The sequence below is a fragment of the Streptomyces nymphaeiformis genome, from assembly GCF_014203895.1.
Taxonomy (GTDB): Bacteria; Actinomycetota; Actinomycetes; order Streptomycetales; family Streptomycetaceae; genus Streptomyces; species Streptomyces nymphaeiformis.
This window is the reverse complement of the sequence record NZ_JACHJY010000002.1, coordinates 863858-918862: the sequence shown is the minus strand read 5'-3', so window position 1 is coordinate 918862 and position 55005 is coordinate 863858. Positions and strand designations below refer to the sequence as shown.

At 70.3% G+C, this 55005-nt stretch carries 58 protein-coding genes and 8 pseudogenes (2 of these 66 only partly in view); 30 read left to right on the top strand and 36 right to left on the bottom strand.

The window, feature by feature from the left end; translation table 11 throughout:
• From GGE06_RS42410 to GGE06_RS09850, 10 genes and pseudogenes are all read left to right on the top strand, one after another.
• A protein-coding gene (locus tag GGE06_RS42410) for a phosphotransferase family protein (RefSeq protein WP_312883078.1) crosses the window boundary here: on the top strand, positions 1-17 show its 3' end. It extends 760 nt beyond the left edge of the window; 17 of the gene's 777 nt are visible here — the last part of the coding sequence; the start codon falls outside the window, past its left edge; its stop codon occupies positions 15-17.
• Positions 14-523, top strand: a complete 510-nt coding sequence (locus GGE06_RS09885) for a GNAT family N-acetyltransferase (protein ID WP_184930562.1) — start codon at positions 14-16, stop codon at positions 521-523. The genes GGE06_RS42410 and GGE06_RS09885 overlap by 4 nt, the downstream gene beginning before the upstream one ends.
• The gene (locus tag GGE06_RS09880) at positions 520-1023 is read left to right on the top strand and encodes an NUDIX domain-containing protein (RefSeq protein WP_184930561.1); all 504 of its coding nucleotides are present in this window, start codon (positions 520-522) and stop codon (positions 1021-1023) included. The genes GGE06_RS09885 and GGE06_RS09880 overlap by 4 nt, the downstream gene beginning before the upstream one ends.
• Positions 1024-1089: 66 nt before the next feature.
• Positions 1090-1368: pseudogene (locus GGE06_RS43665) on the top strand (NUDIX hydrolase); the annotation flags it as partial.
• 160 nt (positions 1369-1528) lie between these two features.
• On the top strand, positions 1529-3031 hold the full coding sequence (locus tag GGE06_RS43660) for a glycosyltransferase family 2 protein (protein WP_312883087.1): 1503 nt from the start codon (positions 1529-1531) through the stop codon (positions 3029-3031).
• The gene (locus GGE06_RS09870; RefSeq protein ID WP_312883077.1) at positions 2983-3474 is read left to right on the top strand and encodes a PIG-L deacetylase family protein; all 492 of its coding nucleotides are present in this window, start codon (positions 2983-2985) and stop codon (positions 3472-3474) included. The genes GGE06_RS43660 and GGE06_RS09870 overlap by 49 nt, the downstream gene beginning before the upstream one ends.
• Positions 3475-3559: 85 nt before the next feature.
• Complete coding sequence (locus GGE06_RS09865; RefSeq protein WP_184930560.1) at positions 3560-4612, top strand: NUDIX hydrolase; 1053 nt, start codon at positions 3560-3562, stop codon at positions 4610-4612.
• A gap of 25 nt (positions 4613-4637) precedes the next feature.
• Positions 4638-5342 carry an HAD family hydrolase gene (locus GGE06_RS09860; protein WP_184930559.1) on the top strand — a complete coding sequence of 235 codons (705 nt, stop codon included), beginning with the start codon at positions 4638-4640 and terminating at the stop codon, positions 5340-5342.
• A 743-nt stretch (positions 5343-6085) separates the two neighbouring features.
• On the top strand, positions 6086-6388 hold the full coding sequence (locus tag GGE06_RS09855; RefSeq protein ID WP_184930558.1) for a hypothetical protein: 303 nt from the start codon (positions 6086-6088) through the stop codon (positions 6386-6388).
• A gap of 311 nt (positions 6389-6699) precedes the next feature.
• A complete protein-coding gene (locus GGE06_RS09850; protein ID WP_184930557.1) occupies positions 6700-7503 on the top strand; it encodes a hypothetical protein in 804 nt (267 codons plus the stop codon).
• An 89-nt stretch (positions 7504-7592) separates the two neighbouring features.
• On the opposite strand, the gene GGE06_RS09845 is transcribed toward GGE06_RS09850, so the two are convergent.
• From GGE06_RS09845 to GGE06_RS09830, 4 genes are all read right to left on the bottom strand, one after another.
• Complete coding sequence (locus GGE06_RS09845; RefSeq protein ID WP_246532397.1) at positions 7593-7898, bottom strand: MazG nucleotide pyrophosphohydrolase domain-containing protein; 306 nt, start codon at positions 7896-7898, stop codon at positions 7593-7595.
• Positions 7899-8011: 113 nt separating this feature from the next.
• On the bottom strand, positions 8012-9190 hold the full coding sequence (locus GGE06_RS09840) for a methyltransferase domain-containing protein (protein WP_184930556.1): 1179 nt from the start codon (positions 9188-9190) through the stop codon (positions 8012-8014).
• 92 nt (positions 9191-9282) lie between these two features.
• A complete protein-coding gene (locus GGE06_RS09835) occupies positions 9283-10161 on the bottom strand; it encodes a radical SAM/SPASM domain-containing protein (RefSeq protein ID WP_116156887.1) in 879 nt (292 codons plus the stop codon).
• Positions 10162-10771: 610 nt separating this feature from the next.
• Entirely contained in the window at positions 10772-11275 is a 504-nt protein-coding gene (locus GGE06_RS09830; protein WP_116156888.1) for a hypothetical protein, read from the bottom strand.
• A gap of 1146 nt (positions 11276-12421) precedes the next feature.
• Here GGE06_RS09830 and abc-f point away from each other — a divergent pair.
• Both abc-f and GGE06_RS09820 read left to right on the top strand, forming a co-directional pair.
• Positions 12422-14056, top strand: a complete 1635-nt coding sequence (gene abc-f / locus GGE06_RS09825) for a ribosomal protection-like ABC-F family protein (RefSeq protein WP_184930555.1) — start codon at positions 12422-12424, stop codon at positions 14054-14056.
• A 78-nt stretch (positions 14057-14134) separates the two neighbouring features.
• Positions 14135-15838: an ABC-F family ATP-binding cassette domain-containing protein gene (locus tag GGE06_RS09820; RefSeq protein WP_184930554.1), complete on the top strand. Its 1704-nt coding sequence runs from the start codon at positions 14135-14137 to the stop codon at positions 15836-15838.
• A gap of 37 nt (positions 15839-15875) precedes the next feature.
• Here GGE06_RS09820 and GGE06_RS09815 read toward each other — a convergent pair whose 3' ends face one another.
• From GGE06_RS09815 to GGE06_RS42395, 5 genes and pseudogenes are all read right to left on the bottom strand, one after another.
• Positions 15876-16289, bottom strand: coding sequence for a hypothetical protein (locus GGE06_RS09815; protein WP_184930553.1), 414 nt, complete (start codon positions 16287-16289; stop codon positions 15876-15878).
• A gap of 161 nt (positions 16290-16450) precedes the next feature.
• Complete coding sequence (locus GGE06_RS09810) at positions 16451-17386, bottom strand: SDR family NAD(P)-dependent oxidoreductase (RefSeq protein WP_184930552.1); 936 nt, start codon at positions 17384-17386, stop codon at positions 16451-16453.
• A 150-nt stretch (positions 17387-17536) separates the two neighbouring features.
• The gene (locus tag GGE06_RS09805; protein WP_116156894.1) at positions 17537-18979 is read right to left on the bottom strand and encodes an aldehyde dehydrogenase; all 1443 of its coding nucleotides are present in this window, start codon (positions 18977-18979) and stop codon (positions 17537-17539) included.
• Between the two features lie 171 nt (positions 18980-19150).
• Positions 19151-19762: an MFS transporter gene (locus tag GGE06_RS42400; RefSeq protein WP_246532396.1), complete on the bottom strand. Its 612-nt coding sequence runs from the start codon at positions 19760-19762 to the stop codon at positions 19151-19153.
• Positions 19763-19876: 114 nt separating this feature from the next.
• Positions 19877-20347, bottom strand: a pseudogene (locus GGE06_RS42395) (MFS transporter).
• Between the two features lie 222 nt (positions 20348-20569).
• Between GGE06_RS42395 and GGE06_RS09795 the strand changes: the two are divergent.
• On the top strand, positions 20570-21058 hold the full coding sequence (locus GGE06_RS09795) for a TetR/AcrR family transcriptional regulator (RefSeq protein WP_184930636.1): 489 nt from the start codon (positions 20570-20572) through the stop codon (positions 21056-21058).
• Positions 21059-21241: 183 nt separating this feature from the next.
• Positions 21242-21670 carry an SRPBCC family protein gene (locus GGE06_RS09790; protein ID WP_184930551.1) on the top strand — a complete coding sequence of 143 codons (429 nt, stop codon included), beginning with the start codon at positions 21242-21244 and terminating at the stop codon, positions 21668-21670.
• A gap of 52 nt (positions 21671-21722) precedes the next feature.
• Here GGE06_RS09790 and GGE06_RS09785 read toward each other — a convergent pair whose 3' ends face one another.
• The 5 genes and pseudogenes from GGE06_RS09785 to GGE06_RS44030 all read right to left on the bottom strand — a co-directional run.
• Entirely contained in the window at positions 21723-22109 is a 387-nt protein-coding gene (locus GGE06_RS09785) for a ricin-type beta-trefoil lectin domain protein (protein ID WP_184930550.1), read from the bottom strand.
• Between the two features lie 54 nt (positions 22110-22163).
• The gene (locus GGE06_RS09780) at positions 22164-22616 is read right to left on the bottom strand and encodes a hypothetical protein (protein ID WP_116156898.1); all 453 of its coding nucleotides are present in this window, start codon (positions 22614-22616) and stop codon (positions 22164-22166) included.
• Positions 22617-22752: 136 nt separating this feature from the next.
• Entirely contained in the window at positions 22753-23142 is a 390-nt protein-coding gene (locus GGE06_RS09775) for a right-handed parallel beta-helix repeat-containing protein (RefSeq protein WP_184930549.1), read from the bottom strand.
• 47 nt (positions 23143-23189) lie between these two features.
• A complete protein-coding gene (locus GGE06_RS09770) occupies positions 23190-23402 on the bottom strand; it encodes a hypothetical protein (protein ID WP_246532394.1) in 213 nt (70 codons plus the stop codon).
• Between the two features lie 48 nt (positions 23403-23450).
• A pseudogene (locus GGE06_RS44030) lies at positions 23451-23507 on the bottom strand (peptidase inhibitor family I36 protein); the annotation flags it as partial.
• Positions 23508-23578: 71 nt separating this feature from the next.
• On the opposite strand from GGE06_RS44030, the pseudogene GGE06_RS42390 reads away from it, so the two are divergent.
• Together GGE06_RS42390 and GGE06_RS09760 are read left to right on the top strand one after the other, a co-directional pair.
• Positions 23579-23752, top strand: a pseudogene (locus GGE06_RS42390) (TetR family transcriptional regulator); the annotation flags it as partial.
• 100 nt (positions 23753-23852) lie between these two features.
• The gene (locus GGE06_RS09760) at positions 23853-24086 is read left to right on the top strand and encodes a hypothetical protein (protein WP_184930548.1); all 234 of its coding nucleotides are present in this window, start codon (positions 23853-23855) and stop codon (positions 24084-24086) included.
• A gap of 53 nt (positions 24087-24139) precedes the next feature.
• On the opposite strand, the gene GGE06_RS09755 is transcribed toward GGE06_RS09760, so the two are convergent.
• The gene (locus tag GGE06_RS09755; protein ID WP_116156901.1) at positions 24140-24334 is read right to left on the bottom strand and encodes a hypothetical protein; all 195 of its coding nucleotides are present in this window, start codon (positions 24332-24334) and stop codon (positions 24140-24142) included.
• Here GGE06_RS09755 and GGE06_RS44025 point away from each other — a divergent pair.
• Both GGE06_RS44025 and GGE06_RS44020 read left to right on the top strand, forming a co-directional pair.
• A pseudogene (locus tag GGE06_RS44025) lies at positions 24246-24623 on the top strand (hypothetical protein); the annotation flags it as partial. The gene GGE06_RS09755 and the pseudogene GGE06_RS44025 overlap by 89 nt on opposite strands.
• Before the next feature lie 25 nt (positions 24624-24648).
• Positions 24649-24951: pseudogene (locus tag GGE06_RS44020) on the top strand (DUF6924 domain-containing protein).
• A gap of 90 nt (positions 24952-25041) precedes the next feature.
• Here the strand turns inward: GGE06_RS44020 and GGE06_RS09745 are convergent.
• The 5 genes from GGE06_RS09745 to GGE06_RS09725 all read right to left on the bottom strand — a co-directional run bounded on the left by GGE06_RS09745 (position 25042) and on the right by GGE06_RS09725 (position 29959).
• Complete coding sequence (locus GGE06_RS09745; RefSeq protein ID WP_184930635.1) at positions 25042-26124, bottom strand: protein kinase family protein; 1083 nt, start codon at positions 26122-26124, stop codon at positions 25042-25044.
• 161 nt (positions 26125-26285) lie between these two features.
• Positions 26286-26912, bottom strand: a complete 627-nt coding sequence (locus GGE06_RS09740) for an HAD family hydrolase (RefSeq protein WP_184930546.1) — start codon at positions 26910-26912, stop codon at positions 26286-26288.
• A gap of 118 nt (positions 26913-27030) precedes the next feature.
• Positions 27031-28494: a dihydrolipoyl dehydrogenase family protein gene (locus tag GGE06_RS09735; RefSeq protein WP_184930545.1), complete on the bottom strand. Its 1464-nt coding sequence runs from the start codon at positions 28492-28494 to the stop codon at positions 27031-27033.
• A gap of 98 nt (positions 28495-28592) precedes the next feature.
• Positions 28593-29039: a VOC family protein gene (locus GGE06_RS09730; RefSeq protein WP_116156906.1), complete on the bottom strand. Its 447-nt coding sequence runs from the start codon at positions 29037-29039 to the stop codon at positions 28593-28595.
• A 44-nt stretch (positions 29040-29083) separates the two neighbouring features.
• Positions 29084-29959 (bottom strand): alpha/beta fold hydrolase, encoded by an 876-nt coding sequence (locus GGE06_RS09725; protein WP_184930544.1) that lies wholly within the window; start codon positions 29957-29959, stop codon positions 29084-29086.
• A 255-nt stretch (positions 29960-30214) separates the two neighbouring features.
• Here GGE06_RS09725 and GGE06_RS42385 point away from each other — a divergent pair, with 255 nt between their 5' ends.
• Positions 30215-30484 carry a translationally-controlled tumor protein gene (locus tag GGE06_RS42385; RefSeq protein WP_246532393.1) on the top strand — a complete coding sequence of 90 codons (270 nt, stop codon included), beginning with the start codon at positions 30215-30217 and terminating at the stop codon, positions 30482-30484.
• Positions 30485-30501: 17 nt separating this feature from the next.
• A complete protein-coding gene (locus tag GGE06_RS44015; RefSeq protein ID WP_376773519.1) occupies positions 30502-30933 on the top strand; it encodes a hypothetical protein in 432 nt (143 codons plus the stop codon).
• Positions 30934-31250: 317 nt separating this feature from the next.
• Here GGE06_RS44015 and GGE06_RS09715 read toward each other — a convergent pair whose 3' ends face one another.
• From GGE06_RS09715 to GGE06_RS09705, 3 genes are all read right to left on the bottom strand, one after another.
• A complete protein-coding gene (locus GGE06_RS09715) occupies positions 31251-31478 on the bottom strand; it encodes a hypothetical protein (protein WP_312883076.1) in 228 nt (75 codons plus the stop codon).
• Between the two features lie 290 nt (positions 31479-31768).
• On the bottom strand, positions 31769-32731 hold the full coding sequence (locus tag GGE06_RS09710; protein ID WP_184930633.1) for an RNA polymerase sigma factor: 963 nt from the start codon (positions 32729-32731) through the stop codon (positions 31769-31771).
• 78 nt (positions 32732-32809) lie between these two features.
• Positions 32810-33673 (bottom strand): Bax inhibitor-1/YccA family protein, encoded by an 864-nt coding sequence (locus tag GGE06_RS09705; RefSeq protein WP_184930543.1) that lies wholly within the window; start codon positions 33671-33673, stop codon positions 32810-32812.
• Positions 33674-34130: 457 nt separating this feature from the next.
• Between GGE06_RS09705 and GGE06_RS09700 the strand changes: the two genes are divergently transcribed.
• Complete coding sequence (locus GGE06_RS09700; protein WP_116156911.1) at positions 34131-34373, top strand: hypothetical protein; 243 nt, start codon at positions 34131-34133, stop codon at positions 34371-34373.
• A 376-nt stretch (positions 34374-34749) separates the two neighbouring features.
• Here GGE06_RS09700 and GGE06_RS09695 read toward each other — a convergent pair whose 3' ends face one another.
• Positions 34750-35562 (bottom strand): alpha/beta hydrolase, encoded by an 813-nt coding sequence (locus tag GGE06_RS09695; protein WP_184930542.1) that lies wholly within the window; start codon positions 35560-35562, stop codon positions 34750-34752.
• A gap of 257 nt (positions 35563-35819) precedes the next feature.
• On the opposite strand from GGE06_RS09695, the gene GGE06_RS09690 reads away from it, so the two are divergent.
• Both GGE06_RS09690 and GGE06_RS42380 read left to right on the top strand, forming a co-directional pair.
• Positions 35820-36878 carry an alpha/beta fold hydrolase gene (locus GGE06_RS09690; protein ID WP_116156913.1) on the top strand — a complete coding sequence of 353 codons (1059 nt, stop codon included), beginning with the start codon at positions 35820-35822 and terminating at the stop codon, positions 36876-36878.
• 81 nt (positions 36879-36959) lie between these two features.
• Complete coding sequence (locus GGE06_RS42380; RefSeq protein WP_246532391.1) at positions 36960-37190, top strand: hypothetical protein; 231 nt, start codon at positions 36960-36962, stop codon at positions 37188-37190.
• Positions 37191-37261: 71 nt separating this feature from the next.
• On the opposite strand, the pseudogene GGE06_RS44010 reads toward GGE06_RS42380, so the two are convergent.
• Positions 37262-37870: pseudogene (locus GGE06_RS44010) on the bottom strand (Bax inhibitor-1/YccA family membrane protein); the annotation flags it as partial.
• Positions 37870-38280, bottom strand: a complete 411-nt coding sequence (locus GGE06_RS42375; RefSeq protein ID WP_246532390.1) for a hypothetical protein — start codon at positions 38278-38280, stop codon at positions 37870-37872. The gene GGE06_RS42375 and the pseudogene GGE06_RS44010, both read right to left, overlap by 1 nt.
• A gap of 576 nt (positions 38281-38856) precedes the next feature.
• Here GGE06_RS42375 and GGE06_RS09675 point away from each other — a divergent pair.
• Entirely contained in the window at positions 38857-41625 is a 2769-nt protein-coding gene (locus GGE06_RS09675) for a helix-turn-helix transcriptional regulator (protein WP_312883075.1), read from the top strand.
• Between the two features lie 372 nt (positions 41626-41997).
• Here the strand turns inward: GGE06_RS09675 and GGE06_RS09670 are convergent, their stop codons facing one another.
• From GGE06_RS09670 to GGE06_RS09655, 4 genes are all read right to left on the bottom strand, one after another.
• On the bottom strand, positions 41998-42156 hold the full coding sequence (locus tag GGE06_RS09670) for a hypothetical protein (RefSeq protein ID WP_184930539.1): 159 nt from the start codon (positions 42154-42156) through the stop codon (positions 41998-42000).
• A gap of 36 nt (positions 42157-42192) precedes the next feature.
• Positions 42193-43815, bottom strand: a complete 1623-nt coding sequence (locus GGE06_RS09665; RefSeq protein ID WP_184930538.1) for a DUF6351 family protein — start codon at positions 43813-43815, stop codon at positions 42193-42195.
• Between the two features lie 258 nt (positions 43816-44073).
• On the bottom strand, positions 44074-44748 hold the full coding sequence (locus GGE06_RS09660) for a cytochrome b/b6 domain-containing protein (RefSeq protein ID WP_246532389.1): 675 nt from the start codon (positions 44746-44748) through the stop codon (positions 44074-44076).
• On the bottom strand, positions 44735-45457 hold the full coding sequence (locus GGE06_RS09655) for a molybdopterin-dependent oxidoreductase (RefSeq protein WP_184930536.1): 723 nt from the start codon (positions 45455-45457) through the stop codon (positions 44735-44737). The genes GGE06_RS09660 and GGE06_RS09655 overlap by 14 nt, the downstream gene beginning before the upstream one ends.
• 161 nt (positions 45458-45618) lie before the next feature.
• Here GGE06_RS09655 and GGE06_RS09650 point away from each other — a divergent pair.
• Positions 45619-45852, top strand: a pseudogene (locus GGE06_RS09650) (CGNR zinc finger domain-containing protein); the annotation flags it as partial.
• A 280-nt stretch (positions 45853-46132) separates the two neighbouring features.
• Positions 46133-46684 carry a hypothetical protein gene (locus tag GGE06_RS09645; RefSeq protein WP_184930534.1) on the top strand — a complete coding sequence of 184 codons (552 nt, stop codon included), beginning with the start codon at positions 46133-46135 and terminating at the stop codon, positions 46682-46684.
• A gap of 323 nt (positions 46685-47007) precedes the next feature.
• On the opposite strand, the gene GGE06_RS09640 is transcribed toward GGE06_RS09645, so the two are convergent.
• Positions 47008-47190, bottom strand: a complete 183-nt coding sequence (locus GGE06_RS09640) for a hypothetical protein (RefSeq protein ID WP_184930533.1) — start codon at positions 47188-47190, stop codon at positions 47008-47010.
• Positions 47191-47617: 427 nt separating this feature from the next.
• On the opposite strand from GGE06_RS09640, the gene GGE06_RS09635 reads away from it, so the two are divergent.
• Complete coding sequence (locus GGE06_RS09635) at positions 47618-48538, top strand: alpha/beta fold hydrolase (RefSeq protein WP_184930532.1); 921 nt, start codon at positions 47618-47620, stop codon at positions 48536-48538.
• Between the two features lie 96 nt (positions 48539-48634).
• Here GGE06_RS09635 and GGE06_RS42370 read toward each other — a convergent pair whose 3' ends face one another.
• Positions 48635-49006: a DUF6009 family protein gene (locus GGE06_RS42370; protein ID WP_376773516.1), complete on the bottom strand. Its 372-nt coding sequence runs from the start codon at positions 49004-49006 to the stop codon at positions 48635-48637.
• Between the two features lie 643 nt (positions 49007-49649).
• Here GGE06_RS42370 and GGE06_RS09625 point away from each other — a divergent pair.
• On the top strand, positions 49650-49844 hold the full coding sequence (locus GGE06_RS09625; RefSeq protein WP_147321025.1) for a hypothetical protein: 195 nt from the start codon (positions 49650-49652) through the stop codon (positions 49842-49844).
• Between the two features lie 161 nt (positions 49845-50005).
• On the opposite strand, the gene GGE06_RS09620 is transcribed toward GGE06_RS09625, so the two are convergent.
• Complete coding sequence (locus tag GGE06_RS09620; RefSeq protein ID WP_184930531.1) at positions 50006-50581, bottom strand: hypothetical protein; 576 nt, start codon at positions 50579-50581, stop codon at positions 50006-50008.
• Positions 50582-50787: 206 nt separating this feature from the next.
• Here GGE06_RS09620 and GGE06_RS09615 point away from each other — a divergent pair, with 206 nt between their 5' ends.
• A complete protein-coding gene (locus tag GGE06_RS09615) occupies positions 50788-51402 on the top strand; it encodes a GPP34 family phosphoprotein (protein WP_184930530.1) in 615 nt (204 codons plus the stop codon).
• Positions 51403-51411: 9 nt separating this feature from the next.
• Here the strand turns inward: GGE06_RS09615 and GGE06_RS09610 are convergent, their stop codons facing one another.
• Complete coding sequence (locus GGE06_RS09610) at positions 51412-52182, bottom strand: GNAT family N-acetyltransferase (protein WP_221517974.1); 771 nt, start codon at positions 52180-52182, stop codon at positions 51412-51414.
• 927 nt (positions 52183-53109) lie between these two features.
• Here GGE06_RS09610 and GGE06_RS09605 point away from each other — a divergent pair.
• Entirely contained in the window at positions 53110-53835 is a 726-nt protein-coding gene (locus GGE06_RS09605; RefSeq protein WP_184930528.1) for a hypothetical protein, read from the top strand.
• A 29-nt stretch (positions 53836-53864) separates the two neighbouring features.
• Here GGE06_RS09605 and GGE06_RS09600 read toward each other — a convergent pair whose 3' ends face one another.
• A complete protein-coding gene (locus GGE06_RS09600) occupies positions 53865-54746 on the bottom strand; it encodes an IS5 family transposase (RefSeq protein WP_184930527.1) in 882 nt (293 codons plus the stop codon).
• Between the two features lie 130 nt (positions 54747-54876).
• Positions 54877-55005 carry the 3' portion of a DUF6185 family protein gene (locus tag GGE06_RS09595; protein WP_184930526.1) on the bottom strand. Its footprint extends 2364 nt past the window's final position, so the window shows 129 of its 2493 coding nt (coding positions 2365-2493); its start codon lies off the right edge, out of view; the stop codon is at positions 54877-54879.

Here is a 55005-nt window from a genome sequence, read left to right as displayed (position 1 = left end):
GAGGCAACCCATCATGACGCCCAACACCGTTTCACCCGCCGCGGATCCTGTCGTGCGGCCGGCCAAGCCGGACGATGCCGCCGAAATCAGCCGACTGCGTTCGGCCTTCGTCCTGTCCGAACCCCTCGACAAGGAGTGGCTCGACAGGACACGCGATCACCTCGCCGGACGGCTCGGCCCCGCGGGCGACGCCCGCGCCTACGTCGTCGACGCACCGACCGGTGGGCTCGCTGCCTGCGCCCTCGGCCTCATCCACCCCGTCCTGCCGGCCCCGCGCTACCCCCAGGGCCTGGCCGCGCGCATCCACATCGTCGCCACCGACCCCGCGTACCGTCGCCGTGGGTTCGCCAGGGCGGCGGTGGCCGCGCTGCTGGACCACTTGGCGCGGGACGGGGTCACCCTTTTCGAGCTGCACGCGAGCAAGGAGGCGGCCCCGCTGTACGGGGAGTTCGGGTTCGCCACCGAGCCGGCCCTGATGCGGATGACCCGGCTCTCCCCCACGCCCGGGGAGGGAAGGTCATGAGCTCGACGTGGCTGCCTCCCGAGGAGTACGCGACGACGCTGCCGAAGGCCACTGTGTTCGGCAGCGTGTTCTTCACCGACGCGTACGACCGGCCGGTGCACCTGCACGCCGTCTACAGCGCGGAGCATCCCTGGCAATGGCCGGGCGGTACGGCAGAGCCGGGCGAGCGGCCGTGGGACACGGCCGCCCGCGAGACCGCCGAGGAAACCGGGCTCGTGGTGCCCGGCCCACCGAAGCTGCTGGCGGCGATCTTCGGACTCCCCGGCACGGCATGGCCGTTCGCGACCTCAGGCCTGGTCTTCGACGGCGGCCGGCTCACGGAACAGCAGCTCACGAACATCACCCTGGCGCCCGAAGAACACGACGAGGTCCGGGTTCTGCCACTTGAGGACTGGCGGGGACTGATGCCGGAGCGGGACTTCGCCCGGCTGACCGCCGTCATGGAAGCCCGCCGCACAGGAGTGGCGGGCTACTACGACACCTGGGACTGGGATGGCTGACCGAAGGGCTGACACCCACCGCCCCCGCGCCAGAACAACTTACCTCGCCGCGCGAGGAGATGACGGATGTATGTCGTGCGGTCCCAGTGGGAAGAGCACCATACCGACGGGAAGGGGTTCCGGCTGCTCAGCGACGACGAGCGGGAGCTGCTGACCCGGCGTGCCCCGGCCCGGACGGCGGCCGGGCGCTGGACGCCGACTGCGGCATGCGCGGTGGTCGCGGACGAGACCGGACGCGTGCTGCCGGGCTCGTCTCGGCGCGGTCACCTGGAACTCCCGGGCGGGAAGACGAACGGCTCGGAGTCTTTCGAGGCGGCCGCGGTCCGCGAGCTCCGTGAAGAGAGCGGGCTTGTCGCGAGGGTCGAGGACGCGCACGTTGCCTGTTCTGACACAGATTCCCGCAAGAGTCCGCACGGCCGGTGTTCGCCCGAAGTGCCGGCCGGCAGCCGTGACACCTCCCTGCCCGGACCCGTTGGACAGCACGACGTGAATCGAGGAACCGACCATGAGCGCAAAGGTGTTCACGGCGCCGGAGGCTACGGAGGACGCCGCACGGATGCGCCGTGCACTGACCACCGCGGCTCGCGGCCTGCAGGTCACACCGGTCGGGCCGGAGGTATGGGGCTGGCAGGGCCGCACGCTTGGACGCCGCGCCGGGACAAGCTGGCTGCGGGTCGTCTCCGCGCCGTCCGAGAAGGCCGGCGGACGGCTGTGGGAGGGCACCGCCCTGGCAGACACGGCGGTCCCCCGGTCCGTGCCACGACCCCGACTGCGGAACTTTCTGGACTGGACGGGCGGTCCCTACTCCTACCGGGCCGAGCTCACCGAGCTCATCACCACACCGGCCGTCGTCGCCGGCAGCCCCGTGCTCGACCGCGACCCCGGGCTGCCGGACTCCTGGTGGCGAGACCTGCGCGCGGCAACGCACGCGCTCGCCGCAGTGCCGACCGACCGTGAGGCCGTCCGGCAGGCGTGGATCGACCGCAACTTCCGCACCTTCCTGGGCATCGACCCGCCGCAGATCAGCGGCCACACCACCGGGCACGCGGACCTGCACTGGGCCAACCTCGCCGCCCCCACCCTGATCATCTTTGACTGGGAAGGATGGGGCCGCATGCCGGTCGGTTACGACCCGGGCCTCCTGCACGCCTACTCCCTGACGGTTCCGGCGGTCGCCGCGCGCGTACGGCGTGAGTTCGCGGACGTCCTCGACGCTCCCGCCGGCCGGGACGGGGAGCTTGTCGCCCTCGGGCAGCTCCTTCAGGCCTGTGCCCGGGGCGTCCATCCCCACCTCGCCCCGCTCGTCGCCCGCCGGGCCGAGGCACCTCACCGGCGTCCCCGTCCCCTCACCCTGACCAGACCGGCCCTCAGCGACCTGGAGGAACCCGTGCCCCACCCACACGTCTACGTCGTCGTTCTGACCTCGAACGACCGACCGGACGAGGAGGCTGCCGCGCAGGCGACGCTCCTCGCGCCGAGCGATGCCGATGTCCGGGTGGTCGTGGTCGGCAACGGGTGCCGCCCCGAAGTCGTGCCACCTACTGCGCTCACCGTGTCCCTGCCCGAGAACATCGGTATCCCCGGCGGCCGCAATGCCAGCGCCGACGCGCTCCGCAAGGCAGGCGACCCGGCCGAATGGCCGTTCTTCCTCGACAACGACGCCGGCTTCCCCCGCACCGACGTCCTGGCCCGGCTTGTTGCCGAGTCCGAGCAGCATCCCGAAGCCTCCTGGGTGCAGCCTCGGCCGACGGGGCCGGGCGATGCGACCACGCCGCTGGCGCGGATACCGCCGTCGTCACCGCCATCTGGGCACCGGACAGCCGACGCGCGCCCGAACTCGCTGACGCCCTTGCCGTCCTGGGCGCCGGCGCCCCGCGGCTGCTCGGCTACGGTGACGCCCGAAATCCCGAAGCGGCTCCCGGCCGCCCCCGTCTCATCGACGCGCCCCTCGACGAAGTCGTGGGCCGTCTCGTCGCTCACCTGCATGCCTTCAAGCCGATCGCCGTAGTGACACATGATGCCGTCGGCCAGTTGACGGGCCATCCCGACCGTGTCCGGACGCACCAGGTCACCCTGCTCGCCGTCGAAGCCGCGGGTCACGCTTGCCTGTATCCCAAAGTGGGGCCTCCGTGGCGGGTGTCCGACCTGTACGCGGCCACCCACTCCAGGTCGGGTGTGGGCCTGCTCGGTCCGCTGATGGAACGAGTGGGCAAGAGCGTCCTCGCGGTCGAGGACGCGTACGTGACCGTGCGCGTCGACGTCACGCCGTGGGCAGCCGCCAAGCGGAAGGCTGTGAGCGCACACCGCGGTGAGGTCGCCCGCGAGCGACCTCTGCCCGGCATCCTTGCCCGTCTGCCCGAAGCCGACCGCCACCGGACCATCTGCTTCGAGCAGTTCACCCGGATCGGTTTCGGGGCCGCGCCGGCCACCATGGACCGGCTCACGGCCTGACCCGCCTTTCCGCTCCTCGACACGCCCCTCTCTGATCGGAGAAACGATGACGACACGCGCCGAAGACCAGCCGCCTGCGGCGGAGATGACCGACGAAGAGTACGGGGCGCTGCGTGCCTCGGCGGCCCTGTGGGCCGGCACCTCCGTGCTGATCACGAACGAGCAGGGCAAGGTCCTGGTCCAGAAGGTGGGCTACCGGCCTTTCCGGCTCCTGCCGGGAGGCGCCGTCGACAAGGGCGAGACCGCCGCCCAGGCCGCTTCGCGCGAGCTGAAGGAGGAACTCGACGCCACCGCCACCATCCGCCGGGGTCTCGCAGTCGACTGGGTCTCCGCTGATGCCGTCCAGGCACCCGAGGAGATGTGCTTTCCCGGCGAGATTCTGCACGTCTTCGACGGCGGCGTCTGGAGCGAAGACCAGATCGCCGCGATCCGTCTGCCGGCCGACGAGATCCAGGCGGTCGAGTTCGTCGAACCGGCCGATCTGCCCGCCCTCATGTCTCCGGGCGACGCCCGCCGTGCCCTGTCCGCGCTCCGCGCCCGGATCGACGGCGCAGGCGTCGTCCTCCTGGAGGACGGCGTCCCGCTCTCGCCAAGCGTCCTGGACCGGGTAGGCGTCCTGCGCACCGGCCGGGCACGTCACCATTTCCCCTTCCATCCCCGCCCCGTTCCCGACGGCCTCACGGTTCGCCAGTCCTGGGCGTGGGCCTTCGCCCCCGACGGCCGTGTCCTCGTGCTCCTCGAACCCGATACAGGAGCGGCCTGTCTGCCCGGCGGCACCCCGGAACCCGAGGGCGACGGTGATCCCGAGGCCACGCTCGTGCGTGAAACCCGGGAAGAGGCCGCGGCCGAACTGACCGGCGCCGTGTATCTCGGGTACCTGTCTGATCCCGATGAGCCCTGCGCGCGCGTGCGCTACGCCGCGGCGCTCGAACGCATCGGCGCGCCGCCCGTCGACCCGGCCACCGGCCGCACGCACATCCGCGTCCTGGCCACCCCCGAGCAGGCGGTGGAGCTGTTCGACTGGGGCCCGGCCGCGGCCGACCAGCTCATGGCCGTCCACCGGGCCCGCGCCCTGCTGCGCATCCCCCGGGCTGCCCATCGGCCCATCACCGAACTCGTCGGCCCCCGCACCTGGTGAGCCACGGCCCTGGACGGACTTCACCATGCCCACCGCCCTGCTCGACCTGGACGACACCCTCACCGACCGCGCAGCCGCCTTCACCGCCTGGGCCAAGGAGTTCTCCGCCACCCATGCCATCCCCGAGAACTGGCTTCACGAGGCGGATGCCACGCACTCCGGGCGCCGCCGCGAGTTCTTCGCCCTCGTCAAAGCCCGTCACGACGTGCCCGGCACCGTCGAGGAGCACTACGCCGCGTTTCGCCGCCGCACGCCCCAGCTCGTCCCGTACCGCCCCGCGGTGAACACCGCGGTCCACGCTCTGGTCGCCCGCGGCTGGCAGCTCGCCGTGGTCACCAACGGTGATCACGAGGCCCAGCACGCCAAGCTCGCCTCCGCACGCCTCACCGACCTGCTGCCGACGGTCGTGATCTCCTCCGACCACGGGGTCCGCAAGCCCGATCCTGCTCTCTTCCATGCCGCTCTCGCCCGGCTCGGCGCCACCACGGAAGAAGCATGGGTCGTCGGCGACTCGCTCGAAGCCGATGTCGCGGGAGGAAACGACGCCGGATTACGCACCCTCTGGATCTCCCATGGACGCACTCACCCCGGAGGCCCGCGCCCTCGACACATCGCCGACACCATCGTGGGAGCCTGCACCTGGCTCCTGGCCCGGACAGATCCAGAGCCGCCGGGCAGGAGTTCACGTACACCCATACGAGTGTCATCGACTGGACCCGGAGGGGGATGACTCCCCTGCCCCGGGGCCCGCGTGCATCGCCGCTGCGCTGGCGAACGCCTCGGCCGGCCCGTCAGCCTTGCCGAGATCTCGAAGGGCAAGCCGCGCGCGAACGCCGAGGCAGTACCTCAAGCACGGCCCGGTACCTCTGCTCGACCAGGGCCGGGGCAGCGCAATCACGCCAACTCCGTGACAGATTCCGCTGGTTGGTCGGCGCCCACGGCTTCGTGCGGACAAGGTGAGAAAGGGGCGTGGGCCCCGGTCTGCGGTCGATGCCGCTCAGAGCCGCGCCGACCGTCCTGGCGCTGGAAGGACGGCATGGAGTTCTCCACTGGTGGCGCGCCGAATGCCCACGCCGAGAGCACGGAGCGATGGCTTCAGCAAGTGGCAGGAAGGGCCACATTCGACCAGACCGAGTTCGTCGACCCCTACGCGATCCTTCGCTGGGAAACCAGCCACGGCGCGCCGGGCCTGGTGCACTCGATGGTCGACGGCAACGCGTCGCCGGCCCTGGTGCTCAGGGCTCTGCGGAGGGCTCACGGTCCGCAGCTGGCGGGCCGGTGCGCGTGCGTGGTCGTCGCGCAGACGAGCACCCAGGTGCAGCATCCCTACGTCCCCGAGCTCCACGTCCTGGACGTCGACGGCTCCGGCACGCAGTACGACACGACCTGGTCCCGGCTGGAGGCGGTCCTCGGCCGGCCTGCGCCGTACCGGTCCGACTGCACCGGCCCGCACCCGAGGAACCGGACGAGGTCGTGCGCCGCGCGGGCCGGCCTGCCATCACCGAACGCCGCGACGTCCTGGCCCACCGTGTGGCGGGATTCTCCCGCCCTGCGCTGCAGCGCCTGCCGAGCCACTCCCTCCTCGCCGAAGTCACCCTCAGCCGGGACGTCTGCTGGAACCGCACCGAGGACCAGTCCCTGTGGCTCGCTCCCAAGCGGTCCGATTACGGCATCGACTACGGCCACTCGGGCACCGGCAGCAGGACCCTGGCCCGCCTCCTCGACACCCTCCTGGACGACATCTCCTCCCCCCGCTGCCGACGCCGGCGGCCCTGACGTGCCCGGTGGTCTGCTCGATCTCGTCGCCTCGGCGCCCAAGCACGTGTCCGTCACCTACGGCCGCGCCCAGTCACTGGCCGCCAGGGACAGTGACGGGGCCTCCCCGCCGGCAAGAAGGCCTGGTGAGTCCGCTCACGGAGGCAACACCGCCAGGGGTTTGAGCGGAGCCGCCTATCGCCTGGCCGCCGTCCGCGACCCGCGCAGCAGGCAGCCGGGCCGGTCCGCCCCGAACACGCCAAGGACGCCATCGGCCCCCCGGCCCGCACCGGCGGGCCGTCGCAGAGCATCGATAGGGAGGAGAAACGAGATTGAGCAACCTGGTGGGCGGTCTCCTGGCCGCCACGGTCCTGGGAGCTGGGTACGCATTGTACTGGCTCACGCTCTATCCGTGCCGGCTGACCGAGTTGAAGTTCGCGTTCAGGCCCGAGTACGCACCGCACAGGCAGGCGTTGAAGGCTGCACGGGAGCAGTTGAGACGCGTCAGGGAAAACCGCGCCGAAGAGGCTTCCGGCCCTGCCAGGCGCCGGAAGGAGATCCTCGGCGCCCGCAACCGGGAGGTGGGCAAGCGGGAGGCTGAGATCAGCCGTCTCGGGCGGGAAGAGGAAGGCGAGGTCGTCGGCCGGCTGGGAGCACTTCGCCTGCACGAGCACGCTCTCGTCTTCCTCGCTGTGAAGGAGAGCCGCGAGGAGCAGGAGGCGACGACCGAAGTCGAGAAGATCCTTCGGCTGGCCCGGATCGAGGTCTCCCTCAAGCTCGGCGGACAGTGCACCTACGTCGAGGTCATGGACGCCGACGGCATGTGGCGGTCGGCCGAGTACCCCCACGGCCAGTACGACGAGAGGGAAGTCCACCGTTTCGAGGAGCGGATCCGCAACCAGACCCTCCCCGCGAGGCAAGACCTGGTACGCCGGGAGGAAAGGATCGCGACCCTCCAAGCACAGATCGAACAGATCAACGCGCGCGCGGAAGAGGAACTGCGAAAGGCGGACGAGGCCGAGCAGGAACTGTTGGAGGCCCAGCGCGCGGACGAGAGGCTTGACCGTGCCGAGAAGAGGTGGAGAGAGGAGCGCCGGGCGTGGAAGGAGCTGACCGGCTGCCGGCCCAGGGAGTGACCCTCCGGTCTCGGAGCAGTCAGTCCTGTGCACACCAGCGCCTGGGCTACGCGGTCGTCCGTCCGCTCGCCGACTGCTGGATCAAGCAACTACCCTTCCTCGTCGGGGAGCTTGGAAATGATCATCTGCTCCAGCTCCGTCATGGTGCGCCGGAACGCCTCCTCAAGGTCGATCTCGTAGAGCCTGGCGAGGACGATCACGGACCACAGACAGTCCGCGAGCTCGTGCTCCAGGGCGGCCTTCCCTCCGCGCATCGTCCGGGCGCCCTCCGCGCCCATGACGAGCTTGGCGAGGTCGCCGACGTCGCCCATGAAGCCGAGCATGAACTCCTCACGGGTCCAGGTCCGGCCCCGTTGATGCTCGTTCAGCCTGTCGTACAGCTCGTGAACGCGCATGGCCCGCTGGCTCGACTCGGCAAGGTCCATCGTTTTCCCCCGTCTCAGGCGCTCCCGCGAGAACCGGCATCCCCAGAGAGGTCCGGAGTGGGCCGGTCCTCCTCCAAGGCTGCTCACTTCGCGTTGATGGTGGCCGTCCAGCCGCTGCGCTCGAAGTGGCAGGTGCCGTCCGGGTCGATGCGTACCGCCGCTCCCGAGATGGGCAGGTCGCCGTCGATCACGAGCCAGGTCCGGATGCGATCCAACTCCTCCCACAGGCGGCGGGGCCCGCCCTGGTGAACGGTGGGGAGTTCGCGCGCGCCTGGTGCTGTGGCGCGGGCCCAGGAGCCGTCGTCGTGCAGCATGTAGGCGGTGCGGGAGCCGTCCTCGGCCGTCTCCATGCGGTGCTTGATGCCAGGGGCGATGAGTTCGAGGGTGGAGCGGACGTCCCACGTGCTGTTGACCCGCATCACCGGGTAGAGGCCGGTGGTGACGCTCTCGCCCTCGGCGGTCCGGGCGGTGTGCCACAGGCCGGTGTCGTCGGGAGCAAGGGGGTAGTCGTCGCCGTGGCGGGTGTTCATGAACCCGGCCGCCTCAGGTGCGACCCTTCCGACGGCGCCCCCATCGGGAGTCTTGTCCGCGACGACGAGCAGGCCGGTCCGGGACAGGGTGGTCACCATCCGGCCACCAGGGGCGAGCGCCTTGAGCCAGGACGCGGGGATGGCGGGTACCGCAACGGTGGAGACGATCCGGTCGTAGCCGCCGGGCAGCTCGCCGGTCAGGTCGCACACCTCCAGCCGCGGCTGGTGTCCGATCGCGGCCAGGCGCTCTCGTGCCACCTCGATCAGGTACGGGTCCACGTCCACACTCGTGACCAGCTGATCGCCCAGGCGCCGGCATGCCAGGGCCGTGCCGTATCCGCTGCCGCAGGTCACCAGGGTGCGGGAGTCGTCGGCGATGAACGCGTGCTGGTACATCTGCGTGACGAGCCGGGGCAGGGTGGACGACGACGTGGGCCGCGTCTCCGGGACCACGGCGCCAGGCGCGGCAAGGTCGGCGTGGAGCGGGCCGACGCGCGTGATCACGCTGAGGCCGCCGTCGTAGGCGATGTCCATCCACCTGCCGGTATCACCGGCGCCGTCGCAGAGTTCATAGGCCCAGGCGCCGTCACGCTCGCCCGATTCCCACCACCGGGGCACGAACAGGTGCCGGGGTGTGCGGGCCAGCGGCCGGTGCCAGCGGGACTCGGGGCGCACGATCCCGTCGGCCATCCTGGCGGCGTAATCCTGCCAGGCGGGCGACGTCTGGGCCATGGAAGAGCTCCATTCGATGGAAGCGGGGTGGGGCCGGGCGACCGGGGTACGGCCGCCGGCGAGGTGCTGCACAGTCTCTGGCCGCGCGTGGGTCAGGAGGCGGGGATGAAGCTCACCGGGCCGCACGGGTTGCCCTTCGAGGGGGCGCAGGAATCGGAACTGGCGGGCTCGCAGTCGGGGCCACAGGCCCGGACGTCCGGCCTGCGGGGGACGCTCGCGGTCGCCTCGGCCCACTGGTCGCTGGCCAGGACCGACCTCAGGCTCCCGCGCCGCACGTTGCCCGCGGTCAGGAACCTCCCGATCTCGCACACCGACACATCGCCGTTGGGCAGGACCGTGGCACGTCGGTCTCCGCACCGTCCGCACAGCGCCGAGGTGGAGGGGATCGCGGGACCGGCGTTGCCGACCGCGCGAACCTCGCCGACGTGGATGTCCGTCACCTTCAGGGCGTACATCTCCGCGCGGGCCCGTGCGGCACGTTCGCCATCGCCCGCGTCGAGAATGGCGACCCGCAGCGGAATGCCGCGCTCGACGGCCTTGATGATGTTGGCGCGCGTGGCCTTGTGCGATCCGGTCCGGCCGGTCAGTCTGTCGTGCTCCTCGGCGTCCGTGCTGTGGTACGTCGTCGCCAGGCGGACGCCCGGATGACGGAAGAGGGCCCAGTGCTCATCGCGCACCCGGAACAGGTTGGTGTAGACACGGACGCGCAGGCCGGCGGCCAGGGCGTACTGGGTGATCCTGTCGAATCCGGGGTGCAGGGTCGGCTCGCCGCCGATGAGCTGGATCTCTTCGGTGCCGAGGGAGACGGCCTCGTCGATGATCCGCAGCCAGTTCTCCTCGCTCATCGAGCTATGACTCCGTGACGGGCCGGACTCGGCGTAGCACACGGACGGGCAGGTGAACTGACAGCGCTCGGTGATCTCCAGGGCCAGGTACCACAGCGTGGTGGGTTCCGCCGGGGCGATTGTCATAACGCGATCGTAGGTCGCGGGCCGTCAACCCGTATGCGAACTATGCGATTTGGCGGGCGGCTCGGCCTCAGCCTGCGGCGCGGGCCGGGCCGGGCCGCTGGACGTCACCCGCCGTGACCATCGCCAAAACACCCCGGAAGCACCGACCACGTAAGGATGTCGAACCAGGATGCGTAAGCTCTGCTGGAGTGAACGCCATGGGCCAGGTGGTCAGCCCGTAACAGTTCCAAGGCAGGGTGAGTACAGCGTTGACGGCGTCAATATCGAGGGCGACGCCGACGGCGAGGGTGTGGAGGCTGGGCAAGTGCTCCTTACGGACGGCCTCGGCCAGTGCGACAGGCACGCCGCCCAGGAGGCCGTCGCGGACGGCCTGCGCCCGACACATCCCTGGTCTGAACGGAGTCGCCGGAGGCGGACGGCCGGTAGCCCGCCGGGCTGGCGAAAGCCACAGCAGCCGGCCGCGGAGGTCGGTGACGACGTCTGCGGCATCCCCTACTCGCTCTGCTGCGGTAGCCCTGCCGGAGACCTTGACGCGTGAGAGTGGCCTCCCGGCGCCCTCACGAGGTGGGCGCCGGGAAGGCGGTGGGGTGCCTCTTGCGTGACCTTCGGGTCAGCGGAAGGTGACGGAGGCGCCGCCCGCGGCGGTGGTGACGGAGGCCGGGCAGAGGAAGCTGCCCGAAGTGCGGGTGGCGGTGAAGGCACGGTTGACGTACCTGCGGGTCGTGCCGTCACGGTCCCAGACCAGGGACGTGGCCCTATAGCGGCAGCTGATGAACGACTGCTGGCCGGTGATGTCGATCAAGTCGGTGCGTGCGGTGGCGGTGGTGTCGTCGAAGGTGAAGGCCGGGTTGTTGTTGAGGGTGGCGGTGATCCCGCCGTCGCAGGCGAGGTTGCCGCCAGGGCGGTTGACGGTGGCCCGGTCGACGGACAGGGCACTCGGCGCGGCGGCGCTGGTGTTCGCGCCGGTCCACGTACAGGTGCTGCCCGCGACCACGATGACGCCGTCGGCCTTGAGCTCGGCGGTCGGGCCGATCGCGGTGGCGGTGACCGTGCCCGCGACGACCGTCGCGAGAGTCAGAGCCGCGATGCCCGTGTAGCGGGAGATGTGCCTCATGTCGCTCCTCCTTGCCACATACTCGTGGCGTCTGGGGGGCGAGGCCGGGAAGCCTCGCGGGAGAAGTGCGGAGAGATCTCGTACGGCGGCACGTCCGGCGGCAGGCGTTTCCACCGGGGATCGCGACGCGCAAGGAGCGTGCCACGGGGAGTATGAAATGTCATGCCCACGTCAATCAATTGGCCGGATCCCGGCGCGCACGCCGGGACGCACAGGCCTGCGGGCCCGCGGCGTCGAGCGGGCGTCACGAGACCTCATGCGCCGGCCGGACGGTGACCGGTGACCGGCGTCGACAGTTGCGAGCGCACAAGAGAGCATAGGGACGGGTTCCAAGCCATCGAATGCAACGAGCCGAACCACATCGCGAAAGCCACCGGCCCGGACAATTCCGTGCCTCGGCAAGAGCACGACGGGACAGCAGCCCGATCCCGTTCACCTGCACCGCCGACCATCCGCCCCGGTCCCCGGTCTCCAGCCTCGGCCCGCCGCGCCGCTCCGCCCACCGCGACCACGTCGATCACCGCCATCCAGGATCTCGACGTGATCACAGAGAAGGCGGAGTGCTCCCGCGACGCCGGTGACGACACCCCCACTGACCGAGCTGATCCGGTCAGGGTGCCGTACATGTTCTTCCGCCGGGACCGACTCCGGCCGCAACTGACTGCACACACAGGCACTCGCCGCGTCCGGGGCGACACCGAATTCCACGATCGCCCACGACGGTGTCCCGTTGGCCCGGCCCGCCACGGCCGACGCCAAGAAGCCGGACAAACGGTCGCCTCCGGCCAGAGCATCGCCGTCAGCGGCACGGGTGACACAGACGTGTGCGCACTTTTCGAGCGGTGCCGGTGACGAAGAGGTGACGCCCGCCCTGTCAGCCATGAAGACCCGCGCGACGCGCACACCTCGGTCGTGGGGTCCGAAGAGGGGCGGCCTGCTACGGTGTGAGTGACGTAGACCTTGTATCGAGGAGTCGCAGACGTGGTGGGTGACGACGACATCTCCGGGTGAGACCCGGATCTGACGGCCACCGGCCGGTGCCCAGGAGCGCCGCCGAAGTGGTCCGCTTCGTCGTACCCCCTTTTCCCACGTCTGCCCAGGGCAGAGGTCCATGCTCTCTGCCCTCAGTTCCTTCGAGGTGCCTCCATGTCCGATGCCGCCATCATCTGCTCGAACCTCTCCTTCGCCTGGCCGGACGACACCCCGGTCTTCTCCGACCTGTCCTTCGCCATGGCCCCCGGTCGTACGGGCCTGGTCGCTCCCAACGGATCCGGCAAGAGCACGCTGCTCAAGCTGATCGCCGGTGAACTCAAGCCCGCCACAGGCTCGGTGTCGGTCGGCGGGACGCTCGGCTACCTCCCGCAGAGCCTCCCCCTGACCGGTGACCTCACGGTCGCCGAGGTGCTCGGCGTCGCCGAGGTGATCCGCGCCCTGGACGCCGTGGAGTCCGGCGACGTCGGCGAGGAGCACTTCACCACCATCGGCGACGACTGGGACATCGAGGAGCGCACCCGCGCGCAGCTCGACCGTCTGGGTCTCGGCGACCTCGCTCTGGACCGCAGCCTGAGCACGCTCAGCGGCGGTCAGGTCGTCTCGCTCGGCCTCGCCGCGCAACTGCTCAAGCGTCCTGACGTCCTGCTCCTCGACGAGCCCACCAACAACCTCGACCTTCAGGCCCGGCACAAGCTCTACGACGTACTGGGGGACTTCAAGGGCACGCTGCTCCTCGTCAGCCACGACCGTGCCCTGCTCGACCGGATGGAGCGGATCGCCGAGCTCGGGAGCGATGAACTGCGTTTCTACGGGGGGAACTTCACCGAGTACGAAGAGGCCGTGCGCGCCGAGCAGGAGGTCGCGGAGAAGAACGTCCGCAACGCCGAGCAGGAGCTGAAGCGGGAGAAGCGGGAGATGCAGCAGGCCCGGGAACGTGCCGATCGCCGCGCGAGCAACGCCGCCAAGAACCTCAAGAACGCCGGGCTGCCCCGTATCTTCGCCGGCAACATGAAGCGCGGCGCGCAGGAGGCCGCCGGGCGGGCCGGGCAGATGCACTCGGCGCGAGTAAGCGAGGCGAAGGCGCGTCTCGACGAGGCCGGACGTGCCCTGCGCAACGAGCAGCGCCTCACCCTGGACCTGCCCGACACCCAGGTGCCCGCCGGACGCAACCTCTTCCTCGGCGAGGGGATGCAGGTCCGCCTCGGTGACAGTCCGGTGTTCGCCGAAGGCGGCGTCGACCTGACCGTCCGGGGCCCCGAGCGCATCGCGTTGACCGGGCCCAACGGCGCCGGCAAAACCACCCTCATGCGGTTGGTCACCGGTGATCTCGCTCCGGACGGCGGGGAGATCAAGCGCAGCGACGGCCGGATCGCCTATCTCTCGCAGCGACTTGACCTGCTGGACCTGGACCGCACCGTGGCGGAGAACTTCGCCGCGTTCGCCCCCGAGCGGCCCGAGGCGGAGCGGATGAACCTGCTCGCCCGCTTCCTCTTCCGGGGCGCCCGGGCACACCTGCCCGTCGGCGTGCTCTCCGGCGGCGAACGCCTGCGCGCCACCCTGGCCTGCGTGCTGTGCGCCGAGCCGGCCCCCCATCTGCTGCTCCTCGACGAGCCGACCAACAACCTCGACCTGGTCAGCGCGGGCCAACTGGAGAGCGCGCTCAACTCCTATCAGGGCGCGTTCATGGTGGTCAGCCACGACGAGCGGTTCCTCGCCGAGATCGGGGTGAACCGCTGGCTGCGGCTGGCCGAGGGCACGCTCACGGAGACGGGAGCCCCGGGGGTGTGAGCCGCCGGCGTGTGAAGCGGCCCGCGCCGAGGCGACCCGCCCCGCGGGCCGACCATCGATCACGTTGGACGGTCCCCCATGCCCCAGCCCGCTCTCCTCGCCCACGATCTCGTACGCGATCTGGGCGGCCGTCGCGTCCTCGACGGCATCTCCCTGACCGCCTCCCCCGGCCACCGCATCGGCCTGATCGGGGAGAACGGCGTCGGCAAGTCCACCCTGCTGCGGGTGCTCGCCGGCGTGGACGAACCCGACGCGGGAAGCGTCACCCGCCCCGGCGATCTCGGCTTCCTCCACCAGGAAATGCCGTACGACGCCGATTCGACCATCGCCGTGGTGCTGGACGAGGCGCTGCGCGAGGCTCGCGAGGACCTCGCCGAGCTGGACCGGCTCGGCGAGGAACTCGCCCGCGTCCCGGACGGCGCCCCCCGCCATCAGGAGCTCCTCGACGCCTACGGCCGACGCCTTGAGCAGGCCCAGGACCGGGAGTCCTGGGACGCCGACCGACGGGCGGCCCTGGTGCTTGACGGGCTGGGTCTGGGCTCGTTCGGACACCACCGCACGCTCGGCTCGCTGTCCGGCGGGCAGCGCGGACGGCTCGCACTTGCCGCCCTGCTCGCCCGGCGGCCGTCGGCCCTGCTCCTTGACGAGCCGACCAACCACCTCGACGACGGCGCCGCCGGCTTCCTGGAGGAACAAGTCCGCGGCCTGCCCGGGACCGTGGTGATCGCCAGCCACGACCGGGCGTTTCTGGACGCCGTCTGCACCGATCTGATCGACCTCGACCCGGCGGTGGACGGCCCGGTCCGCTACGGCGGGAACTACAGCGCGTACCTCGGTGAGAAGCGTGCCGAGCGGGAGCGCTGGGAGCGGCGGTACGCCGAGGAGCAGCAGGAGCTGGAGGAACTCCGTACCTCGGCCGGCGTGACCGCGCACCGGGTCGCACCGGACCGGGGCCGCACCGACAACGAGAAGATGGGCTACGGGCACCGGGCGGGCCGGGTGCAGAACCAGATCTCCCGCCGGGTGCGCAACGCCACGCGGCGACTGGAGGAGTTGGAGCGCACGCGGGTCGCCGAGCCGACGCGGCCGCTGCGGTTCGCGGCCGGGGAGCTGGCGGCGCGTGCGGAGGATGAGGAGGGGCAGCCACTGGTGTCCCTGCGGGACGTACGGGTGCCCGGCCGGCTCGCTCTCGACGCCCTGGAGGTGGAGGCGACGGAGCGGCTGCTGGTCACGGGCGGCAACGGAGCGGGGAAGTCCACGCTGCTCGCCGTGCTCGCCGGGCGTCTCACCGCCGAGGGCGAGGTGCGCAGGCGGCGCCGGCTGACCGTGGGACTGCTGACCCAGGACACCGTGTTCGACCGGCCCGACCGCACGGTCCGTGACACCTACGAGCTGTCGCTGGGAGCGGAGCGGGCCGAGAGGGTGCCGTTGCGCTCGCTCGGTCTGCTGGGCGAGGCGGATCTGGAGAAGCCTGTCGGTCGGCTGTCCGTCGGGCAGCGTCGGCGGCTGGCGCTGGCCCTCCTGGTGGCCCACCCACCCCAGTTGCTGCTGCTCGACGAACCCACCAACCACCTCTCGCCGGCCCTGTGCGACGAACTGGAGACCGCCCTCGGCACCGGTCCCGGCGCGATCGTCCTCGCGAGCCACGACCGGTGGTTGCGCCGGCGGTGGCAGGGCCGTGAGATCCGTCTGGAGGCGGGAGGCGGGCAGTGGGAGGACGCGGTAGCGGCCCGTACCCGACCCGGATCCCACCTGGCCGGGTCATGCCTGGAGTGTTGGTGATCCTGACCACGGCGTCACGCCGGGCGGTCCGCCGTGCTCATCTGCCGGTGGTTGTGGGACCGGGCGTTGCTCGGTTCCACAACCACCGGCAGGCGTTGATGCCGACGGCGGAGACGTAGGCATAGGCGTTGTAGTCGGAGTCGAGGTCGGAGATGACGTCGTCCCAGATCTCGTCGACGAGGTGGGCGTCGCGGGTGGCCCAGGCGTCGACGAGGTCGCCCCAGACGTAGCGGACGGTGACGGTACGGGTGGACAGGTCGCACCGGTACTTCGCCTCCACCCGCGTCTGGTCGACCGGGTAGATCTCCATCCGGCGGCCCCGGCCCTTGTTGTCGAGGTGCTTGACCAGCCAGCCCGAGCGGATCAGGTTCTCGCGCCGGCGGTGCCAGTACGCCGCGTCGATCCGCTCCCGGCTCGCCCGCGTCGGGGACACCTGGCCCTTCGACCTCATCCAGGAGCGGATCGTACGGGGGGAGATGCCCTGGGCCTTCAATTCGGCGCAGCCCGCAGGGCGTTCTCCCCCACCTGGACAAAGGTCGCCTTGGACGGCCGGTCGGTCGTCGTCGCGGCGGACGCCGACCGGGCCGTCACATGTCGTCGCTCGTCCTTGCTTCAGCGCACCACGGGAAGGGCGTAGTCCCAGAGCCGGTCCGCGGCGTCGGGGTCGACCGACCACTTGGCCACGCCCGCCATGACCTCGGGGCCGCCGTCGACGACCTCCGCTTCCTGGTTGTCCTCGAAGTACCGTCCGGTCACACCGTCGAGGAGCGGAGACGCGGCCAGGAGCACCGTGGTGGAGGCGCCCTGGGCCGGGGTCTTGTAGTAGTCGGGGGTGATCAGGTTACCCTCGGCGTCCATGGCGCCGAACGCCTGCATGGTCGCCTGGTCGAGGTGGCGGGTGAGGTTGGTGTGGATCCACCCCGGCGCGCAGGCGTTCGCGGTGATCCCGTGCTCCGCCCACCGGCGGCTGATGCCGACGGTGAGCAGCACGTCCGCGGTCTTCGACTGCGCGTAGGCGACGAACGGGTCGTAGGCGCGTCGCTCGAACTGCGGGTCGTCGAAGTCGAATCCCGCGCGGAGCTGAGCTCCGGAGCTGACCACGACCACACGCGGCTGCTCGGCCGCCTCGAGGGCCGTGCGCAGACCGAGGGCGAGGGCGAAGTGGCCGAGGTAGTTGATGGACAGCTGCATCTCCCAGCCCTGGGCGTCGACCTGACGGGTCGGAAGCATCATGACGCCGGCGTTGGCGACGAGGCCGTCGAGCGGTCCCGTCCAGGCGTCGCAGAAGGCACGGACGGACGCCAGGTCGGCCAGGTCGAGCGCTACGGCCCGGGTTCCCGGGAACTCTCCGACCAGCGGCTCGGCGTCCACGGGGTTGCGGATGGCGATGGTCACCTCCGCTCCCGCGCCGGCCAGGGCGCGCACCGTCTCGACGCCGAGGCCGGAGGACCCTCCGGTGACGATCATCCGGCGCCCGCTCAGATCGACGCCGTCGATCACCTCAGCGGCGGTGGCGCGCATTCCGAACGAAGTGGTGGTCAGCGTCATGGCTGTGCCCTGCCTTCAGAAGAGAGTCTCTCTTGGTCGGTGACGTCTCGCGGAACCGCTCACACCAGTACGTCACGAGAGAAACCATACAACGTGTTCACACCTATCGATCGCTCTCGCGGGCTCACACGTGTGCTCCCATGGTGCCGATCAGGCGGTGATGGTCTTGTACTCGGTGTAGGAGCCGAGGCCGACCGCGCCGTACTCACGGCCCACACCGCTGGCCTTGAAGCCGCCGAACGGACCGTCGAAGGCGACGGGGGCACCGTTGACCGTGACGGTGCCGGTGCGGATACGGCGGGCGACCGCCAGGGCATGCGCCTCGTCGGAGGACCAGACGCCGCCGGACAGGCCGTACTCGGAGTCGTTGGCGATGCGGACGGCCTCGTCCTCGTCGTCGTAGGCGATGACCACGAGAACCGGGCCGAAGACCTCATCCTGCGCGATCCGCATGGAGTTGTCGACGTCGGCGAAGACGGTGGGGGTGACGTAATTGCCCTTCTCCAGGCCTTCGGGGATCTGCGGTCCGCCGGTGACGAGACGGGCGCCCTCGTCGATGCCGAGCTGGATGTAGGTGCGCACCCGCTCCTGCTGGTCGGGGCGGATCATCGGGCCGATGAAGGTGTCGGGGTCGTTCGGGTCGCCGACCTTGAGCGACTCGACCAGTTCCTTCAGCGCGTCGACCACTTCCTCGTAACGGCTGCGGGGGGCCAGGATCCTGGTCTGTGCGATGCACGACTCGCCGTTGTTGAGCAGGGAGCCGAACTTGAGGCCCGCGACGGCCTTGTCGATGTCGGCATCGGGGAGGATGACCGCGGCGGACTTGCCGCCGAGTTCGAGGCTGACGCGCTTGAGCTGCTCCCCCGCGATCGAGGCGATGCGGCGTCCGGCCCGGGTCGAGCCTGTGAAGGCGATCTTGTCGACCTCCTTGTGGGAGACCAGGTGCTCGCTGGTCTGGCGGTCCGCGGGGAGGACGCTGATCACGCCGTCCGGCAGACCCACCTGTTCCAGTAGCTCGGCGAGGAAGCCCATGCTCAGCGAGTTCTCCGGGGACACCTTGAGGATCACGGAGTTGCCGGCAAGGAGGGCGGGGATGATCTTCGAGGTGGCCGAGGAGAAGGGCGAGTTCCACGGGATCACCGCGGCCACGACGCCGACCGCCTCCCGGCGCACGATGCTGCGTACCGGGGAGGAGGGGTCGGAGGGCACCAGCGTCTCCTCCCAGGCGAACTCCTCCGCCGCCTGGAGGTAGGCGTTCGCCTGCCGGGTGAGTCCGGGCTGTCCGGCCAGGGTGAACCATCCGGCGGAGCCGTTCTCCAGCGAGATGAGGTGCGCGATCCTCTCCGCGCTCTCCTCGCGCAGCGCGTTGAACCGCCGCAGGACGGCGATCCGCTCCGTCGGCGGCGTCAGGCGCCACTCGCCCGCTTCGAAGGACGCGCGTGCCGCGGCGACCGCGAGGTCGACGTCCGCCGGCTGCGCCTGCGCGGCCCGGCCGACCACCGACCGGTCGTGCGGCGAGGCGATGTCCATCAGTTCCGGGTCGCTGGGCTCCTGCCAGGATCCGCCGATGAAGAGTCGGTCGTAGATGATCATGCGCTTTCTCCTGTCCTGCGCTTCGAGCACGCCCAGGTGGGCCATTCCATCTAACTGACACATGAATGTAGCACTTGATTCTATTAGTAGGACGTAAATGTCGCAGAAGAGGCGTGATCCGCCTACGTGCGTACGACCCTGAGGGTCAGGCGGCGTCGACGGTTTCCTCGGTCACGGCCGGGGCGGCGGCAGGAGCGGGCGCCATGGCCTCCGGCTTCCGCGTGGGCTTGAGGAGGACGGCGAGGAGGACCGCCGCGGCGGGGCGGGGGCGTCCAGGGCGGCGTCGCGCAGGGCCGCGGGGAGGCTGCCGATCGTGTCGGGGCGGGCGGCGTCGAAGCCGGCCGTGGTCGGCAGGCCGCGAACGCGGTCGGTGAAGTCGGCACTGAGCAGGGTGCCGAAGACGGCGACGCCGAAGGCCGCGCCGATGGAACGGGCGAAGGTGGCCACAGCGCTGGCGGCACCGAGGCCGGAAGGGGGAACCGTGTTCTGGACGGCTGTCAGGACGACCATGGGCACCATGCCCATGCCGACTCCGGTGAGCAGGAAGCGGGCGCTCAGGACGAGGGTTCCCGTGGCGGACCCGATGGTGCCGAGCAGGAGCAGTCCTGCGAGGTTGGCGGCCAGGCCCGCGACCAGCGGCAGCATGTGGATGCCGGAGAGGGTGGCGGAGACGCCGCGGACGATCTGCAGGTACGTCGGCAGGTAGACCAGGGCGGCGAACGTCGCCGCGTTCGCGAAGAACCCGATGAGCGAGGCGAAGACCACGGTCCGGGAACCGAGCATGGCCGGCGGGAGTACCGGGGCGGCCGCGCGGCGCTCGACGGGTACCAGTCCGCGACCAGCGCGACGGTGACGGCGATGAGGCCGACGATGGCCGGGGAGGTCCAGCCCCAGCGTTCACCGAACGAGGCGATCAAGACCAGGCCGGTCGGTGAACACGCCGCCGAGCAAGGGGCCGATGATGCTGGCGACGCCGTAGACCGAACCGAACATGCCCTGGTAGCGGCCGCGTTCGGTCGGGGCGACGATGTCACCGACCAGGGCAAAGGTCAGCACGATCACGCCTCCGCCGCCCACGACCCTGAATCACGCGGGCTCCGACCAGCTCGGGCAGGTTCCGTGCCAGGCCGCATGCCACCGACGCGATCAGGAAGATCGCGGTCGAGGCGAGTAGAGGCGCTTGCGGCCGAACATGTCGCCGAGCTTTCCCCACAGTGGTGTCACCGCCGTGGACGCGAGGAGGTAAGCGGCGCCGACCCATGCGATGTCGTCGAACCCGTTCAAGTCCCGGGCGATGCGGGGCAGTGCAGTGGAGACGATCGTCTGGTCCAGGGAGGCCAGGAGGACCGCGAGGATCAACGCGCCCATGGCGGCGGCCACCCCACCTGGCCGGGGATGAGGAACCCAGCGACTTCGACGTTGAGGTTCCCTTTCTCGGTTATCTGCAACTTAAATGCTGCACTTAGAGCACACACCTCCACGAAGCAGTGGCGCTATGGGCTCCAGAGGCCACACTTCATGACTAGACTCGGGACGGTGAGAGCCGACGCAGCACGCAACCTGGAAGCCGTTCTGACCACCGGAGCGCGGATGCTCGCCGCCGATCCCGGCGCGAGCATCGCGAGCATCGCCGCGGAGGCGGGTGTGGACCGGAGCACCGTCTACCGGCGGTTCGCCTCCCGCGAGGACCTGCTCGCCGCCATCTACGACGCCCGCCTCACCGCCATCGAGCAGGCCATCACGGACGCACGGCTCCGCGAGGCACCCGTCGCCGTCGCTCTGCACCGCTACGTCGAGAACATCATCACCGTCAACCGCACCTGGCCCGTCGACCTCGGCCGCATGCTCGCCGACGACACCGTCCACTCACGCCGCGACGCGGCCGTCCAGGAAGTCGACACGTTCCTCGAGCGCGCCGTCGACGAAGGCCTCCTGCGCACCGGCCTTCCTGAGGGGTGGGCGAGCGTGCTCCTGCCCCAGCTCGTGCATCTGGTGTCCCGGCAGAGGCCCGAACTGGGTCCCGGCCAGGCGGCGGACATCGTGGTGAACACGTTCCTGCATGGCCTCGGAGTGTCCTGATGCCCCGGCGTCCTGAAGTCCTGATGCCCTGACGCGACGCCGTTCCCTTCCCTCCTTCGCCCCCCGATGTGTCACACATCGGGGGGCGAATCCACAAGCGACGTCACCATCTTGACGAGTGATGAGATGCGTGCAAATCTTTCATCACCGATCAGAACAGTTACTTCTTGGTGAGGAAGTCCCATGGCAGTCGTACGGTTCCCCCTCGTCTCCACGCTCAGCCCGAAGGACGTACTGGCAGTGCTGACCGACTTCAGCCCCGCCCGCGCCGAGGCCTGGCCCACGATCGATGCCGAGCACTTCCAGGTCCACGAACTGGGCGACACCTGGGCGGAGGTCACCGAGGGAACGGCCGCCGCCTGGGAGCGGGCGCGCTACACGTGGGAGCCGGAGGGTGACACGGTCACCATCACCACACTCGACTCCAAGCTCTTCGGCGCCGGCGGCGGCTGGGTCTTCCGGATGACCCCCGAGGGCGACGGAACCCGGATCGACGTCGAGCTGACTCGGGAACCGAGCACCGTCAAGGGTAAGATGTTCGCCGCTCTGCTGCCTCTCGTCGGCCCCTCGTCCCTGCGCAAGTCCTTCGCCGGGCCCCTCCAGGCCGAGTGAGCCCGGCGAAACACGTACCCCCGTCGCCATCGGACGGAACGTGTCTCGCGCCTCACGGCGTACGGCTGCTCCACTTCTGGTCGGGTGCGCCCACGCACATGTACAGCTGCAGACAAGCACCGTTTGTCGTCTCCATGTCCTTGACGTCGACGCACTTGTTGCCGGACTGCGGGTTGGTCAGGTCGTGTGAGCTGTTCAGACGGGACTGTTGTGCGCCCGAGCCGTTGCAGGTCGTCCGGTTGATGGCCGCGCAGTTCTGTGTCGAACCGCCGGAGACGTTCATGCACTTGCCCTCCGACCACACGGTTCCGTCGACGAAGGGCCGTCTCTGGTAGGAGACGTCGTAGCAGTCCCAGATCACCAGCGCGGATCCCGTGGCCGCGCCCGGACTTCCGGCGACGTCGATGCAGCGGTTGGAGGCGTGGCCGTAGATCTGCACGCCGCCGGGCCAGGGGTCGCTCGGCGGTGCCGTCTGCTGCGTCCCGTCCTTGTCCTACGTGGTTCCGGAGGCCGGGGACGAGGTGTTCGAGCCGCTCTTGGAGCCCGAGGAGGACGTACCCAAGCCCGAGGAGGCCTTACCCGACCCGCTCTTGGGGCCCGGGGACGAGGTACCGGGCGCCTTCGGGTCGGTGGTCGGGCCGCCCTTGGTCGCGGGCTGCTTCCCGCCTCCGGCGGGACTGCCCGGCGGCGCGACCGTGAGAGTGACGGTCTTGCCGTCCGGGCCGGTGCCCGTCATCTTCGGCACGGGCTTCCCCGGCGCGGTGGACCTGGACGGCGACGGGGACTGCGAGCCGGCCACGCCGTGGACCGTGCCCCCTTGACCGTCCAGAACGGTGCCCGGCGTGGCGCCCTGCTTCGCGGTCGTCCGGTCGTCGTCGCCGTCTCCCCCGCTGATCAGGAACGGTACGGAGAGCAGCAGTACGCCGACGATGGCCGCCCCAGCCAACAGGCTCTTGTGCGGGCGGCCCGATACCGGATCGGCGAGGCCGTGTCAGAGGAGTGCCGGTGAAGACGTCGCCTTGGTTACTCCGTTTCACGTTCATGGGGTGGGCCCGGTGGAGTGCTGGACGGAGAGCGGCTGCTTACGGGCATCGGTCGCCCACCCTTGCCTGGACCAGTCCGCCACCGGCGTTGCCCCGGGCCGTACAGTTCACCACGAAGACCGGCGCCTCGGATTTGATGCGCACGCCGCCCCTGCCATCGGCACTCACCTCGCAGGAGTTCAAGGGCGCTCGCCCAGCCTCGGCGATGAGCACCCCGCGCTCGCCGCCCTCGCGGGCCGTCACGCGGGTGGCGGTGAGGTCACCGTCCTGCTCAACCAGGACGCCGTGCTGTCCCGCCGTGATCATCGAGCAGTCCCGTACGGTCAGGGTGCCGGAGCCGCCGACGGAGAGCCCGGTGCCCTCGGGGCCTCCACGGCTCCCCGCCGACGCAGACGTTGCCGTCGTCCGCCATGCACGCGCCCGTGTCACCCGGCCGCTGGATCAGGCAGTCCTCCAGTCGGCCCTGCCGTCCTTGGTCACCTCGACGCCGCGCCCCGCCGCGTGACGATCCACGCCTTGCGAACGAGCGGATTGACCCCGGTACGGATGGCGATGCCGACGCCGGAGGTGCTCGTCACGTGTACGTCCTCGATGACGGTGCGCGCCTCGCTCGTCAGGTGCAGGCCATGGGTCGTGTCGTGGACCACCGTGCGCAGCACGCTGGTCGTGCTCCGGCCTTCCAGCGCCACCGCCGGCTTGTCGGTGGAGAAGGTGTCGCGCTCCTCGATGGAGACGCTGCCCTGATAGTCGGCGTCCTTGTAGAGGCAGATGCCGCCCTGCGGACAGGCGGTCGCCGCCGACGAGCTCCCCCGTCGTGACCGCGACTCCGGCGACTGTCATTGCCAGTGCCGCGAGCGAGGTGCCGATGGCGTACACCGTCCGCCGTGCGATGCGATGTGACGCGGCGCGGAGCCACGCGCGCGTCATCGGGTCCGCCCGGGAGGCCTTCGCGCACACGCCGGACGCGACGCTGAAGGCGGTCGCCCGTGGAGCGGGAGTCGGCCAGGGCACCGTGCACCGGCACTTTCCCACCCCTGACCACCTGTTGCTGACGGTCCGTGAGGACACGATCGAGGAGTTGGCGGACGCGGCCGCCCTGCTGCTCGAACGGCACGCTGGGCACCGCTTCGGCCCGGGCGGTGGCGGCCGTCACTCGGACCGACGCCGGCGGACCGGCGTACGCACGGATCTGCCGTGCGCTGGAGGGACTGCTCGCCGCCTGCCGCACGGGCCGTCGGTCGCGCCAGGACGTCTCCGTCCACGAGGTGCTGCTGCCCATGTCGTACGCCTGGGCACAAGGCGGTCAGTGCGCCTCGCCCGGCCGCCGGGACGCCCTGGACATCCTGATGGACGGGCTGCGCGCCGGCGCGTGAACTGCCGGCCCGGTGCCCGGCGGGAATCCGCGGGGCACCGGGCCGGGCGTCGGCTACAGCCCCAGGTCCAGGGCCAGGCACGAGAAGTAGTTCCACGAGGCCTCGGGGTTGTACCGGGCGTTCGCCCCGGCACTCGGCTCAGCCGGCTTCTCCTCGGTCATGCTCTCGAAGCCGATCCGCTCGGGGAGCCTGCCGAACCGCTCGTGCCGTGCCACCGCGGCGGGGTCGCTCGTCAGTTCCTTGTTCATGGCCGGTCTCCCCTTCATCGTTCATGAATCGCGCTCTGCTCGCCTTCCGAACACGATTCACTATCCTCGCCCATGCGTAACCTGTCAAGACGGTGACGAAAGCATCGTGTGCATTCATAGCAACTCTCGTGTGACCAACATGCCTCCCCGGAGCACACCACCCTCCACATACCCTTCAGGAGGCCACGCCATGAAACCCCTGCCTCCGACGGAAGACACCTTGCTGGTCCGGACGGACTTCTCCGACGAGGTCGCCTGGCAGGAGCTCCGCACAGCGGTCACGACCCCCCACGGGGGAGGACGGGTGCCTCCCCATGCTGTTCATCGTCGACGACCCCGTCTACCGCGACCTCACCGCCGCGGACCTGGTGGCCCTCGTACCGGACGGGGAGTCCCTGCTGTTCCTGGCGGACAGGACGGCCCTGACCACGCCCGACCTGTAGGTACTCGCCGTCTCGCCCTCCGAAGAGGACGAGGAGGTGTCCGAGAGCCACAAGACCCTGCGCGTCACGGCCGAGGCGCTGTGGTCCATCGAGAACAACATCGCCGTCGCCGACATGGGCTGGGAGGAGTTCGTGGACGCCGTCGGCGACGACGGGGTGTTCCGGGGCTTCTGAACGCAACGACCCACCCGGCGGGCGCGGCGCCGCGCTTCAGGAAGCGGACGGAGGCCTGGGGCGGCCGTGTGTCGGTGACGAGGGCGAGGATCAGCTCGGAATGGTGGCGCCGGCACCCAACTGTCGCTCGATCTCCGCGGCCGGGAACGGCGTCTGCTTGCTCTCGGTGCACAGACGGCGGAAGAAGGAGTCCACGACAGCGGCAGGGCCTGCGTGCCGGTCGATGATGGCCGTGATCTCGAGCGGGATGCCGTCGGGTCGCCGGCCCGCGATCCAGTCGTGCAGGAAGACTTCGGGTTCCGTGTCACCGCGCACGCCGTCGAGCAAGTGGTATCGGAGCAGGTGGCTCGCGGTGTAGCAGCGGTCGTACGTGAGGTGGTCCACGAGGAAGTCGGACTCGTTCGCCGCAAGGTCGAAGCGGGAACTCAGGGCGAGTCCGAAGTCAGCGAAGTAGAGCTGTCGGCCATCGGTCAGGATGTTGGCGAAGTGAGCATCGAAGTGGACGAGTCCGCGGGAACTCATGAAGGCGGCTCCGTCCATCAGAGCCTGCTCCACCCAGCGGAAGGGCGAGCCGTCCCCGCCTGCCGGCATGGCAGTCTTGCGGTGGTCGGCCAGCCATCCGGCGAGTGTGTGCGGCACGTACTCCAGGAAGACCACCAGGCTGTGCGAGGACCGGCCGATGGCCTCCAGCCGGTCACGAACGGCGGGTGACCCCTCCCAGTGCGCGACGGCCCCCTCCAAGCCGCCGAACGCGTCGGTGAATCCTTCGGGAGGGGAGTCGGGCAGAACCCGCCAGTGGTACATCAGGGGGAATCCCGCATACTCGTCGCCGAGAACCCAGTTCGTGGTCATGGTGTGCACGGCGAGCTCCCGCCAGGCACCGAACCCGGCCGAGCCCACCCCGTACTGGTAGAACATCGGCAATGCGAAGATGTTCGCCGTCGACCGCACGTTCTCCGGGCGCAATTCGGTGTCCGTCAAGGGGATCCGTTTGACGAAGACGCGCGTTCCGTCGATGTCCAGCTCTGCCGACCTGCCGCCGATGCCCGACCCGAGCGGGGCAGCGGCTGCCACCGCCTCCCCGAGGCGGTGGTCGCTCAGCAAGGAGAGCTGCGTACTCACGGTCCCGTAATCAGCCAGGCGCGCGGCGCGCAGCAAGTCCCGGTCCAGCATCGACGGCTCCTCAGTGCTCGAACCAGGGCTTCGGCAGTCCCGCGTACGGCATCGACCATACGCTGATGAGGTCAGCCGCTCTCGCACACGACCCTTCACCTGAACGGGCGCACGGTGCCGCAGTTCAGGGTCTGCTTCTCGCGTGCCCTGTGTTCGACGGGCTACCGGGCCGTCAGGGGCACCCCGAGGAGGTCCTCCAGTTCGGCGACGGTGTGCCGGGGGTCCTTGGCGTGGACGGTGGCGAAGCCCAGCGCCGCGGCGGGCGGCAGGTAGCGCTCGGTGTCGTCCACGAACACGCACGCCTCGGCCGGCAGTCCGAGCCGGTCGAGGACGAGCCGGAAGATCTCCGGTTCCGGCTTGCGCAGTCCGTGGTCCTCGGAGATCACGACGGCGTCGAAGCGGTGCTCCAGGTCGTGTCCCGCGTAGAGGTTCCACGGGTCGGTGCCGACCGAGTTCGACAGGATGCCGACCTTGATCCCGGCCCGGCGGGCGGCGTCGGCGGCGGTGAACAGCGCCACCTCCGGTCGCAGGTCGGCGAAGATGCGTCCCATGAGGTCGTCGGCGGGGACGCCGATGCGCTCGGCCGCGGCGGTGTTCCACTGGGTCTGGGTGATCGCGCCGCGCTCCAGGTCCTCGGTCCGCCGGACCATCTCCTCGTCCAGGTACAAGGCGTTGAGCAGCGTGCCCTCGGGCAGTCCGGCGCGCTCCTCGAAGGCGAGAGCGGCAGGAACCAGGGGTGTGGTGAGTACTCCGCCGAAGTCGAGGACGAGCCCCTTGAGGTTGGTCATGGCACGACATTAGACGGTGAGGTGTACGGAGCGTGTGCCGGGGCGACGGGTACATGTGTGGATGTCACATGTGCCCTTCCGTCCCTCGCGGCGGCCCGCCCCCGGTTCACCCTGGTGTTCAGCCCCGGTAGGTCTCCAGGATCCTCAGCCACACCTCACTGATGGTGGGGAACGGAGGGACGGCGTGCCACAGCCGGTCGATCGGGGCCTCGGTGGTGATGGCGACGGTCGCGGAGTGCAGGAGTTCGGCCACCCCGGGGCCGACGAAGGTGGCTCCGACGACCACGCGCCGCTCGGGATCGATGAGGACGCGGGCGGTGCCGCGGTAGCCGGGGACGTACTGGTGGGCGCCGGCCAGGTTGCCCAGTTCGTAGTCGACGACGTCGACCCGGCGGCCGGTGCGCTCGGCCTCGACGGTGGTCAGGCCGACGGCGGCGACCTCGGGATCGGTGACGACGACATGGGGGACGGCCGCGGTGTCGGCGGCGGCGACATGGGCGCCCCAGCGCCCGGTGTCGAGGGGCGTGCCCTGCGCACGGGCGGCGATGACGGCGCCGGCGATGCGGGCCTGGTACTTGCCCTGGTGCGTGAAGAGGGCGCGCCGGTTGACGTCGCCCACCGCGTACAGCCAGTCGTCACGGACCGCGGTGACGGTCAGGGTGTCGTCCGTGGTGAGCCACTCGCCGGAGGCGAGGCCGACGGTGTCCAGGCCGATGTCGTCGGTGCGCGGGGCTCGGCCGGTGGCGAACAGCAGGGCGTCGGTGAGGAGCTCGGTTCCGTCGGACAGCTCGGTTCCATCGGACAGGAGGATCCTGATTTCGCTGTCGGGTCCGTCGGTCCGCTCGACGTGCCGGATGGTGGTGCCGTAGCGCAGGTCGACGCCCGCCTTCTGCAGCTGCTCGGCGACCAGTTCGCCGGCGAAGGGCTCCATGCGCGACAGGAGGGCGTCCTCGCGGGCGACGAGCGTGACCTCGCTGCCGAGGGACTGCCAGGCGGTGGCCATCTCGGTGGCGACCACGCCCGCGCCGACGACGACGAGCCGCCGGGGCGCTTCCTTGGCGGCGGTGGCCTCTCGGCTGGTCCAGGGGCGCAGTGCGTCGAGTCCGGCCAGGTCATCGGGGAGGGCGGCGCGGCTGCCGGTGCAGACGGCCACCGCGTGCCGGGCGTGGAGCAGTACGGTGCTGCCGTCCGGTGTCGTCACACTGACGCGGCGGGGTCCGGCGAGCCGGCCGTGGCCGCGCAGCAGTTCGATGCCGGCGGACTTCAGCCACTCGACCTGGTCCTCGTCGCTCCAGTGTGCGGACATGCGGTCGCGGTGGGCCAGCACGGCCGCGGTGTCCAGCGGTCCGGCCACTGCGGGGTCCAGACCGGGGACACGACTCGCCTCGGCGCGCAGCAGAGCGGGACGCAGCAGGGCCTTGCTGGGCTCGCAGGCCCAGTAGGAGCACTCTCCGCCGACGAGTTCGCTCTCGACGATGACGGTGCTCAGTCCGGCGGCGACGGTGCGGTCGGCGACGTTCTCGCCGACCGGTCCGGCGCCGATCACGACGACGTCGTAGGTGCGGGTGTCTTCGGTCGTCACAAGGGGCTCCAGGCGGATGGGATGTGCGGCCGGGCGAAGGAGAACCGGAGGCGGCCGGACGGCCGGGGCGGCCGCCTCCGGGAGATGGTGCGGGGTGGTCAGCGGCCCGGGGCGCGGACGGTGACCTCCTGGAGGAACCACTCGTTGCCGTCGGGGTCGGTGAAGGAGGCGAAGGTGCCGTAGCTGGGGCGCTCAGGGGCGAGGCCGGGCACCCGGTGCGTGCCGCCGGAGTGGTGGAAGGCGCCGGTGTCGTCGTGGAACGGGCCGTCGACGGCGACTCCGCGGCCGGTCAGTTCCCCGACCGCCTGCTCGATGTCGGTCACGATCAGGTGCAGTCCCTGGGCCGAGCCGGCGGGGGCGGTGGTCAGGCCCTCGCCGAAGATGATCGAGCAGGCGGAGCCGGGGGGCGTCACCTGGACGATGCGGTACCCGTCGTGGATGGGGAAGTCGGCGTCGGCGCGGAAGCCGAGCGTGTCGATGTAGAACTCCTTGGCCTTGTCGACGTCGGAGACGGGGATGACGACGACTTCGAGCTTCAGGTCCATGGCAGTGCTCTCGCTTTCGGAGACGGTGGTGTGGGGAGGGGGCGTCAGCGGGTGGCGCGCGCGGCGTCCTCGATGACGCGGGTGACGACGCCGGGGCGGGAGACGGCGACGGAGTGCGAGGCCGCGACCTCCGTGATGTGGGCGTCGGCCCGCTCGGCCATGAAGCGCTGTGCGGCGACCGGGATGTTCAGGTCCTGGGTGGTGACGACGGCCCAGCTGGGGATGGTCTTCCAGGCGGCGACGGTGGCCTTCTCCTCCAGGGCGGCCTGGGCGATGGGACGCTGGCCGGCGGCGGCGAGGGCGGCCTCGTTGCGCGGGACGTCCGCCGCGAACTGGTGGTGGAACTTGTCCTGCTGGATGTAGAGGTCGGTACCCGTGGTGCCGTCGGGGTTGGTGACGGTGACCGGGTCGAGGGTGCCGGGGAGGGTGGAGCCGGGGTACTTGTTGGTCAGCTCGAGCGCGGTCTCGCCGGGAGCGGGCAGGAACGCCGCCACGTAGACGAGGGCCTTGACGTCGGGGCGGTCGGCGGCGGCCTCGCTGATCACGGAGCCGCCGTAGGAGTGGCCGACGAGGATCTTCGGGCCCTTGATGTGGTCGAGCAGCCCGCGCAGGGAGGTGGCGTCGTCGTGGGGGCCGCGCAGCGGGTTGGCGGCGGCGACGACCGGGTAGCCGTCGGTGCGCAGTCGGGAGATGACGCCGTTCCAGCTGGAGGAGTCCGCGAACGCGCCGTGCTCCAGCACGATGGTGGGCTTGGGCCCGTGGGAACCGGCCTGGGCGGTGGCGTCGGCGGCCTTGGCGGTGGTGGTGACGTCGGCGCTGGCGGTGCCGGTCAGGGCGAAGGCCCCGAACGCGGCCCCCACGACGACGGCCGCGGCGGCCCCGGTCAGTACCCGCTGCTTGCCTGCGCCCTTGCTGTTCATCACGACGATTCCCTTCGAGAGTGGATCGGTAAGCACGCCATTGCGTCGTCACCCGTTTGGATGGTGACTAACTTGTCAGGCGCTTCGTAACCTGTCAAGACGGTGACGAATCTTGGTTCACATGTGCGTGCGCCCCACTCTCGCTACTGCGCACAGGCGCCCGCATCAGTCACTGACGGTCACTGGAAGGGGCGTCGAACACCGCCCCCCCCACAGTGAGGTGCCCGCACCGAGCCCTGAGGGATGGAGACCTGCATGAAGGTGTACGACGTTGTCAACGGCGATGAGCTCGTGTCCGACGCGTTCCCGATCAAGGAGGACGGCATCTGCTATGTCGTCGAGGGCAAGTACGTCACCCGCACTGTTGGGGCGATCGACATTGGTGCTGTCGACAGCAGCGAGGAAACCGACGACACCACCGGCTCGGAGGGCGCCACCGCCCTCAACGCCGTTGGCGCGCACCGCCTCACGGAGACGGCGTACGACAAGAGAAGAACTACACCGGTCACGTCAAGGCGTACCTGAGCGGGCTGTCGAAGAGGGTGTCCGCGGACGAGCGGACCGCATGGCAGCAGCAGATCCAGGAGGGGTTCAAGGGGGTGCTCGCCGACTTCGACAACTACCGGTTCTTCACCGGCGAGAGCATGAACCAGGAGGCCGTGGTCGTCCTCATGAAGACCGGCGAGGACGGCGAGACCCCCTTCCTGTACTACATCCGCCAGGACTCAAGGTCGAGGTGTACTGACTCCACAGCCCGACCTGCTCCGGCACCGAAGCAATGCCTTCCCAGCTCCGACGCAGGCCAACAGCCCGCTCCGAGACGAGGCCCCCTACCCCCGCGACCAGGGCCCGTCCTGTCGTCCACGCCGTCATGGCAACACCGGCCGCACACCAGCCGCCGCGACTTGGGCCGCTCGGGCAGGCGGGCGTCGAGCGGCATGCGGGCCTCGTCCTCGAGCGCGCGAAGGTCGTAGTCGCACTCCGCGCAGACCAGTTGAGCGGCGCGCGCTTGCTTCTTCGACCAGGCGGACTACTCCGCCGACAGCGCCGGCTTGGCGATGACCATGCCGTCGGCCCGGGGCCGGAACACCGTGAAGTCCCGTGCGGGCATCCTCGGCGATGTCGGCGACAGCCTGTTCGATCCGGACGTACCAGATGGAGCCGCCTCCTGCACGACGCTCCGGCCTGAAGCGAGCGCTACAGGACACCCCAGCGTCGATGCACACGGGCGCGAGTCCGCACCGACCCTACGCCGCAGCCGAGTGGGCGGGACTACGTGCGAGCGCCGGGATCAGGCGCGGTGGCCGGCGAAGAGTTCGAGGTGGGCACAGTTGGGGCAGCGGTAGGCGTCGATCTGCCAGGCGGGCTTGCCCAAGCGCTTGGCGCCACCGAAGGGGCCTCGTTCGAGGGCGCCTTGTATCCAGCGGGCGTAGCCGCGGGAGCTCTGGCCGGCGTCCTCGACGAAGCCGGGTTCGAGGCCGATGGTGCCGCAGTGAGTGCACCGGAAGGAGTTCGTCACGACCGGAGCTTAAGCCTGTACTGCGCACCGTCGGTGGCCAGGGGCACGGGTTCCTGGTTGTCTTGCGCTGGAGGCACTAGGCGACGGCAAGCCGGCCCGGGCCATACCGGACAGCAGGGTGCCAGTGGCACCTCCGGCATGACGCTCAGGACGATGCCACCGAGGCCCACCGAGCACGGCCTCGCGCGCCCGGAGAACCCGCGCGGGCTCAGCACCGTGCGCTCACCGCATATGGGGGCGAGCAGCGACGCCTTCTACTCACGAGGCTCCCTGCGTATCAGACAGGTTGCCTACGGCTCCGCCAGGACCGCCGGGTCCGGGCGCGGGGTGTGGTACAGGCTCACGCGGTCGACACGACCGCCCTCCAGCGTCATGATCCAGGCCACGCCGGGCGGGCAGTGGTCCGGTGCGTCCGGCGGGTTGACGAGGTCCATCTCCCAGACGACCAGTGAGCGCCCGGCGATCACGTGGGCGGGGCGCTGGCGGACGCCCGCGGACAGGTCGCCTTCCATGCCCGCCACCAGGAGTTCGCTGCCGCCGAGGTGCTGTCCGGCGCTCAGCAGGGTCACGCCGGGTGTGTACCGGTCGGAGACCACCTTCCCGTACTCCCCGCGTTCGGCGGCGGCCAGGGTGTCCCGTACCTCCAGCCAGCTCTCCTCGGTCCGCCTCCGGACGTCGTCGTGCGCGCCTGCCGCAGTGGCTTCCAGGGCCTTGGCCAGGCCGGTGCGCGCCTGGCTGAGCCGGCTGCGGACCGTGCCCACGGGGATGCCGCACGCCTCCGCGATCTGCTGGTAGGAGGTGACGCCGGCGGAGAAGTAGCGGAGTACGACGGGGAGCCTCAGGGCCGGTGAGAGGCTTTCGACGGCCTCCCAGATCCAGTCGCGCAGCGCGTGCTTGTCGAGGACGTGTTCGGGGGTGGTCAGCCCCGGTGGCAGCGGCACCTCCGCCAACGGTTCCGTACGGGCCGCCGCGCGCCGCACCGAGCGGCTGCCGTTGCGGACGACCATCCGCAGCCACGCGCCGACGGCTGCCGGGTCGCGGACATCGCCGATGCGGCGCAGCGCCACCAGGGCGGCGTCCTGCATCACGTCGTCCACGTCGGGGCCGGGCCCCAGCAGGCTCAGCGCGACGGCGCGCATGCCGGGGCGGTGGCGCTCCAGGAGCAGTCCCAGAGCCGCGGCGTCGCCCCGTTGGGCCGCACGGGTCAACGCGGCGTCCTCGACCCGCTCGATGTCCTCCGACACCACGGCCATGGCCGGCCCTTTCCTCATGACCACTCCCCCGGCCGGTGCGGCTGGTACCGGCACGCTGCCCGGGGGCGCGGGATCGTGTCAGTTGTCGCTCTGGAGGATCGACAGTACGCGGAGGGCCTCCAGGTAGATCCACACCAGGGTGGTGACGAGCCCGAAGGCGGCGAGCCACGAGTCCTGCCGGGGAGCGCCGTACGTGAGGGCGTCCTCCACCTGCTTGAAGTCCAGGGCCAGGAAGGCCGCGCCGAGCGCGATGCCGATGAGGCCGAACGCGATGCCGAGGCCGCCGCTGCTGAAGCCGAGACCGCCGTCGGCGCCGAAGAGCGAGAACAGGGCGTCGGCCGCCAACAGGATCAGGAAGCCGGTGGCCGCGGCGATGACGAAGCCGTGGAACCGCCGCGTGACACGTATCCAGCGCCGCTTGTAGGCGATGAGCACACCCGCGGAGACCGCCATGGTGCCGAGTACCGCCTGGATCACCACGCCCGGAGAGATCCAGGCGGAGGCGGCGCTGGAGACGACGCCGAGGAAGACGCCCTCGAAGGCCGCGTAGCCCAGGATCAGCGCCGGGGACGGCGCGCGGCGGAACGCCTGGACCATCGAGAGGGCGAAGGCGACGAGGGCGGCGGCGACTCCGATGCCGTACGAGCGCCCTATGCCGGTGCTGTCGACGGGCAGCAGGAGCCAGGACAGCGTGGCGGTGAGGACGACGGTGCCGAGTGTGGCTGCGGTGCGGACCACTACGTCGTCGATGGTCATCGCCGGGTCGGCGGCCCGTCCGTCGGCCTCGGAGTTCCCTTCCGCGGGCCCGGGATGCGGGTCGGCGTAGGGGTTGGTGAGGGCCTCGCCGGCGAGCGTCGGCTGAGGCTGTCGGGCGGTGAACCGGTCCGCGCCGTCGTCACGGCGGAAACCCCGCCGCGAGAAGACCGGGTTGCTGCTGCGCATGTCGTTCCCTCCCGTGCCGCGGTCCGTGCGGCCCATGTCCTGAGTGGAATGCTCACGGAGGGGCGGTATTCGAGCTGGCCCTTCCGAGCGCGTAACCACTCTGACAGGTGACGTGGCGAGGTGCAAGGGGCGCGGTGGTTCGGAGTCGAACCACGTCTGCCGACACCGAACCACGGATACACACATGTTTGCGCCGCGGTCTAGCGATCGCTGCGGGTCGGTCACTTCACGGGTTGCAGGCCCGAGCGGCACGTGATCGGGACCGCACCAGGTCAATTCCACCGGTAAAAGGAGATCTCACGCCATTCACGTGTTGAAGAGAACGACGTACGCTTGCACTCACCGTCGACACATCCGGCGAGCGGAGAGCCGGTGGCAGCGGCAACATGTCGCCCGGCAGGGCGGCTCTCGGCGTGACGCGACCCCACGGCGCCACTCCGAGAGAGCAGCCAACGCCTTGCAGGTCTACGCGGCGCGCATCGAACGCCTCGATGCCACCGCACGCGGGAAGCTACTGCGCGGCGCACTGGACGGGGCCGCCGCCGCGGTCGATCCCGACGACGAGGTGGCCACAGCACTGGAAGCGGCGGCGCGCTCCGCCGCCCAGCGCGGTGGTGCGTCGGCGTCCGTGGCCTGGCTGAGCGAGCACGCGGCGGACCGGTCCAGGCACCTCCACGAGGCCTCGTACATCGCGGGGTAGGCAGCCCTGTTGGACGAGGCGGAGAGACTCGCGCATCGCTCGGCACCGCGCCCTGGTTATACCGCCTCCCTGGCCACAGTGGTGACCTCGGCCTGGACGGGCTTCTACCACGAGGGAGGGGCGCCGGAGCGCCTCGTCGCGGCGACCGAGAGGGTCGGGGAGGACCCGGTCGGAGGTTCGACGGCATGCTCACCCACGTGGTGGACACGTTGTTGGCCATGGCGCAGTGCTCCGGTGCCGACGCCCTGGGGCGGCGTACCGAACGGCTCCTCGGCCCCTCGGCGTCCGGGTCCACCCGCTGAGCGCGATCTACCGCGACGCCCGGGGCGACATGGCCGGGCACGGCACGGGACTGCGCGACCGCAGGAGACCCGCCTTACGGCTCGGTCCCGTGAATGCCCTGGAGCGCGAGCCACAGCAGGACGTGGTCGGCGACGGACCGCCAGCCGCTGTCGACGGTCAGCGAGTGCGCGCGGTCGGGGAACTGCTTGAGGTCACTCGTCGCCGTCGAGTCGCCGTACAGCTTGTAGACCGAGCGTGTGACGCTGTCGGGCACCATGCGGTCCTCCTGGCCGGAGATGAGCAGCAGCGGGCCCCGCCGCGCGTTCCGGGTGTCCACCCTCCGACGCGGGTGACATGTGACGTCCTCCCTGACCAGGTCGGACAGCAGGTGGCCCGAGGAGGGGATGACGTAGTGCCGGAACAGGCACGAGGACTCCTCCTCCGGCACGGCGTTGGCGAAGCACGCGCGGAACTCCTCGACGCTCAGCGAGACGGTCGCGGTCCCGTCGTCCGGGGAGTCGGGCGGTACGGAGCGCACGGCCCGCCCGGTCAGTTCCGGCGCGGGAGGCGCGCCCGCGATCGGTGCCGGGGCGATGGCCACCGCGGCCCGGCCCAGTCCGGCGTCGAGGAGGTGCTGGGCGACGAGCCCGCCGACCGAGTGCCCGATGATCACCGGTGGGGCGTCGAAGGAGCGGGCGACGCTCGCGTAGTGGTCCGTGAGCCCGTCGAGTCCGAGGCTCGGCGTGGTCACGGACGGGCTGCGCGCCTCGCCCACGGTGGGGGGCTCTCCCGGCCAGCCCGGGGCGACGACCTCGAAGCCCCGGCCGGCGAGGCGGTCGATCCAGGACTGCCAGGACAAGGCGTGCAGCCAGGCGCCGTGGATGAGGACGACGGGAGTTCGGTTCACGGAACGGTCCCTCCACGGGCGTTGTCGGACAGCCGCACAGGAGTGTGCGGGACGTGCTGAGGACCAGGGTCGTCCACCGCCTTCCAAGGGGAAACAGTCGAATGACTGAATGTCGGCGCCTCTGGGGTGTCCCCGTACGCACGGCGGGTGTCGTCGGTCCCGCGACTCGCGCATCACCGTCATGTGACTGATGCGCGAGGGGGCTGGCGAGGAGAAGAGTGGACAGGGAGCAAGCCACTGCGCACGGAAGGTTTCACATGATCAACAGGCGTACCTTCACCAAGGCGATGGGTCTGAGCACGGGAGCGGCCGCCGTTTCGCTGGCCGGCCTCCAGGGCGTCTCGAACGCGTCCGTCCCGGGCCGAGGCGGCGAGACACCCGTCGTGCCGACGATCGCTCCGGGCACGCACACCTCCTTCCCGGTCCTCAAGCAGATCAGGGCCGGCCTGCTGGACGTCGGCTATGCCGAGCTGGGGCCCGCGCACGGGCCGGCGGTCATCTGCCTGCACGGCTGGCCGTACGACATCCACAGTTACGTCGACGTCGCTCCCCTGTTGGCGGACCAGGGCTACCGCGTCATCGTGCCCTACCTGCGCGGCCACGGCACGACGCGTTTCCTGTCCCCCCGGACGTTCCGCAACGCCCAGCAGTCGGTGATCGCGCTGGACGTCATCGCGCTCATGGACGCCCTCAAGATCCACAAGGCCGTGGTCGCCGGCTTCGACTGGGGCTCGCGGACGGGCGACATTCTCGCCGCCCTGTGGCCCGACCGCGTCAAGGCCCTGGTGTCGGTCAGCGGTTACCTGATCACCGACCGCAAGATGCAGCTGGAGCCGATCTCGCCGGCCGCCGAGCACACCTGGTGGTACCAGTACTACTTCGCCACCGAGCGCGGCAGGAAGGCCATGGAGCACAAGGACCTGCGCCACGATCTGACGCGGCTCGTCTGGGATCTCGTCTCCCCGGACTGGGACTTCGACGACGCCACCTTCGAGCGCACCGCGGCCGCCTTCGAGAACCCGGACTACGCCGCGATCGTCATCCACAACTACCGCTGGCGGCTGGGCCTCGTCGAGGGCGAGCCCCGCTACGACCGCTACGAGGACGTACTCGCCACGGGACCGACCATCGGGGTGCCCACCCTCACCATCGATCCCCTGCGTGACCCCTTCACGGCACAGCCCGGCGACGGCTCCTCCTACCGCGCCAAGTTCACCGGGGCGTATGAGCACCGCGCGCTGTCCATCGGCCACAACGTGCCCCAGGAGGCGCCGACGGCGTTCGCCCAGGCCGTCGTGGACGTCGACCACTTCTAGCGGAGTCCGGGCCGGCGTCGTCCGGCCCGTCCCCCGTCAGGTCCCGTCCGCCGGCGCGGACCGCCCTCGCAGAAGGCCTCCATGGCCGCAGTCCTGTGGAACCACATGACTGCGGCCGAGCTACGCAAGCGCGCGGCCGAGAACGCCGTGGTCCTCCTGCCCGTCTCGTTCGACCGCATCGCCTCGTCGGGCGCCGCGGGCCACGGTGACGCGGCGACCGCCGAGAAGGGGGAGAGGCTGCTCTGCGGCCTGGCCAGGGCGCTGGCCGAGGCGCTCGCCGAGGACCCCTGGTCCGGGGCGCGGGGCCGCTGACGCGGGGACCGAGGCCGTCGGTGTCGGTGAGCACGGTCGGCAGCAGATCCGCCGTTCCAAAAAAGCAGCGCTCCCAGAAGCGTGGCGAGGGCGTACCCACGGGCGCGGCGGGCCATCCGTACGAGGTGGAGTCGGTAGGCGGCCACCACACCCGCGTAGGCCGCCATCGTGCCGAGGACGAGCTGGACGAAGACGCCCGGAGCGAGGTGCGCCGAGGCCGTGTTCGAGAGGACGCCGAGAAAGGCCGCCTCGAAGCCCGCGAAGACGAACGCCGGAAGGGCCGACGACGGGCGGCCCCGGCACTGGAGCACCACCAGGAGCACGGTGCCCAGGCCGATGCCGGCCGCCAGGGCGTACGAGGGGCCCGACCGCGCCGGGTCGACCGGCGGGACCGTCCACGTCAGGACCGCGGCCAGGGCTGCCACGGCGAGCGTCGAGGCGGTACGGGCGGTGACGGCGTTCGTGGTCATCGGATCGCCCACCAGATCGGGCGACGGTCTGGTACCGGACCGTGGGACCCGCCGCGCCTCGTCGGCTGCGGCAGGCCGCTCGCCTCCAGAGGGGACCTCGGCCATCGGATCCCGGGCAGCGGTCTTCTGTCCGTCCTGACGCCGGTACCTCTGACGTGCGAGTACCGGGTTGCTGCTCTCGAACGGACGGAGTCCGGGTTCGGCGCCCATCACGGAGATCTCCCCCTTGACCTCGCGGGCTTGACCTTGCGGTTGAAGCGGAAGAAGTCGGCGGGGTCGTAGCCCCTCTTCCCCTCGGCGAGCCGGGCGCACCGCCATGGTCCGTAGACGTTCCGCACGCCCTCCGCGTCGGTCGCCTCGTCCGGGGACAGGAAGTTGGCCATGCCCCGGTCCGCGGCCCACGGCTCCAGGCCGTTCGTCACGTCCGCCCACTGCGCCCGCAGCAGCTCCGCCTCTCCGGGGCCCATGAGGTCGACCAGGTCCCGGTGGATCTCCCCGATAGAGGCGAAGGGCTTCTCGCCCACCAGATCGACCAGCACGGGTGCCACCGCCCGCAGCAGTGCGATCAGCCGCGCCCCGTCCTCGGGGGCGCCGAGGAATCCGATCCGCAGGTGCACCACGAAGGCACCGCGCAGAGGCTCCGGCAGTACGGGTAGGTCGGGTCGTGGTGATCAGTAGTCCGGCCCGGGCGGGTGAGACGACCTGGTGGGCCGTGGCCTTCACGGCGACGGGCAGGCCGTGCCGATCGGCGAAGCGGACGGCGATGCGCACGTCGTTCTCGTCGACCGCGCCGAGCACAAGGGCCGGTTCGAGGGAGACGCTCAGGTTGTACGTGGCGCACTCGGCCTCGTACCCGTCGTCCCCGGTACGAGCACCGCGTCCCTCAGCACCGTCATGTCCACCGGATGCAGGTCCCCGAGGGAGGGAGAGGGAACGGCTGTGCTCATCTCGATCTCGCAATCTCCTTCGCGGCAAGTGGATCACCCATGCGCCCGCGCGCTTTGACACGTGTGTTGCGTGAAACCATGACACATGTCGAATTGCCGGGTGGCACGACATGTGTGTCGACCGCAGGCCGCGGCAAACAGGGGCGCGGATGTGATGGCTGACACATGTATGTATCTCGGGACACCATCCGTCTACTCTGCGGGAGAGTGCTCCGGGCCGGAGCAGGGCCGAGAAGGGGGACGAGGACCGTGGAGTCACTCGGCAGAACGATCGTCGGTCGCAGCAGGGAACAGCGCGAACTGGCCGCTTTCGTCACGGATGCCGGCGGCGGGGCCCTCGTGGTCAGGGGCGAGACGGGCGTGGGCAAGAGTCTGCTGCTCGACCATGTCGCCGACGTCGCCGACAGGGCGAACCACAGGGTGCTCCGAGCCACCGGGGTGGAGGCGGAGTCGGACCTGCCGTTCGCGGGACTGCACCAGTTCCTGTACCCGCTCCTCCCGTATATCGACCGACTGGACGAAGCCCACCGGGCGGTGCTCGACGTGGTCTTCGGCCGCGGCGCGGCGAAGCCCCCTTCGGTGATGACTCTCGCCATCGCGGTACTGGATCTGCTGGCCCTCGCGGCATCCCCACAGCCGCTTCTGCTGGTCCTGGACGACGGCCAGTGGCTGGACGCGGCGAGCGCGGAGGTGTGCGGGTTCGCGGGGCGCCGGCTCACCGGCAGCTCCGTGAGGCTCGTCGTGGGGCTGCGTTCGGACATCCCGTCCCGCTTCGACACGGCCGCGCTCCCGGAGCTGCTCCTGCCCTCCCTGTCCCGACCGGACTCCGAACTGCTGCTGACCGCCTGCCATCCTGACATCCCGCCACGGCTGCGTCGCGTGGTTCTGGACGAGGCCGAGGGCAACCCGCTGGCCCTGCTCGAACTTCCTCCGTTCCTCACCGAGGAACGGGCCGGCCACGACGGTCGGGATCCGTTCGGCCACCAGAACGTCCCACTCCCCCATCGACTCCAGCACGTCTACGGAAACCGCATCCGGAGCCTCGACGACGCCGTGCGGACGGAACTGCTGCGCGGCGCCCTCGACGGCGTCGCGGCCGGAAGGAGCGCCGGCCGCCCCCTCGGCGGCACGCGGTACCGCATGAAGGACGCCGACGACGCAGTGCTCAGCGGGCTGCTGGAGATCGACCCCTTCACCGGGGACTTCGTCTTCCGTCACCCCTTGGTCCGTTCGACCGTCGTGCAGCTGGCGACTCCCAACGAACGGCGCGCCGCTCACGCGGCCCTCGCGCGGGTGCACCGGGAAGACATCGAGCGCCACGCCACACACCTGGCGGCTTCGACGGTGGACCCCGACGAGCAGGTCGCCGCCGAGCTGGAGGCCGCGGCGGAATCCGTGATCCGGCGCGGCGGCGCCCTGGCCGCCGTGGCATGGCTGACCCGCGCCGCGGAACTGAGCGAGGACCACGAGGGCCGCTCCCGGCGGCTGGGCGACGCGGCGTTCATCGCGGGACAGGCCGCCCTCCTGGACCAGGCACAGGCGTTGGTCCGCTCCGATGTCGTGCCGGGCCTGCACAACTCGCCCGCGTCGGTGATCGCCTCCACGTACATGGCGCTGTACCAGGACGGGGACGTGCGCTTCTCGCGCCGCCGGCTCGTGGCAGCCATCGAGGGCATACGGGACGGGGTGATGACCGGAACCGACGAGATGTTGTCGCGGCTGGTCAACCTGTTGCTCGCCATCTGCCAGTACGCGAGCGATCCGGCCGCCTGGCGCGAAGCCCGCGCCCTCCTGGACTCGTTGGGCGGCTCGGTCCCGCAGAGGTCCCTCATCTACCGGGACGCCTGGAGCGACGTGGTGCGGCACGGAGCCGGGGTGCACGAGCGGGTGGAGGGCTCCCTGGCCGAACTGCGCGGCCTGGAGCCCTGGGACGTCACCCGCCTGGGTGTGGCGGCGTACCACGTCGACGCGCTGGGCCAGTACCGCCCTCATCTCCAGCGCACGGTGGACCGCGAGGTGGAGACCGGGGCGACATCGAGTGCGATCACCATGGTGCACCTGATCATGCTCGACCAGATCGCCGTCGGCGACTGGGACGAGGCGGAGCGCTCCGGGGAGCGCGCTCTGGAGCTGGCGACGGTCCACGACCACGTTCTGTTCGCCCATCACAGTCGCGCCTACCTGGCCCTCGTCGCGGCCCTGCGCGGCCGGCTGGAACGGGCGCGCGAGCTCCAGTCCGTGGTCGACGCCTGGGCGCGTCCCCGCGGCGTCGGCTTCCTCACCCAGATCGCAGACGCCGTCGGCACCACGGCGGCATTGAGCGAGGGCGACTACGAGACCGCTTATCTGTACGCGATCGGCATCACGACGCCCGGTTCGTTCGAGCCCTATGCCCACCAGGCCTCGCGCACGCTGCTCGACCTCGTCGAGTCCGCGGTGCACACGGGCCGCGTGGAGCAGGCCCGTCGGCATGCCCTGGCCGCCCGTGAGGCCGGTCTGCCCGGCATCTCGCCCCGGCTGGCGCTGATCACCCACGGCGCCCTGGCGATGACCGCGGAGGACGACGAGGAGGAGGCCGCGATGTACGAGAGGGCCGAGGCGGCCGGGGCGGCGTCCCTCTTCCCGTTCGAAACGGCCCGCATCCGGCTCGCCCATGGCATCCGGATCCGGCACGCCCAGGGCCCCAAGGCCGCACGGGAGGCGCTGAGCCGGGCAGCGGAAGCCTTCCAACAGTTGGGAGCCGTCGCCTGGTCCGCGCGGGCCAGGGCCGAACTGCGGGCCGCCGGCTTCGCCGAGCGCGCGTCCTCGTCCCGTCTGCCTTCGCTGACCTGGCAGGAGCACCGGATCGCGGACCTCGCCGCGAGTGGACTCACCAACAAGGAGATCGGCGAACGGATGCACCTGTCCCCCCGTACGGTCAGCTCCCACCTGTACCGGGTGTTCCCCAAACTGGGCATCACCTCGCGGGCCGCGCTGCGGGACGCGCTCGGAAAGGTCTCCCGCGACGGAAGCATCTGACACCGTCGGGACGAGAGCGCCTCCGACAGCACGGCCGCGTGGGGCCATTGACAGCCGATGCATGAGAGCCGACGAAGCGCCTGCGACATGACGGCCCTGTTCGACCTACCCGTCCCGCCGCTCGCCGCACGGCTGGAGCACGCCTACCGGCTCGTGCCCGCCGGCTCGTGCCGGAGGCCGTCGACTGAGGCGCGGTCGCCGTCGCCCTGCTGCGTGGAGGCGGGATGACATCCGCCTGACAACCGGTCGTCACCCCGACGCGGGCCGCGTACCTTCGTTCTTCCCTGACCGGACCGTGAACCCCGCAGAACGCACACTGGCTCGGCCCGCCCCCTGTCAAGGGCGGGCCGAGCCAGTGACGCACCGGGGTGCTCAAAGGGTCCCGGTCGCCCGCCGGCGGGACTTCCGGTGGGCTCCGGCGATGGCCGGGGCCCACACCACGGCCAGGATGCCACGGGACGGGCAGAGCCGCGTCAGGGAGGAACGCTCACCGGTCGCGGGCGTACCGGGCGTCGTGGTGTGGGCGGTCATGGTGGGTCGGCCTCTCTCTGGTGCGGGCCGGTCGGATCAGTACCGGGACGGGTACACGCACCGGAAGCTGTCGGCGGCGGCCGGGTCGCCGTAGCCCTTGTAGCGCGACACCTTCGGGTAGGCGCACAGGTCGCGGGTGACCTGCTTGCCGGCGGAGTTGGTCAGGGTGGCGGTGAGCGTCACGGGCGCCTTGCCCTCCTCGACCCAGGCCCGCAGCGCGCCGAGGTCGTCGGTCTGACCGGTCAGCGCGCAGTGGGCCGTGCCCGGCGCGAGGAAGAGACGGTAGAAGTCGTCGACCCGTTCGGCGCCGCCCATCTCCCGCTCGACCTGCTGGCGGTAGGTCACCGTGCCCTGGGTGGGGATGAGCTGGTCCTGTCGGCCGTGCCAGGTCAGGAGCTTGCCGCCGGACTTGCGGAACGCGGTCAGGTCCGGGGCGTCCGTGCCGATGACCTCGTCGTACTCGGCCTGGGACTGCCGGAACAGCTCGGTGAACTGGCTGTAGGTGATCGTCGAGACGTCGAACGAGGGCTGCTTCTTCAGCCAGGACTGGACCCAGGAGGCCGGGACGGGGAACGCCTGGCCCTTGAGGTCGCCGTTCGCGTCCGGCAGCGTGCCCGCGAGGTACGGGAACTTCAGGTCGGCGCCGATCGGGACGCCGGACCACAGCTTCTGGCCCGACGTGGTGCGCGGGCCGTCCCAGATCTTGCGGACCACGGCCGCGTCGGCCGCGCTGATGGTGACCTGCCTGCCCTCGCACTCGAGGGTGGTGCCGATCAGCCGGCGCGGGTCGAAGTCGCAGCGGGCCGGGTTCTCGACGAGGCCGTCCTTGACGCCGTCGAGCGGGTCGCACGCCTTGACGGCCGCGGTGTTGAAGGCGTCGAACTCACACCCGCTGGGGTAGGTCTTCTCGTTGTTCATCACCACCTGCGGCCACAGGGTGGCGACCTCGAACTCGTCCCAGCTGATGGCGGGCGCGTTGGCGAGGATGCCGTCGTAGTCGTCGGGGTGACGCTGGGCTTCCGCGTAGCCCTGGCGGCCGCCGGTGGAGCAGCCGTTGAAGTACGCGTAGGAGGCCGCCCTGCCGTAGAAGCCGTTGATGACCTGCTTGGCGACGACGGCGGCCTCGTGCTCGGACCGGGAGGCGAAGTTCTTCAGCAGGGAGGCGTTGACCTGCCCGCCGGCGTCCAGGGCCCAGCTCGTGTCGAGGTAGGTCTTGACGCCGGCGTCGGTGGTGGCTGCGGCGTAGCCGTTCTTGACCGCGCCGGCCAGAGCGGAGCCGTAGTCGCCGGCGGCGAAGGCGCTGCCGCCCACGGTCTGCAGGCGCCCGTTCCAGGTGTCCCTGGGCAGCCAGACCTTCACCTCGGCCTGGTCGCCCTCGCCCGGGTGGGTCAGCGTGACCGTCACGTCGCAGTAGCCCGGCACATCGGTGACCTGCGAGGCGGGAAGGGGCGGGACCGCGGGTACGTCGACGGTGCCCGCGGGACGGTCGACCGCCTCCACGCTCGCCACCGTGGTGCCCTCGGGGGCCTGCACGGTGACGGTCGAGCAGTCGAGCGACCGGGAGGCGGAGCTCCCGCTCTCCGCCCATGCGGTCGGCAGGCAGACCGCCGCGGCCAGCGGCACCCCCGCCGCGACGGCGGTCAGAAGTCGTCTTCTCATGGCTTTCCTCTCAGGAGTAGATACCCGCCCGGAGTGGCGGCTCTTTCGCCACCGGTCGAGCGGGTTACGGGGACGGACGATCGGTGGTCCGGGTGCGCGCCCGGTGCCGCACGGGATCGTCGGTTCTCACCTTGTCCGTGCGGAATGCTGCGGTACATCAGTCAGTTGACGGTCGGTGTTGCCGCCATGGGTGGCACGGGTGTGGACACAGGCCGCCGGACGGTCCTCGGAACGGCGGCTGCCTTCCACGCCCTTGGGTCATTCGACGGCCGGACGCGACGGTGTCGCGGCGGGAGGCGCGCTCTCCGTGTCGGCGTGCTCCTCGCCGAGCCACCGGGAGTGGTGCCGGTCCGCCCAGGACCGGCTGACGTAGCCGGTCCGCATGCCCAGTCGGGCTTCCGGGTCCGCGTACGCCCTGCGGATGTGCCCGATCAGGACGAAGGTGATGGTCCAGGCCAGGATGTCGTGCACGAAGATCGCGCTGGTGCGGGAGATGAAGGGCAGCAGCCCCATGAACCACATCAGCAGGCCGGTGAACATCATGACCAGGACGGCACCGGCGATCCAGCCCGCGTAGAGCTTCTGCCCCGCGTTGAACTTGCCGGCCGGCCGGGCCTGCGGCGAGGTCAGACGCCTGCGGGCGGCCCGCAGCCACTGCCGGTCGTACTCCGCGAAGCGGTTCAGACGGCGCAGGTCGGCGCGGAACTCGGACGACAGCAGTCCGAGCAGGAGGGGCGCCGGCAGCAGGATGCCGGACCACTCGTGGACCATGGCCATGAGGTGCCGCCGGCCGACGAGTTGCGCGAGCGGACCCAGGTACAGGCACGCGGCGGTGGTCAGGCAGATCATCATGAGCCAGCCGGTGGCCCGGTGGACGGTCCGCGGGACGGGGCCGAACCGCCTGACGCGGCCGTCCCGGTCAGGCTGCGCCATCGGTCCGGTCCGCATCCTCGAGCCAGCCGTCGACCGGATAGCCGCGCTCCTCCCAGAAGCCCGCGACGACCTGCTCGGTGACCTCGATGCCGGACAGCCACTTGGCCGACTTGTAGAAGTACATCGGCGCCACGTACAGACGGACCGGGCCGCCTTGCTGATGGGTGATCGGCTTGTCCTGCATGTTCAGCGCGACCAGGACGTCCGAGCGGCGGGCCTGTTCCAGGGTGAGGCTCTCGGTGTAGGCACCGTCGAAGCACGTGAAACGGACCGCCGTTCCCTCGCCACGCACACCGGCGGCATCGAGCAGGTCCGCCAGTTTCACGCCGTCGAAGGGAGTGTTGTCCACCCGCCAGCCGTCGGTGCACACCGCGTCGCCGACGACCCGCGTCTGCGGAAGCGCCCGCAGCTCGGGCAGGGTGTAGGTCCTGGGATTCTCGACCAGACCGCCGATCGTCAGCGCGTAGTTGCGCTCGTCCTTGCGCGGCACGGATCCGACGACGCTGTAGTAGCGGAAGCCGCCCGGATTGGGCAGCAGTCCGGTGAGTCCCGTGCGGTCGACCTGGGAAGCGGCGCCGAGGAAGTTCTCCCAGCCGCGCTGGAGCGGGGGCGCCGCGACGAGTCCGGCCGCGCCCGCGGCCAGCACGCCAAGCAGCGCGCGCCGCCCCACCGGTGCGCCGTCCGCACTTCGTTTCGGTCGATCTGCCATCTTCCCCACTCCTTCATGGACTCAGCACACACGCCATCACCCTTTAAAGTGGTTACGATAGTGGCACACGCCCATGACGGCGTCAACAGCGAAATCTCTTGCCCACACCCAGGTAACCTGCCAGCGTGGTGATATGACACCTCGACATGTCTTCGTGTGCGGCGATCCCGCAGGAGGCCCTGTCCACCGTCGCCCGCGGGGCCGTCGAACTGCTCGGTGGCGCCGAGTCACGTCTGCTCAAAGAGTGCGACAACCCGGAGTGCACCCGCGTCTACGTCGACCGGTCACGGGGTGCGAGACGGCAGTGGTGCGGCATGGAGTCCTGCGGAAACCGGTTCAAGGCAGCCGCTTACCGGGCCCGTAAGAGGAAACCGCCCGCACTGGCCGCGCGCTGACCGGTCCACTCCACGCAGGGCCCTGTTGCCACGGCGCAGGGCCCTGCGTCACGCTGCCGGCCGCCGATGCGCTCGCGTGACACGTGTGCCGTGCACGCATCGCGGGATTCATGGACACACTTGGGGGGGGCATGTTGTACAGAGGACTCGTTGTGCCTCCCGACACTTCACGAGCAACACGGTGCTGAGGGCGTATGTCTCCCCGCCCCGGGCCTTCTGCACAAAAGACCCGGCGTGGGTACCATGCGCAGCGTCATCCATTACTAGGGAGTGAACGGTTGTGACCAGCCAATCAGCATCCACGCTCCGCGCGCGGCTCGTGGATCAGGCCGCGTCGGACCTGGAAGATAACCGTCGACGTCAGCAGGAGCTGGCCGAGAAGATCAGGATGCTGAAGCAGGAGGAAGCCCTCCTGGTCGACATCCTCAAACTCGCCGAACGGTACGAAGGTCTGGTGGAAGCCTCTCCCCTGCCCGAGCAGGCCCAGGAGGAGCCCGTAATCGCCGGGACGAAGTCGCGCCGGTCGTCCGCTCCGGCTGCGGCCGGCACACCTGCGCGGCGTGCGGCCAAGACGGGAAAGACCACGCAGGCCGCCGCGAAGGGGAAGTCGCGGCAGCCTCTGCTCGGAGACCTCCTGATGGACCTGCTCGGCGGTCACGACGAGCCGCGCCTGGCGAAGGAACTGCGGGAGGAGCTTCTGGAGAAGCACCCGGACCGCAGCCCCACCCCGCAGGTCGTGCGCAACACCCTGGAGTCGCTCGTGGCCAAGGGCCGCATCCGGCGTCACAAGCAGCAGCGGTCCGTGATGTACACCCTCGCCGCGAAGGCCTGACGTCCTCCACCCAGGATGATCCCGTCGGCACATGCTGCCCGCGCGGACGTGTCCCGCCTCCTCTCGGCGCGGCGGGACATACCGGTGCCGTTCGACAGCTCCACCACGTGTGCGATCGCCGCGCGAGCGGGCTCGCACGTCCGACGCCTCTTGGCCCACGGCCTCGAGTCGCCCCTGCCACGCGACGGCTCCCTCCGCCCCGTACCGCGGTGCGCGGCACGTCCCCCTGCCGGCCGGGCAGAGCGACATCCCCGCCCTGACATGCGTCGCCGCGTGGACGGGGAAGCCCGCCTCGTCGAGGCGCGCGCCCGCATGTTCGAGCACTACCTGCACAGTGCCGACGCCGCGACCGCCCCCTCCTTGCATACCGCCAGGGCGACGACGTCCTGCCGCTTCCACACGCCGAGGTCCACCCCCAACGGTTCGCCGACCGGGCGCAGGCTGCGCAGTGGATCGTGGCCGAGCGGTACGTACTGCCCGTCCTGCTGCGGGACGTGAGCCGGCATCCCGAGGCCGACGCTTTCCGGCGCCGGCTCACTGCGGCCCTGGCCTCATCGAGCAGCCGGCAGGCCTCGACGCCATGAGACAGGAGTTCAGGGACCGTACCGAGGGCGTCTCCTGGGCCTCGATGATTCCCGACGGTACCCACCCTCCCCTGTGCGAGCCGCCGGCGGGCTCCTTGCCGGCGACCGGCCAGAGCCGGCCAGCCCAAGGGTGTGACATGGCCAGTCCCGCCGGAGATCGCCACCGAACAGCTCGGCAACACCGGCCCGACCTCGCGCCCGTGGCCTGACCGGACGTCTCCGCCACCCCACCCCCGTGGGGCGACCGAGACGCAGACAAGTGACGCAGGTCACAGAGCTGGAATCGAACTTCCGGGTCTCCGCCGCGTCCTGCCGGTGTCAGTAGCCTTCTCACCCTAGGGAGACCCTCATGAACACCCCCGCGAACCCCGACTCCGCCCTGCGGGAGCCGAACGGCCCGCTCTCCGTCGGCGCCCGCTCCTTCGAGGTCGGCGGCATCGCGCAGCGCTACCACGTGTACGGCGACGGCCCCGTCTGCGTGGTGCACTCCGGAGGCCCCGGCATCTTCTGGGAGTACATGCGCATGCCGCTCCTGGAGCGGCACCTGACCATGGTCTACGTGGAGCCCATCGGTACCGGCGGCTCCGGGCGACTCCCCTCTCACCCGCATGGCTACACCCGGGACCGCTACAGCCGCTTCCTTGCAGTGCTGACCAACCGCCTGGGCGTCGAGAAGGTTCACCTCCTCGGCCACTCGCACGGCGCCTTCGTCGCCGCCTACCACGCCCTGCACCGCGCGGAGCGGCTGGCGGGCGTCGTGCTGTACGGGGGCGCGCCCGTCACCGGCCCCGAACACGGCGAGGAGGCAGGACGCAGGGTGCAGGAGTTCGCGGCCAAGTACGCCGACCACCCTGGTCTCGCCGACGTACTGGCCGCGTTCGGTGCGATGTCCTCCATCGCGGACGACGCCTCGACCCTCGCCGTGGCGCGGGGCGTGCTTCCGTCGTACTTCGCGGACTACTGGGGCAACGAGGAGCGCTTCGGTCCCGTCCGGGACGCCGTGCGCGCCACGTACGTCTCGGGACTGGACGAGGACCTCTGTCCGGACGTCATCGACGACCGGGCCGCGCTGAAGGGACTGGACCTTCCGACACTGGTCGTCGTCGGGCGGCACGACGTCATCTGTGGACCGCGCTGGTCGCGGGAGCTCCACGAACTGATCCACGGCTCCAGGCTGGTCGTCCTGGAGAACAGCGGCCACCTGGGCCACATCGAGGAGCCCGAGCCCTTCCGTGACGCGGTTCTGGACTTCGTCACCGACACCCTCTGAGACGCACGGCGCGGCGCCGTCCTCCCTTCCGGGCAAGAGGACGGCACCGCGTCGTTTCGCCGCTTCGCCCGTCGGCGCCGGGCTCGATCGGCACGATCACTGCCCGGACGTCGCCACGGCCGCGGAACCGCTCTGGGACCCGGGAGTCTTGGCCGCCGGCCTCTTGGGCGCGACGGTCCGGGGGTCGACCGCCTCACCCGGCGTGCCTTCTCGGTAGAGCCTGTCCGGACGGCTGTCCCGGTCGTGGGACAGCAGGAAGAACGCCCGACGCAGGTACAGGCCGCAGCCCGGATCCGGGGACGCGCCGTCGTCCAGGAGGGCGTACCGGGCCACGCGCCCGTCGCCGACATACGGTGACTTGGTGTTGCGGCACCGCGTCTTGTCCCGGGCCCGGCGTACGCAGTCCAGCGCTTCGAGGTCCTCCCGCCGCACCACCTCTTCCTCGTGGACGAGGTCGCTCTCCGTCAACAGCGAGCTCGTGGCCGCGGCGCCTCCCTCGTCGACTTGCCCCAGTCCTCGCCGGAGTGCACCACGCGCTGCACTCCGCGTGGAGCAGGCCCTGTTCCACCTGCAGATCGCCCCGGGGATCGGCGTCCCCGGTGCAGCACTCGGCCGGGAAGCGGCCGATGCGGTCCTCGGTTGCGGTGTAGGCGGTGATCGCGAAGCGGACCTTGGCGAGACCTTCGAGAGGGCCTCAGGCGGCCAGGTAGCGCGTGGCCCCCTCGATGAGCCACAGCAGGATTGCCGGCCCCTCGTCGCGTATGACACCCGCCCCTTAGGACAACAGATGCCTGCGGTCCTGCGGTCGTGAAGACCAACGGTGTACGCACGCCCATAGACACTCCTTCCGCCCAGCCCGCCCAGCGATACACACATAACCATCTTGACCAGTTACTGATCGACTGTTAATTTCTTCTCGTAACCATTTTGAATGGTTGCCAGGAGAGAGTGATGTGCCCTCGGAGCCCCGAACGCCCGAGGGCACACCTTCCACCCCGCGAGCCGCGGGTCCCGTGCTACTTCCCCCGGCACGGGACCCGCTTCCCGCGGACCACGACGGACATCGGCATCGCTCACCAGGGGTGATCCGACCGGACAGACGGGCGAGAGCATGAACCTCAAGGCGTACGTCAAGGAAGGCCGCACCAAGAGCCTGCCGCCGGTCGCCGGCCGCCAAGACTCTTCCCACCCCTCGGTGCCGGACTGGAAGGTCCCGGTCACCGGACTCGACGCCACCCAGATATGGACCTGGGCGGCCATAGCAGCGATGTCGGGTTTCGGGCCGTCCCCTACGGCATTCCGCTGAACGGTCCGACACCAGGCGCCAGGTGTGACACGTTTCTCTGATTCTCGGAGTCCGAGAAGCGCCGGTGTCGGATCATGTACCAAGCCTCCGTCGCCACTGGTGGGCCGTTGGCCGTCGTATGCGGGCACATCTCCTCTACCTCATGTCATGAGTCACCCGCATCAGGCGATGGACCGGCCGTTGACGCCGTACTCCGCTGAGGGCATCGAGTCCCATTCCGTATGCGCGCCATCGCGCGTCACCATGAACAACGGGCGCGACCGGAGGACCTGGCCGACCGGTTGCCCACGCATCACGACCCCAGGATCGTCCGGCCCTGCATAGCCCTCGGGCGTGTAGCGAAGGTGCACGCCCATGGACTCGGCATACGCGATGGCGTCGCTCTCCAGCTCCGACAGATCTCTCCCGACCAGCAGGATTCCGTCGTACGCGACCCGGGGACCGCGCACGGCGTCCACAGCGACGCAGAACAGCCCCACAGCCTGGCTGACGTAGGCCGTGACGGCAGGCGGGGAAGAGGTCAATCCGCGACGGTGGACTTCGACCCGCCACGTCGGTGAGAAGATCGCGTGGTCGCGTACGCAATCGCTGGCCTTCGTCCGGCCGAGTACCCCAACCGCCTCGACCACTTCGTCGACGGTCATACCGAACCGGAGCGGTCCGACGCCGACAGCCGGCGCATAGGACCAGTCCTCCCGTTCCGCGACTCCGGAACCGACTTCGGTCTCGAACGCCATGGTCGCTCCTCTGAAGACACCTCGGGCTTGCCGCCGCCCATCAGTCAATCACCGACCGGCAGACCGGCGATACTTCGTCCATCGGCCGCCGCTGCCCGGTGCGGAGAAGTCGTAAGGTGGAACACGCATGTGTTTCGCTTCGGTTCCGGCCGCACGCGACCGGTCATTCGGTGCGCACGGCGGTACGTGAGGATGTGAGGCCCTTCATGACCACAGCACGCAACCTCCTCATGGTCGTCCTGGACTCGGCCCCCGGCGGGGCGGTGAGCCCGGGCGACCTGTCGCTCGCGCTGGCCGGGGCCGAGCTCGTCGATCTGCTCGATGCCGGTGCGGTCGCCCTGCGGGCGGAGCGCGTCGTGCCCGGAGCGTTTCCCCCGCCGGGCGACGACCTCCTGACGCAGGCGTTCGCCTCGTTGCGGCGGGAAGAGCCGTACGAGGCGGTCGGGGACTGGCTGTGGCGCAGGGGGGACGGACTGGCCGAGGAGTACCTCGCGGCGCTGGAGGAGGAGGGCACGCTCACCGGGCGACGCCGCCGCGGCCCCCGGTTCGCGGCCCCTCAGCCGGTCCTCCAGGATTCACCGGACCGCCGCCGGGCGGCGGAACTGTGGTCTTCCGCCGACCCGATCCTCGTCGGTCTCACGGAGGAGATGGGGCTCCACGACGCACCTGCCGCCGAACCGGGGCGCCTGGAGGCGCTCGACGACTCCGTAACGCTCGTTCTGGCCGCCGTCGGGGACGCACTGCTGGAGCTGGCGGGTGTACGGCAGCGGCGGGCCGTCGAGCAGGCGGCGTTCGACAACGTGTGGCGCGGCTCCGACTGACGGGAGCCGTCAGCCCTTGAGGGCGAAGAAATGCATCGGTGAGTTCGGCCGGAAGCCGATGCGCGGGTACACAGGGGCCCCGGCCGCGGTCGCATGGAGGGTGGCGCGGGTCAGGCCCGTGGCGCGTGCTCCCTCGTGCAGCGCCTTCCGCGTCACGGCCTCACCGTACCCGCGGCGCTCCCAGCCGGGGTCCGTGGCGACCAGTACGACGAAGAGACGGCCGTCCGCCTCCACCGTCGCGGCGCAGGTCACGGGCACGCCGTCACGCAGCCCCAGGTAGGCGTGTACCCCGTCCTTCCAGAGGGCGGAGCCGACGAGGCCGTCCCGGCCGTCCTCGAGAGCGAAGCCGTACGCACGGGAGTTGATGTCCGCGTAGGCCTGAAGGTGTTCGTCGGTCGACACCCGCACGAAGGTGAGTTCCGGATGGACGGGCTCCGGCAGGGGCAGGAGGTCTCCGGCCATGCCCGTGCCGGGGAAGGCGTACACCAGGCCCGCCCGTTCGGCCGCCGCTTCCAGGCCTGCGCGCGCACCGTCGCCGATCAGCTCTTCGAAGACCCACAGGAAGCCCAACTGCTTCTTGGAGCGCATGATGTCGCCCGCTTCGCGCAGTCGGCGCTCCAGGAGCGCGCCGTCGACGCCCGCCTCGGTCAGGGTGACGCAGTTCCAGAAGGCGAAGCGGCAGTCGGCCCAGCGGACGGCGATGCCGGGAAGGTCGCGGACGTCGGCTTCCCCGTCCCGGTCGAGGACCATGGCCCGCCAGGCCACGGCCAGTTGTTCCATCGATTCGACGGAGTCCGTGAGAACGGTCACCGGAACACCTCACTTCGTCGACACATGCGGAAGACCTGACGAGTCAACCACGTTTCCGGGCGCGCGGAGCACGCGGTGCGTCCAAACGGTGCCGCCGTGTGTGTCATCGGCTCGCACACGTTCGACAGGTGTTCCGAGATGTCTCCGAGTGGCCTGTCCGGAGGCCTCGATACGATCGTGGCCTCCGCAGGAGGAGACCATGTCCGAACTCCGAGGTCCCGTGCGGCGGCGCCCCTGATTGCCGAGCAGGGGCGGCGGTTGGTCCGTGGCGAGCCGGTCACCGTGGTCGCCCACAGGCATGGTCGGTGCGCCTCTCCCCCGGGCCGCGGAGCACCGCTCGGAGCTCTTCCGGCGCCTCGCGTACGTCACCGCGTACAGGCCCGACTCCGACACGCCCTGCTTCGCCAACCCGTCGTTGCCGCAGGCCGAGGGGGCGATTCGCTGGGTCTGCTCGCCGACGAGGCCTTCCCGCGGAACAGGGCGCACGTGATCGACCTGGATTCCGCGCACTCGCCGTTCCTGTCGATGCCGGACCGCCTCGCTGACATCATCGCGGAACTGGTCTGCCCCGTACGGACGCATCACGTGTATCTCGACAGCACGCGCATGTCTGTCATCTCAACTACGGTTCCACTGGTCTTACTTACCGCAGAAGCTGGTCGGCCGACCGCCCCCTTGGGACGTTTGACCACCGGGACCGGTGCCACAAGGTGTGCCGCACCGCCGCCGGCCGACTGACGCCGGCGGGCTGGGGCTCAGCGGCCTGGGCGGCGCGTTGCGACCGAGCACCATGTCTCGCTTCCTAGGGGGTGTCCGACGGGTCGCTCGGAGTGCCCATCACTACGGAGCTGCAAGACGAGCTCGCCTCTGGGCACCTGGGGAAGGTTCAATGCCGGAGTGGTGGACTGGACACAGATGCGTGACTGCTGGTTCGAGGTTGATCGTGTTCCGGAGCTCTTGGAGCAGGTCGAGCGCGATGACGTCCCAGACGCGTGGAAGGAGCTGGGATGGCGGCTCGTCCTTGAGCATGACCTGGTCTCCCCGGCCAGTTTCGCTGCGCTGCCGCGTCTGGTGCGCCTTGCGCCTCGCAATGCGCAGGCGCGCGCCCTGGCGGGGGAGATCCTCGAGCGTGCGGCAGGCCACCATGGCTGCGACGCTCTCTTGGCGGACTGCGCCGACGCCATCGCGCAGTTTCGCGAAGTGCTGAACCGACACCTGCGGTCGCGGCCGACTGATTACCTCGTGTCCTTCCGTGCCCTGCTCTCGGCCGAGGAGGACTACCACTGGGCGGCGGCCCTGGGCGACTTCAAGGATGACTTCTATCCGCTGGCCTGTCCCCACTGTGGCGTAGAGGTCACGATCGCCATCGGCGACTACGGGCGGTACTCCGCGATCCGGGACTGGGACATGGGTGATGTGGAGCGACGCGACCTGCGTCCGGCGGCCGCCGAGGGACTGACCGGAACCGGCAAGTGGATGCATGAGATGGCTGTCCGCGATGGGCAGGAGGTGCTCGCCGAAGGAATCTCCCACCTCTTCGGTCATGCGGAATGCCCGGGCTGCGCCAGCCTCTTCAGCGTCGCGGACGAGTACACAGCCGCCAACCGTCCGGTCATGCGGTAAGGCGGATCCGACAGCTGCTCGGCTGTCTCCTACGGGTGAAGCCACAGCCGGATCGCGGCGACGGTGACCGTGCCGTGGAAGACGTAGGCCCTCTTGTCGTAGCGGGTTGCCACGGCTCGAAAGCTTTTGAGCCGGTTGATGGTTCGCTCCACTTCGTTTCGGCGGCGGTAGGTCGAGCGGTCGAAGCCGGTCGGCCGACCGCCCTTACTGCCGCGGCGTTGGCGGTTGGCACGCTGGTTTCGCGGCTCCGGGATGGTGTGCTTGATCTGGCGTCGCCGCAGGTAGTGGCGGTTGCCGCGGGACGAATAGGCTTTGTCTCCGCCGAGGTGGTCGGGCCGAGTGCGTGGGCGTCCGACTTCTGGCCGAGGGACTCGGATCTGCTCAAGCACGGGGATCATCTGCGGGGCATCGCCCCACTGGCCTGGCGTGATGGTGAAGGCGAGCGGGCGCAGCCCGCCCTCACCTGCAAGGTGGATCTTGCAGGTGAGCCCACCTCGTGAACGGCCCAGGGCCTCATCCGTTCGGTGCCGAGCCGGCCTACTGTGCCTTCCCGGGATCCTTGGTGGGCTTGAGCGAGCACCTGCCGCATGCTGATGGGCGCGGCAGGAGGTGGAGTCCACGCTGACCATGCTCCGGTCGATCTGTCCTTGAGCATCGGCGTTGGCCTGGATGGCCCGCAGGATCTTCTCCCGTGTCCCGTCTGCTGACCACCTGCGATGACGGTCGTGCACCGTCTTCCAGCCCCCAAGGCGGGACGGCAGGTCCCTCCACGGCAAGCCGGTCCGCTGCCGGAACAGGATCCCGTTGATCACTCTGCGATGACACTGCCAACGCCCGCCCCGTCCGTGGTTCCTTGGAAGGTGCGGTTCCAGCAGAGCCCACTCGACATCCGAAAGATCACCCCGCTCCACGAAGTTCGGAACGATCGATCCGCATATGAGTCACTCGACCCGTCGGACAGGTCCTAGACACCTCCACCACACCGGAGGTCTTCGCCATGATCAAGACCCGACAGCGTTACAACGCTCATGCTCAATACATCTAGGGTGTGGGTGACGTCGGGGTCACTTCCGAGAGGGTCTTCCAGAGCGTGGCGAGCGCGAGGAGCTGTGCCACGAAGAAAGCCACCGAGGCGAAGCGCATCTGGTAGATGTACGCGACCATGCCGGC

Bases quoted from the DNA above. Each gene is read 5' to 3' on its own strand.
- GGE06_RS09885 (WP_184930562.1), top strand. From the start codon at position 14: ATGACGCCCAACACCGTTTCACCCGCCGCGGATCCTGTCGTGCGGCCG.
- GGE06_RS09880 (WP_184930561.1), top strand. From the start codon at position 520: ATGAGCTCGACGTGGCTGCCTCCCGAGGAGTACGCGACGACGCTGCCG.
- GGE06_RS43660 (WP_312883087.1), top strand. From the start codon at position 1,529: ATGAGCGCAAAGGTGTTCACGGCGCCGGAGGCTACGGAGGACGCCGCA.
- GGE06_RS09865 (WP_184930560.1), top strand. From the start codon at position 3,560: ATGACCGACGAAGAGTACGGGGCGCTGCGTGCCTCGGCGGCCCTGTGG.
- GGE06_RS09860 (WP_184930559.1), top strand. From the start codon at position 4,638: ATGCCCACCGCCCTGCTCGACCTGGACGACACCCTCACCGACCGCGCA.
- GGE06_RS09845 (WP_246532397.1), bottom strand. From the start codon at position 7,898: ATGCGCGTTCACGAGCTGTACGACAGGCTGAACGAGCATCAACGGGGC.
- GGE06_RS09840 (WP_184930556.1), bottom strand. From the start codon at position 9,190: ATGGCCCAGACGTCGCCCGCCTGGCAGGATTACGCCGCCAGGATGGCC.
- GGE06_RS09835 (WP_116156887.1), bottom strand. From the start codon at position 10,161: ATGACAATCGCCCCGGCGGAACCCACCACGCTGTGGTACCTGGCCCTG.
- GGE06_RS09830 (WP_116156888.1), bottom strand. From the start codon at position 11,275: ATGAGGCACATCTCCCGCTACACGGGCATCGCGGCTCTGACTCTCGCG.
- abc-f (WP_184930555.1), top strand. From the start codon at position 12,422: ATGTCCGATGCCGCCATCATCTGCTCGAACCTCTCCTTCGCCTGGCCG.
- GGE06_RS09820 (WP_184930554.1), top strand. From the start codon at position 14,135: ATGCCCCAGCCCGCTCTCCTCGCCCACGATCTCGTACGCGATCTGGGC.
- GGE06_RS09815 (WP_184930553.1), bottom strand. From the start codon at position 16,289: ATGAGGTCGAAGGGCCAGGTGTCCCCGACGCGGGCGAGCCGGGAGCGG.
- GGE06_RS09810 (WP_184930552.1), bottom strand. From the start codon at position 17,386: ATGACGCTGACCACCACTTCGTTCGGAATGCGCGCCACCGCCGCTGAG.
- GGE06_RS09805 (WP_116156894.1), bottom strand. From the start codon at position 18,979: ATGATCATCTACGACCGACTCTTCATCGGCGGATCCTGGCAGGAGCCC.
- GGE06_RS42400 (WP_246532396.1), bottom strand. From the start codon at position 19,762: ATGCTCGGTTCCCGGACCGTGGTCTTCGCCTCGCTCATCGGGTTCTTC.
- GGE06_RS09795 (WP_184930636.1), top strand. From the start codon at position 20,570: ATGCTCGCCGCCGATCCCGGCGCGAGCATCGCGAGCATCGCCGCGGAG.
- GGE06_RS09790 (WP_184930551.1), top strand. From the start codon at position 21,242: ATGGCAGTCGTACGGTTCCCCCTCGTCTCCACGCTCAGCCCGAAGGAC.
- GGE06_RS09755 (WP_116156901.1), bottom strand. From the start codon at position 24,334: ATGAACAAGGAACTGACGAGCGACCCCGCCGCGGTGGCACGGCACGAG.
- GGE06_RS09745 (WP_184930635.1), bottom strand. From the start codon at position 26,124: ATGCTGGACCGGGACTTGCTGCGCGCCGCGCGCCTGGCTGATTACGGG.
- GGE06_RS09740 (WP_184930546.1), bottom strand. From the start codon at position 26,912: ATGACCAACCTCAAGGGGCTCGTCCTCGACTTCGGCGGAGTACTCACC.
- GGE06_RS09730 (WP_116156906.1), bottom strand. From the start codon at position 29,039: ATGGACCTGAAGCTCGAAGTCGTCGTCATCCCCGTCTCCGACGTCGAC.
- GGE06_RS09725 (WP_184930544.1), bottom strand. From the start codon at position 29,959: ATGAACAGCAAGGGCGCAGGCAAGCAGCGGGTACTGACCGGGGCCGCC.
- GGE06_RS42385 (WP_246532393.1), top strand. From the start codon at position 30,215: ATGAAGGTGTACGACGTTGTCAACGGCGATGAGCTCGTGTCCGACGCG.
- GGE06_RS09710 (WP_184930633.1), bottom strand. From the start codon at position 32,731: ATGGCCGTGGTGTCGGAGGACATCGAGCGGGTCGAGGACGCCGCGTTG.
- GGE06_RS09705 (WP_184930543.1), bottom strand. From the start codon at position 33,673: ATGCGCAGCAGCAACCCGGTCTTCTCGCGGCGGGGTTTCCGCCGTGAC.
- GGE06_RS09690 (WP_116156913.1), top strand. From the start codon at position 35,820: ATGATCAACAGGCGTACCTTCACCAAGGCGATGGGTCTGAGCACGGGA.
- GGE06_RS42380 (WP_246532391.1), top strand. From the start codon at position 36,960: ATGGCCGCAGTCCTGTGGAACCACATGACTGCGGCCGAGCTACGCAAG.
- GGE06_RS09670 (WP_184930539.1), bottom strand. From the start codon at position 42,156: ATGACCGCCCACACCACGACGCCCGGTACGCCCGCGACCGGTGAGCGT.
- GGE06_RS09665 (WP_184930538.1), bottom strand. From the start codon at position 43,815: ATGAGAAGACGACTTCTGACCGCCGTCGCGGCGGGGGTGCCGCTGGCC.
- GGE06_RS09660 (WP_246532389.1), bottom strand. From the start codon at position 44,748: ATGGCGCAGCCTGACCGGGACGGCCGCGTCAGGCGGTTCGGCCCCGTC.
- GGE06_RS09655 (WP_184930536.1), bottom strand. From the start codon at position 45,457: ATGGCAGATCGACCGAAACGAAGTGCGGACGGCGCACCGGTGGGGCGG.
- GGE06_RS09640 (WP_184930533.1), bottom strand. From the start codon at position 47,190: ATGCCGGCTCACGTCCCGCAGCAGGACGGGCAGTACGTACCGCTCGGC.
- GGE06_RS09635 (WP_184930532.1), top strand. From the start codon at position 47,618: ATGAACACCCCCGCGAACCCCGACTCCGCCCTGCGGGAGCCGAACGGC.
- GGE06_RS09625 (WP_147321025.1), top strand. From the start codon at position 49,650: ATGAACCTCAAGGCGTACGTCAAGGAAGGCCGCACCAAGAGCCTGCCG.
- GGE06_RS09620 (WP_184930531.1), bottom strand. From the start codon at position 50,581: ATGGCGTTCGAGACCGAAGTCGGTTCCGGAGTCGCGGAACGGGAGGAC.
- GGE06_RS09615 (WP_184930530.1), top strand. From the start codon at position 50,788: ATGACCACAGCACGCAACCTCCTCATGGTCGTCCTGGACTCGGCCCCC.
- GGE06_RS09610 (WP_221517974.1), bottom strand. From the start codon at position 52,182: ATGGAACAACTGGCCGTGGCCTGGCGGGCCATGGTCCTCGACCGGGAC.